This is a genomic window from Pseudomonas sp. B21-059, assembly GCF_026016285.1.
Taxonomy (GTDB): domain Bacteria; phylum Pseudomonadota; class Gammaproteobacteria; order Pseudomonadales; family Pseudomonadaceae; genus Aquipseudomonas; species Aquipseudomonas danubii.
The window spans coordinates 931,940-989,151 of the sequence record NZ_CP087201.1; the positions used below are offsets into that span (position 1 = coordinate 931,940).

At 62.2% G+C, this 57,212-nt stretch carries 47 protein-coding genes and 1 pseudogene (2 of these 48 running past the window's edge); 20 read left to right on the plus strand and 28 right to left on the minus strand.

The annotated features are described in order from the left end of the window. The 5 genes and pseudogenes from LOY69_RS04170 to LOY69_RS30500 all read left to right on the plus strand — a co-directional run. Window positions 1–2,045, plus strand: the 3' portion of a protein-coding gene (locus tag LOY69_RS04170; protein WP_110595990.1) for a DUF1631 domain-containing protein. The gene continues 184 nt to the left of window position 1, outside the view; only the last 2,045 of its 2,229 coding nucleotides appear in the window; its start codon lies beyond the left edge, outside the window; the stop codon is at window positions 2,043–2,045. Window positions 2,046–2,108: 63 nt separating this feature from the next. After that, window positions 2,109–2,669 carry a 1,6-anhydro-N-acetylmuramyl-L-alanine amidase AmpD gene (ampD, locus tag LOY69_RS04175; protein WP_102861093.1) on the plus strand — a complete coding sequence of 187 codons (561 nt, stop codon included), beginning with the start codon at window positions 2,109–2,111 and terminating at the stop codon, window positions 2,667–2,669. Continuing rightward, the gene (gene ampE, locus LOY69_RS04180) at window positions 2,666–3,502 is read left to right on the plus strand and encodes a regulatory signaling modulator protein AmpE (protein WP_102878335.1); all 837 of its coding nucleotides are present in this window, start codon (window positions 2,666–2,668) and stop codon (window positions 3,500–3,502) included. The genes ampD and ampE overlap by 4 nt, the downstream gene beginning before the upstream one ends. 1,183 nt (window positions 3,503–4,685) lie before the next feature. Continuing rightward, a pseudogene (locus LOY69_RS30495) lies at window positions 4,686–4,889 on the plus strand (HAMP domain-containing protein); the annotation flags it as partial. A gap of 153 nt (window positions 4,890–5,042) precedes the next feature. After that, on the plus strand, window positions 5,043–5,747 hold the full coding sequence (locus LOY69_RS30500) for a methyl-accepting chemotaxis protein (RefSeq protein WP_372342434.1): 705 nt from the start codon (window positions 5,043–5,045) through the stop codon (window positions 5,745–5,747). An 18-nt stretch (window positions 5,748–5,765) separates the two neighbouring features. Here LOY69_RS30500 and LOY69_RS04190 read toward each other — a convergent pair whose 3' ends face one another. Continuing rightward, window positions 5,766–6,557, minus strand: a complete 792-nt coding sequence (locus tag LOY69_RS04190) for a TatD family hydrolase (protein WP_265074167.1) — start codon at window positions 6,555–6,557, stop codon at window positions 5,766–5,768. A 3-nt stretch (window positions 6,558–6,560) separates the two neighbouring features. Further along, window positions 6,561–7,556: a catabolite repressor/activator gene (gene cra, locus LOY69_RS04195; RefSeq protein WP_265074168.1), complete on the minus strand. Its 996-nt coding sequence runs from the start codon at window positions 7,554–7,556 to the stop codon at window positions 6,561–6,563. Between the two features lie 302 nt (window positions 7,557–7,858). Here cra and ptsP point away from each other — a divergent pair, with 302 nt between their 5' ends. From ptsP to LOY69_RS04220, 5 genes are all read left to right on the plus strand, one after another. Next, window positions 7,859–10,720 (plus strand): phosphoenolpyruvate--protein phosphotransferase, encoded by a 2,862-nt coding sequence (ptsP, locus tag LOY69_RS04200; protein WP_170001165.1) that lies wholly within the window; start codon window positions 7,859–7,861, stop codon window positions 10,718–10,720. Further along, window positions 10,720–11,661: a 1-phosphofructokinase gene (gene pfkB, locus LOY69_RS04205; protein WP_265074169.1), complete on the plus strand. Its 942-nt coding sequence runs from the start codon at window positions 10,720–10,722 to the stop codon at window positions 11,659–11,661. The genes ptsP and pfkB overlap by 1 nt, the downstream gene beginning before the upstream one ends. Before the next feature lie 11 nt (window positions 11,662–11,672). Continuing rightward, window positions 11,673–13,415 carry a PTS fructose-like transporter subunit IIB gene (locus tag LOY69_RS04210; RefSeq protein ID WP_265074170.1) on the plus strand — a complete coding sequence of 581 codons (1,743 nt, stop codon included), beginning with the start codon at window positions 11,673–11,675 and terminating at the stop codon, window positions 13,413–13,415. A 689-nt stretch (window positions 13,416–14,104) separates the two neighbouring features. Then, entirely contained in the window at window positions 14,105–14,446 is a 342-nt protein-coding gene (locus LOY69_RS04215; RefSeq protein ID WP_102878342.1) for a DUF6124 family protein, read from the plus strand. Between the two features lie 117 nt (window positions 14,447–14,563). Then, complete coding sequence (locus LOY69_RS04220; protein ID WP_265074171.1) at window positions 14,564–16,105, plus strand: alkaline phosphatase D family protein; 1,542 nt, start codon at window positions 14,564–14,566, stop codon at window positions 16,103–16,105. 191 nt (window positions 16,106–16,296) lie between these two features. Here the strand turns inward: LOY69_RS04220 and LOY69_RS04225 are convergent, their stop codons facing one another. Next, window positions 16,297–18,828 carry a PepSY domain-containing protein gene (locus LOY69_RS04225; RefSeq protein ID WP_265074172.1) on the minus strand — a complete coding sequence of 844 codons (2,532 nt, stop codon included), beginning with the start codon at window positions 18,826–18,828 and terminating at the stop codon, window positions 16,297–16,299. Window positions 18,829–18,983: 155 nt separating this feature from the next. After that, window positions 18,984–21,239, minus strand: coding sequence for a TonB-dependent receptor (locus tag LOY69_RS04230; protein WP_265074173.1), 2,256 nt, complete (start codon window positions 21,237–21,239; stop codon window positions 18,984–18,986). Window positions 21,240–21,446: 207 nt separating this feature from the next. Between LOY69_RS04230 and LOY69_RS04235 the strand changes: the two genes are divergently transcribed. From LOY69_RS04235 to LOY69_RS04245, 3 genes are read left to right on the plus strand one after another with little or no spacing between them, the layout of a single operon-like run. Then, window positions 21,447–22,127 carry a Fe2+-dependent dioxygenase gene (locus LOY69_RS04235; protein WP_060842472.1) on the plus strand — a complete coding sequence of 227 codons (681 nt, stop codon included), beginning with the start codon at window positions 21,447–21,449 and terminating at the stop codon, window positions 22,125–22,127. A gap of 3 nt (window positions 22,128–22,130) precedes the next feature. Continuing rightward, window positions 22,131–22,916, plus strand: a complete 786-nt coding sequence (locus LOY69_RS04240; protein ID WP_110596003.1) for a tetratricopeptide repeat protein — start codon at window positions 22,131–22,133, stop codon at window positions 22,914–22,916. 26 nt (window positions 22,917–22,942) lie between these two features. After that, window positions 22,943–23,131, plus strand: a complete 189-nt coding sequence (locus LOY69_RS04245; RefSeq protein WP_102878347.1) for a hypothetical protein — start codon at window positions 22,943–22,945, stop codon at window positions 23,129–23,131. 51 nt (window positions 23,132–23,182) lie between these two features. Here the strand turns inward: LOY69_RS04245 and LOY69_RS04250 are convergent, their stop codons facing one another. The 5 genes from LOY69_RS04250 to LOY69_RS04270 all read right to left on the minus strand — a co-directional run bounded on the left by LOY69_RS04250 (window position 23,183) and on the right by LOY69_RS04270 (window position 28,461). Then, the gene (locus tag LOY69_RS04250; RefSeq protein WP_102861110.1) at window positions 23,183–24,346 is read right to left on the minus strand and encodes a type III PLP-dependent enzyme; all 1,164 of its coding nucleotides are present in this window, start codon (window positions 24,344–24,346) and stop codon (window positions 23,183–23,185) included. Window positions 24,347–25,000: 654 nt separating this feature from the next. Further along, window positions 25,001–26,158, minus strand: coding sequence for a betaine/proline/choline family ABC transporter ATP-binding protein (locus LOY69_RS04255; RefSeq protein WP_265074174.1), 1,158 nt, complete (start codon window positions 26,156–26,158; stop codon window positions 25,001–25,003). Continuing rightward, window positions 26,155–26,808, minus strand: a complete 654-nt coding sequence (locus tag LOY69_RS04260) for an ABC transporter permease (RefSeq protein ID WP_102861112.1) — start codon at window positions 26,806–26,808, stop codon at window positions 26,155–26,157. The genes LOY69_RS04255 and LOY69_RS04260 overlap by 4 nt, the downstream gene beginning before the upstream one ends. 15 nt (window positions 26,809–26,823) lie before the next feature. After that, window positions 26,824–27,720, minus strand: coding sequence for a glycine betaine ABC transporter substrate-binding protein (locus LOY69_RS04265; protein WP_102878349.1), 897 nt, complete (start codon window positions 27,718–27,720; stop codon window positions 26,824–26,826). Window positions 27,721–27,744: 24 nt separating this feature from the next. Further along, on the minus strand, window positions 27,745–28,461 hold the full coding sequence (locus LOY69_RS04270; RefSeq protein WP_102878350.1) for an ABC transporter permease: 717 nt from the start codon (window positions 28,459–28,461) through the stop codon (window positions 27,745–27,747). Window positions 28,462–28,810: 349 nt separating this feature from the next. Between LOY69_RS04270 and LOY69_RS04275 the strand changes: the two genes are divergently transcribed. Together LOY69_RS04275 and LOY69_RS04280 are read left to right on the plus strand one after the other, a co-directional pair. Further along, a complete protein-coding gene (locus tag LOY69_RS04275; protein WP_102878351.1) occupies window positions 28,811–30,394 on the plus strand; it encodes a peptide chain release factor 3 in 1,584 nt (527 codons plus the stop codon). Window positions 30,395–30,729: 335 nt separating this feature from the next. Further along, a complete protein-coding gene (locus LOY69_RS04280; protein WP_265074175.1) occupies window positions 30,730–30,975 on the plus strand; it encodes a hypothetical protein in 246 nt (81 codons plus the stop codon). Window positions 30,976–31,081: 106 nt separating this feature from the next. Here LOY69_RS04280 and LOY69_RS04285 read toward each other — a convergent pair whose 3' ends face one another. The 11 genes from LOY69_RS04285 to LOY69_RS04335 form a co-directional block, all read right to left on the minus strand. Next, a complete protein-coding gene (locus tag LOY69_RS04285; RefSeq protein ID WP_102861117.1) occupies window positions 31,082–32,053 on the minus strand; it encodes a peptide ABC transporter ATP-binding protein in 972 nt (323 codons plus the stop codon). Beyond that, a complete protein-coding gene (locus LOY69_RS04290; protein ID WP_102861118.1) occupies window positions 32,053–33,021 on the minus strand; it encodes an ABC transporter ATP-binding protein in 969 nt (322 codons plus the stop codon). Before LOY69_RS04290 ends, LOY69_RS04285 begins: the two co-directional genes overlap by 1 nt. Before the next feature lie 10 nt (window positions 33,022–33,031). Then, a complete protein-coding gene (locus tag LOY69_RS04295; RefSeq protein ID WP_011059232.1) occupies window positions 33,032–33,943 on the minus strand; it encodes an ABC transporter permease subunit in 912 nt (303 codons plus the stop codon). Between the two features lie 11 nt (window positions 33,944–33,954). Then, window positions 33,955–34,965 carry an ABC transporter permease subunit gene (locus tag LOY69_RS04300; protein WP_102861119.1) on the minus strand — a complete coding sequence of 337 codons (1,011 nt, stop codon included), beginning with the start codon at window positions 34,963–34,965 and terminating at the stop codon, window positions 33,955–33,957. Window positions 34,966–35,038: 73 nt separating this feature from the next. Beyond that, complete coding sequence (locus LOY69_RS04305) at window positions 35,039–36,634, minus strand: ABC transporter substrate-binding protein (protein ID WP_110596008.1); 1,596 nt, start codon at window positions 36,632–36,634, stop codon at window positions 35,039–35,041. Window positions 36,635–36,712: 78 nt separating this feature from the next. Further along, entirely contained in the window at window positions 36,713–38,089 is a 1,377-nt protein-coding gene (locus LOY69_RS04310; protein ID WP_265074176.1) for an OprD family porin, read from the minus strand. 166 nt (window positions 38,090–38,255) lie between these two features. Beyond that, window positions 38,256–39,842, minus strand: a complete 1,587-nt coding sequence (locus LOY69_RS04315; protein ID WP_110653059.1) for an ABC transporter substrate-binding protein — start codon at window positions 39,840–39,842, stop codon at window positions 38,256–38,258. A 307-nt stretch (window positions 39,843–40,149) separates the two neighbouring features. Beyond that, a complete protein-coding gene (locus LOY69_RS04320; protein ID WP_102878356.1) occupies window positions 40,150–41,775 on the minus strand; it encodes an ABC transporter substrate-binding protein in 1,626 nt (541 codons plus the stop codon). Between the two features lie 113 nt (window positions 41,776–41,888). After that, window positions 41,889–42,326, minus strand: coding sequence for a hypothetical protein (locus LOY69_RS04325; protein WP_213664732.1), 438 nt, complete (start codon window positions 42,324–42,326; stop codon window positions 41,889–41,891). Between the two features lie 263 nt (window positions 42,327–42,589). Beyond that, window positions 42,590–43,153 carry a helix-turn-helix domain-containing protein gene (locus LOY69_RS04330; RefSeq protein ID WP_102878358.1) on the minus strand — a complete coding sequence of 188 codons (564 nt, stop codon included), beginning with the start codon at window positions 43,151–43,153 and terminating at the stop codon, window positions 42,590–42,592. Between the two features lie 222 nt (window positions 43,154–43,375). Beyond that, window positions 43,376–44,092 (minus strand): SIMPL domain-containing protein, encoded by a 717-nt coding sequence (locus tag LOY69_RS04335; RefSeq protein WP_102861126.1) that lies wholly within the window; start codon window positions 44,090–44,092, stop codon window positions 43,376–43,378. A 239-nt stretch (window positions 44,093–44,331) separates the two neighbouring features. Here LOY69_RS04335 and LOY69_RS04340 point away from each other — a divergent pair, with 239 nt between their 5' ends. The 3 genes from LOY69_RS04340 to LOY69_RS04350 all read left to right on the plus strand — a co-directional run bounded on the left by LOY69_RS04340 (window position 44,332) and on the right by LOY69_RS04350 (window position 47,972). Further along, a complete protein-coding gene (locus LOY69_RS04340; RefSeq protein ID WP_102878360.1) occupies window positions 44,332–45,594 on the plus strand; it encodes an ATP-binding protein in 1,263 nt (420 codons plus the stop codon). Then, window positions 45,587–46,147 carry a response regulator transcription factor gene (locus LOY69_RS04345; RefSeq protein ID WP_025132017.1) on the plus strand — a complete coding sequence of 187 codons (561 nt, stop codon included), beginning with the start codon at window positions 45,587–45,589 and terminating at the stop codon, window positions 46,145–46,147. Before LOY69_RS04340 ends, LOY69_RS04345 begins: the two co-directional genes overlap by 8 nt. Before the next feature lie 97 nt (window positions 46,148–46,244). After that, entirely contained in the window at window positions 46,245–47,972 is a 1,728-nt protein-coding gene (locus LOY69_RS04350) for an ABC transporter ATP-binding protein/permease (protein WP_265074177.1), read from the plus strand. A gap of 181 nt (window positions 47,973–48,153) precedes the next feature. On the opposite strand, the gene LOY69_RS04355 is transcribed toward LOY69_RS04350, so the two are convergent. Both LOY69_RS04355 and LOY69_RS04360 read right to left on the minus strand, forming a co-directional pair. Beyond that, entirely contained in the window at window positions 48,154–48,345 is a 192-nt protein-coding gene (locus LOY69_RS04355) for a hypothetical protein (RefSeq protein WP_123393756.1), read from the minus strand. A gap of 13 nt (window positions 48,346–48,358) precedes the next feature. Further along, window positions 48,359–49,999, minus strand: coding sequence for a phospholipase (locus tag LOY69_RS04360; RefSeq protein ID WP_265074178.1), 1,641 nt, complete (start codon window positions 49,997–49,999; stop codon window positions 48,359–48,361). Between the two features lie 166 nt (window positions 50,000–50,165). On the opposite strand from LOY69_RS04360, the gene LOY69_RS04365 reads away from it, so the two are divergent. Then, complete coding sequence (locus LOY69_RS04365) at window positions 50,166–51,107, plus strand: AEC family transporter (RefSeq protein WP_102878363.1); 942 nt, start codon at window positions 50,166–50,168, stop codon at window positions 51,105–51,107. A 68-nt stretch (window positions 51,108–51,175) separates the two neighbouring features. Here the strand turns inward: LOY69_RS04365 and LOY69_RS04370 are convergent, their stop codons facing one another. The 6 genes from LOY69_RS04370 to gatC all read right to left on the minus strand — a co-directional run bounded on the left by LOY69_RS04370 (window position 51,176) and on the right by gatC (window position 56,342). Then, window positions 51,176–51,556 (minus strand): carboxymuconolactone decarboxylase family protein, encoded by a 381-nt coding sequence (locus LOY69_RS04370; protein ID WP_170001152.1) that lies wholly within the window; start codon window positions 51,554–51,556, stop codon window positions 51,176–51,178. Further along, window positions 51,553–52,617: a calcium/sodium antiporter gene (locus LOY69_RS04375; RefSeq protein ID WP_102878364.1), complete on the minus strand. Its 1,065-nt coding sequence runs from the start codon at window positions 52,615–52,617 to the stop codon at window positions 51,553–51,555. Before LOY69_RS04375 ends, LOY69_RS04370 begins: the two co-directional genes overlap by 4 nt. A gap of 50 nt (window positions 52,618–52,667) precedes the next feature. Beyond that, on the minus strand, window positions 52,668–53,048 hold the full coding sequence (locus tag LOY69_RS04380; RefSeq protein WP_110596015.1) for a septal ring lytic transglycosylase RlpA family protein: 381 nt from the start codon (window positions 53,046–53,048) through the stop codon (window positions 52,668–52,670). A gap of 82 nt (window positions 53,049–53,130) precedes the next feature. Next, window positions 53,131–54,576: an Asp-tRNA(Asn)/Glu-tRNA(Gln) amidotransferase subunit GatB gene (gene gatB / locus LOY69_RS04385; protein WP_102878366.1), complete on the minus strand. Its 1,446-nt coding sequence runs from the start codon at window positions 54,574–54,576 to the stop codon at window positions 53,131–53,133. A 10-nt stretch (window positions 54,577–54,586) separates the two neighbouring features. Further along, entirely contained in the window at window positions 54,587–56,038 is a 1,452-nt protein-coding gene (gatA, locus tag LOY69_RS04390) for an Asp-tRNA(Asn)/Glu-tRNA(Gln) amidotransferase subunit GatA (RefSeq protein ID WP_102878367.1), read from the minus strand. Between the two features lie 16 nt (window positions 56,039–56,054). Continuing rightward, window positions 56,055–56,342 (minus strand): Asp-tRNA(Asn)/Glu-tRNA(Gln) amidotransferase subunit GatC, encoded by a 288-nt coding sequence (gene gatC / locus LOY69_RS04395; protein ID WP_011059250.1) that lies wholly within the window; start codon window positions 56,340–56,342, stop codon window positions 56,055–56,057. Window positions 56,343–56,553: 211 nt separating this feature from the next. Between gatC and mreB the strand changes: the two genes are divergently transcribed. Continuing rightward, a protein-coding gene (gene mreB, locus LOY69_RS04400) for a rod shape-determining protein MreB (RefSeq protein WP_002555108.1) crosses the window boundary here: on the plus strand, window positions 56,554–57,212 show its 5' portion. 379 nt of this gene lie beyond the right edge of the window; only the first 659 of its 1,038 coding nucleotides appear in the window; its start codon is at window positions 56,554–56,556; its stop codon lies beyond the right edge, outside the window.

The window sequence follows — 57,212 nt, forward strand, 5'->3', positions numbered from 1 at the left end:
GGGCGCAGAACAATGTCGAGCAGAACACCCTGTTTGAGGCCATGCGCGACCTGCGCTTGAAGCGCAAAAGCATCGAACGCGGTTTTCTGGAAAAGTTTTTCGAAGCCTTCGCTGGCCTGGTGCAGTACGACCCGGCCCTGGTCATTCCCCATTCGGTGGCTTACGACCCTTCTCTTGACCCTTCCCGGGATGATCTGGAAAAGACCGTGGCCGTGGATGCCATGGTGGCCAAGGTTCTCAACCGGGACGGCTTCGCCCTCGGGCAACTGACGGCGCGCCTGGGCGTGCTGCTGGGCCGGCGCTTGGCGGATGCGGAAAACCCTCTGGCTCCGGCGCTGCTCTGTGAGTACTTCCTCCAGGCCGGACGCAGCCTGGGGGTGGAGATCAAGGTCAAGTTGATCATCCTCAAGCTGTTCGAGCGGTACGTGCTCAGCGATGCCGAACTGCTCTATGGCGAAGCCAACCAACTGTTGATCGCCACTGGAATCCTGCCGGAGCTGATGCCGGCCCCGGCGCGCCGGGCCTCGGATCGAGCCCAGGCTGAAGCCCAGACCGCCACTGCCGATGGCGGTGCGCACAAACCGGGTCAGAGCCCGCTCGACGAGAGCGTGCAGGAAGTCTTCGCGGCCTTGCAGACACTGCTCCTGCATGTGCGCGGCAGCGTTGCCCCGACCCTTGAGGCCAGCGCCGAAACCCAACCGATTTCGACCCGTGACCTTATGCGCCTGCTGTCCCATCTGCAGCAATACGTGCCGGCCCCCAGTGCCCAGGAAGATTTCGACCTGCGCAATCAGCTGGAACAACTGCTCACCCGGGTCAGCGTCAAGAGCGGCAAGTCCCGGGTCGTGGATGTTGCCGACGAGGATGTGATCAACCTGATTGCCATGCTCTTCGAGTGCATCCTTGACGACCGTAACCTGCCGGAGTCCCTCAAGGCGCTGATCGGCCGCCTGCAGATTCCCATGCTCAAGGTGGCGGTGCTGGACAAGAGTTTCTTCAGTCGCGGCAACCACCCGGCGCGGCGCCTGCTCAATGAAATCGCTGCCGCAGCGATGGGCTGGGGCGGCTGCGATGACCATCAGCGTGACAGCCTGTATTTGCGTATCGAACAAGTGGTGCAACGCCTGCTGAGCGAATTCACCGACGACCCGGCGATCTTTTCCGAGCTGCTGGCCGATTTTCTCGCCTTTACCGCCGACGAACGACGTCGTGCCGAGTTGCTGGAGCAGCGCACCCGAGACGCCGAGGAGGGGCGGGCCAAGGCGGAGCTGGCGAGACGGCGGGTGGAACAGGCGCTCAATGAAGCGCTGCTGGGCAAGGTGCTGCCGCACACAGTGGTGGATTTTGTTCGCGATGCCTGGAGCCAGGTGCTGTTGCTCAGTTGCCTGAAGCACGGTGATGACTCTGCCGAATGGCGCACTGCTGAGGGCGTCATGCGCGAGCTGATCTGGAGTGTGCAACGCCACGAGCAGCCGGACACCGCAATGCGCCTGCTGGCCCTGGTGCCGGGACTGCTCAAGGGCCTGCGAGACGGTTTGAGCAGCGCAGCTTTCGATCCTTTTGCCACTAGCGAATTCTTCAGCCAGCTGGAGCTTCTGCACCTGCAGGCATTCGAGCGTGAAGCCCAGGCACCGCAACAGCGAGTGGTGCCCCTGGGGGCCGAGCCTAGCGATCTGATCGTGGTGGCCCAGGAGATCGTCCTGCCCAGCGCCGAAGAAGGCCCCCTGGAGGCCGCTCCGCTGGCTCTGCCGGCCAATGACCCCGGTGTGCTGCAAGTGGAGCAACTGCGCTTGGGGGCCTGGGTCGAGTTTCAGGAGGACGAGGACAATACCTTGCGTTGCAAACTGGCGGCGATTGTTCCCCATCCCGTGGCCAAGTACGTATTCGTCAACCGCACCGGAATGAAAGTCCTGGAGCGCACGCGCATGGGCCTGGCCCTGGAGTTTCATCGCGGCGCGGTGCGGGCGCTGGACGATACCTTGCTGTTCGATCGGGCCCTGGAATCGGTGATCGGCAATCTGCAGCGACTCAATCACGGCAAGTGATCGCAACCCGAGGGGGTAACGCGGCATACTGGGCCACTCAAGGCTTTAGTTGAAGGAATCGGTATGCGGCTGGACCCTGCCACGGGTTGGTGTCACGGCGTACGGCACTGCCCGTCAGTCAATTTCAATGAACGCCCGGCAGGCGAGATCTCCCTGTTGGTGATTCATAACATCAGTCTGCCGCCGGGGCAGTTCGGCACCGGCAAGGTGCAGGAATTCTTCCAGAATCGCCTTGATGTCACAGAGCATCCCTATTTTGCCGGGATCGCCGACTTGCGCGTGTCTGCGCATTTTCTGATCGAACGTGACGGCGCGGTCACTCAGTTTGTCTCTTGTCTGGATCGGGCCTGGCATGCCGGCGTGTCGAGCTTCGAGGGGCGGGACACGTGCAACGATTTTTCCCTGGGCATTGAACTGGAGGGCACTGACGAATTGCCCTTCACCGACGCCCAGTACCGTTCCCTGAGTGCCCTGACCAAACAATTACAGGCGGCTTTCTGCGCCATCACGCCACAACGGATTTGTGGTCATAGCGACATCGCTCCCGGGCGCAAGACCGACCCGGGCCAGGCTTTTGACTGGGCACGTTATCGTGCCGCCTTGGAGAAGGGAGAAGGACAATGAGTTTTCTGGTGTTGCTGCTGGCGGTGTGGATCGAGAAATTCTCGGCCTTGCGCCAGCGGGTGCAGCGCGACGGTTGGTGGCTGAAGGAGTTGGCGCGGTTGGAGGCCAGCCCGCGTCTGGCGGGGCATCCATGGTGCCTGTTGCTGGTGCTGGTGTTGCTGCCGGTGGCCTTGCTCGGTCTCTTGCTGCTGGTGCTGGAGCCGGTCACCTATGGACTGTTGGCCCTGCCGGTGCATCTGCTGGTGGTGATCTACGCTCTGGGTCGGGGCGATCTGCTCGGTGGCCTCGGGCCGTTTCGCGATGCCTGGCGCCGTGAAGACCTGCAAGCAGCGGTGCATGTGGCCAAGCGTGACCTGAACATTGACGCCGACAATGGCGAGCAACTGCTGGAACGGGTCCAGGGCTATCTGCTGTGGCAGGCCTTCCAGAGCTTCTTCGTGGTGATCTTCTGGTACTTCCTGCTGGGCCCGGTGGCGGCCTTGAGCTATCGCCTGCTGGCGCTGGCTGCCGAGCACGGTAAGAATCCCGCCCTGGTGGAGCGTGCGGCGCAGTTGCGCCATGCCTTCGACTGGTTGCCGGTGCGCCTGCTGGCGGCGAGCTTCGCCCTGGTGGGCAACTTCGTGGCCGTGAGCCGGGTGATGCTCCACGAGTTGCTCAACTGGCACATCAGCGCCGCGCAACTGGTAGAGAAGGTCGGCCTGGTGGCTGCCGAGATTCCTCCCCCTTTGGCCGGGCCCGAGGGCATCAATAGCCTGGACCGCATCTGGGAGTTGCAGCTGCGGGCGGCCGTGCTCTGGTATGCCGGTTTTGCCCTGTGGACCGTTCTCGCCTGAATCTGTGCCCCTGGCGCAGCGAGCCAGTCTGGCTCGCTGCGCCAGCCCGGGCCACGGGCTCGATCCACCGCCCCGATCCACCGCCCATGCGCGGTTAACTTTAAGTTACAAAACCTCCCCCGAAATTGAGCTATACAGACGGAGCGCCGAATAGTGGCTTTCTGCTGCCTTCGCCTGCCGGCCCATAACAATAAAAGAAAAGGGAGACTTCCTTGTGAAGAGCTTGCTCTATCCCGCTGTCGCGCTGATGAACCGCCTGAGCTTCGGCATGAAGTTCAGCCTGATCAGCGTGCTGTTCTTTGTGCCCATGCTGGTGACCAACTTCTATCTGGTACGCGACTCCTACCGGGAGTTCCAGGGCACCCGGGTCGAACTGCAAAGTCTCGACCTGTTGGGCAGCAGCCTGGCCCTGCGCCGGGACCTGGAGACCCTCAACAACCTGGTGCAGATCAACGCCAGCCTTGGTCAGTCCGGCAAGGCAGGGGATCTGGAGGGCAAGATAGTCGCCCTGGAAAAGTCCGTGCTCGAGCGCATGCAGGCTCTTGAGGCCGTCACCGTCGATCCCCAGCAGGTCGAGGTGTTCAACGCCAAGCGCGACGAGCTGGTGGCGGCCTTCAAGGCCCAGCAGGTGGAAAGCTCGCTGCTGAACAAAAGCGGGCTGATCGGCAAGCTGCTGGGCAGCGCGCAACTGTTCAGCCAGATCATCGCCAGCCAGTCGGGCCTGAGCCGCGATGCTCAGGGCGATATCCGCCAGCTCAGCGAGCTGATCACCAGCGTCACCCCGCAAGTCACCCAGACCCTGGGAGAAGGTCGGGCCATGGGCGCCTATTCCCTGGGCCAGGGTTTTCTCAACTCTTCATCCAGCACCCGCTTCGACGAGCTGCTGGTGCAGATCGAAAAGCTTCAGGCCGAGTACGGACTCAAGCTGCAGGATGCCCTGGGCTCCAGCCGCGCCGCCCACGACGCCCTGGACAGCCTGGCCAGTGCCAGCAAAGGCAGCCTCAAGCAGGCCAGCGAACTGTTCGAAGAGCAGGTGGTGATGGCCGATACCCTGGACGCGCCCTGGCAGGGGTTCTACGACCAGGTCAGCAGCCTGATGGCGCAGACCTATCAACTCAACGAAGGCACCTTGAAGTTCCTTGATGTCGAGCTGCAAAAACGCCTGGAGCAGAACCGCAGCCACATGGTGCTGCTGGTAGCGGCCCTGGCCCTGGTGTTTCTCTCCATCGTTTATCTGTACGGCGGCTTCTATGCCTCCACCCGCACCACCCTGCGCCAACTGGGAGCGATGATGGACAAGGTGGCGGCGGGGGACATGACCGTCACCTTCACCGCCCACAGCCGTGATGAGCTGGGCGAACTGGGCAGTGTGTTCAACGGCACGGTGCGCAAGATCCACGACCTGATCGAACGGGTCGGCCATACCGTCAGCGAAGTGGAGCGCCAGGCCGGACAGGTGGAAAGCGTCTCGGCCCAGAGCAACCAGGCCGTGGCCGGCCAGCGCAGCCAGATCGAACAAGTGGCCACGGCCATGAACCAGATGTCCGCCACCTCCCAGGAAGTGGCCCGCAGCGCGGCGGCGGCAGTCAGCAGTGCCCACAGCGTCAACGACGAAACCATCAGCGGCCGTGGGCTGGTGGAGTCCCAGCAGGACAGCATTGCTCGCCTGGCCAGCGAGATCGATCAGTCGGTGCGGGTGATCAACCAGTTGGCCAGCGACAGCCAGTCCATCAGTCGGGTGCTGGAAGTGATCAAGAGCATTGCCGAACAGACCAACCTGCTGGCCCTGAATGCCGCCATCGAGGCCGCCCGCGCCGGCGAGCAAGGCAGGGGCTTTGCCGTGGTGGCCGATGAAGTACGGACCCTGGCCAAGCGCACTCAGCAATCCACCGAAGAAATCGAGGAAATGATCGGCAAGCTCCACGGCGGCGTCGGCGCGGCGGTCAAGGCCATGGGCAGCAGTCACGCCATGGCCAATGGCACGGTCGACCAGTCGGAAAAGGTTCAGCAGGCCCTGGAAAACATCCTGGGTGCTGTAGGCATGATCGTCGACCAGAACCAGCAAATCGCCGCTGCCGTAGAGCAGCAGACGGCAGTGGCCCACGACATTGACCAGAACATTGTCGAGATCAATCGTGCCGGTGAACGCACCGCCGAGGGCGCGCACCAGACCGAGGATGCCAGCCGCCAGCTGTCGGCCCAGGTGGTGCAGTTGAAACAGCTGATTGGTGCGTTCCGCGTCTGACCGGGGAGGGGGCGATCGTTACGGCGCGCTTGAGGGCCAGCCGAACAGCTCGCAGGCATTACCGGTGCTGGCCCTGGCCAGTTGCTCGGGAGCGATGCCGATGATGTCTGCCAGGGCGCTGCAGATCGCCGGTAAATGCTGCGGACTGTTGCGCTGGCCGGGAAACATGGCGGGCGCCATGTCCGGCGAGTCGGTCTCCAGCACCACAGAGTCCAGGGGCAGGTCGGCCAGGACCTTGCGCAGGCGCAATGCCTGAGGCCAGGTAGCGGCGCCGCCCAGGCCCAGATTGAACCCCAGCTTGATGTATTCCCGGGCTTCCTCGCGGCTGCCGGCAAAGGCGTGGATGATGCCGCCGCGCTTGAGCTTGAAACGCTTCAAGGTGGCGATCACCGCCGCGTGACTGCGCCGCACGTGCAGCAGGGCGGGCAAATGAAAGTCCGCCGCCAGCTGCAACTGGGCCTCGAACAGCGATTGCTGGCGCTCGCGGTCCAATTGCGCAAGAAAGTAATCCAGGCCGATCTCGCCCACCGCGCACAGCTGGGGATGCCCTGCCAATCGCGTCAGCCAGTCCCCCAGTTGCTGGAGGTCGGCGGGTTGATGAGCGTCCAGATAGACCGGGTGCAGGCCAAAGGCCGCGTACAACCTGGCATCGCTCTGCACCAGGTCCCAGACCCGCTGCCAATTGGCCTGATAGACCCCCAGCACCACCATTCGCGAGACGCCCCGGGCGCGGCTGTCGGCCAGCAGCGCCTCACGGTCGTCGTCGAAATCCGGAAAATCCAGATGGGTGTGGGTGTCGATCAGTTCCACGGTTCAAGCCTGCCGGATGCGCTGTTTGAAGGTCCGGGCGATGGCCTGGACGCCGGGCTGGTATTGCCCTTCTTCGATGGCGGCCAGGGCCAGTTGCAGGGCTTTCTCGGCGATCAGCTTGTGCTGCTGGGCCATGGCGTTGACCGGCAGCGGCAAGAAGTCCAGCAACTGGGTATCACCGAAGGTGCCCAGGCGCAGTGGCCGGGATTTGAGCGGGAAGTCGTGCAAAGCGTCGAACACCCCCTGCAGCAGCACATAGGAGGTGGTCACCAGGGCATCCGGCAGGTGCCCCAGGCGCTGTAGCAACTCTTCCATCAACTGCCGGCCGCAATCACGACTGAAGGCTTCGCCGTGCTCGATCAGCACCTCACCGCCGAAGCCTTGCAGGGCCTGGCGGAACCCGGCGGCGCGCTCCTGGCTGATGCTCAGTTCCGGGCGCGCGCCGATCAGCACGATCTGCTTGGGCTCGGGCTCAAGCAGGCTCTGGGTCAGCAGCAGGCTGGCGTGCAGGTCGTCGCTGATCACCGAGCAGAACAGCTCGGACGGCATCACCCGGTCGATGGCGATGATCGGCAGGCCTTGGGCCTGCAATTGCTCATAGCTGTCGTCTTCCGGCGGCAGGCAGCTGGCGACGAACAGCGCATCGCAACGCCGCGCGCGAAACAGTTGGAGCAATTGCCGCTCGCTGTCCGGCGCATCGTCGGAGCTGGCGATCAGCAACTGATAACCCCGGGCCCGAGCACCTTGCTCCAGCAGCTTGGCGATGCGCGCGTAGCTGGGGTTTTCCAGGTCCGGAAGAATGAACCCCAAGGTCCGGGTGTGGCGGCTGCGCAAGCCGGCGGCCTGGGGGTTGGGGGTGAAGCCGTGTTCCTCCACCACCGCGCGCACCCGTTCCACGGTGGCGTTGCTGATGCGTTGTTGTTCGGCCTTGCCGTTGATGACGTAACTGGCGGTGGTGACGGACACACCGGCCAGGCGAGCGATATCACTGAGTTTCAACCCGGGATTTCCTTGTTTTTGGTGCTTGCCCCGACATTTTCGCCAATCCTACCTGATCTGGGCAGGCGACCAACGTCGGAACCGGCCATCGAGCAGAAGGACTTCAAGGCGCCGAGATTATCGAGTAACTTAGCAAACTTGCTAGATTAAACGTTTCAGCAGGCGTATTTTCTAGGCTAGATCATAAACGGAAAACTGCCCCTGCCCGGTAACAAGTCCCGTTTGTGGCCCTAAACACGCCTACGCTGCTTACTTAAAACAATACCTAGCGCCGCCCCCTGCCGCGCTAAATAGGAGAAGCCATGCTCGAGCTCACTGTAGAGCAGATATCCATGGGCCAAACGGCTGTGGATAAGTCCGCGGCGCTGCATTTGCTGGCCGACAAACTGGTGGCTGACGGCCTGGTGGCCGAAGGTTATCTGGCCGGCCTCAAGGCCCGCGAAGCCCAGGGCTCGACCTTTCTCGGTCAAGGCATCGCCATTCCCCACGGCACCCCGGAAACCCGCGATCAGGTGTTTGCCACCGGCGTGCGCCTGCTGCAGTTTCCCGACGGCGTGGACTGGGGCGACGGGCAGATCGTCTACCTGGCCATCGGCATCGCGGCCAAATCCGACGAGCATTTGCGCCTGCTGCAACTGCTGACCCGGGCCCTGGGGGAAACCGACCTGGGCCAGGCCCTGCGTCGTGCCAGTTCCCCGGAGGCCCTGCTCAAGCTGTTGCAGGGCGCGCCCCAGGAACTGGCGCTGGACGCGCAGATGATCGGCCTCGGGGTCGCGGCGGAAGACTTCGAAGAACTGGTCTGGCGCGGCGCCCGCCTGCTGCGCCAGGCCGAGTGCGTGAGCAACGGCTTTGCCGCGGTGCTGCAACAGGTGGATGCGCTGCCCCTGGGCGACGGCCTGTGGTGGTTGCACAGCGAGCAGACCGTGCTGCGCCCGGGGCTGGCGTTTGTCACCCCGGACAAACCCATTCGTTACCTGGGCCAGCCCCTGAGCGGCCTGTTCTGCCTGGCCAGCCTGGGAGAAGCTCATCAAGCCTTGCTGGAGCGTTTGTGCGCGCTGTTGATCGAAGGCCGGGGCCAGGAACTGGGCCGCGCCACCAGCCGTCGCGCGGTGCTGGAAGTGCTCGGCGGTGAGTTGCCGGCAGACTGGCCCAGCGCCCGCATCGCCCTGGCCAATGCCCACGGCCTGCATGCGCGCCCGGCCAAGGAATTGGCGCAGTTGGCGAAGAATTTCGAGGGCGAGATCCGCATCCGTATCGCCGATGGCGCAGCTTCGGCGGTCTCGGTGAAAAGCCTGAGCAAGCTGCTGAGCCTCGGTGCTCGACGCGGCCAGGTGCTGGAGCTGATCGCTGAACCGAGCATTGCCGCTGATGCCTTGCCGGCCCTGCTGGCGGCCATCGAAGCCGGCCTCGGGGAAACCGTTGAGCCCCTGCCGGCGGCCAGCGCCCTCCGGGAAGAACCGCAGGAAGTCGTGGTGCCGCTCAGCGCTCCGGCCTCCGGCAGCCTGATCCAGGCCATCGCCGCCGCTCCCGGCATCGCCATCGGCCCGGCCCACATCCAGGTTCAGCAAGCCATCGACTACCCGCTGCGGGGTGAGTCCACCGCCATCGAGCGCCAGCGCCTGCAGCAGGCCCTGGCCGACGTGCGCCAGGACATCGATGGGCTGGTCCAGCGCAGCAAGTCCAAGGCCATTCGCGAGATCTTCATCACCCACCAGGAAATGCTCGACGACCCCGAGCTGACCGACGAGGTGGACACCCGCCTCAAGCAGGGCGAAAGCGCGGAAGCAGCTTGGATGACCGTGATCGAAACCGCCGCCAAACAACAGGAAGCCCTGCAGGACGCCTTGCTCGCCGAACGTGCCGCCGACCTGCGGGACATCGGCCGCCGGGTACTGGCCCAACTGTGCGGCATCGAAACCCCGGCCGAGCCGGACCAGCCCTACATCCTGGTGATGGATGAAGTCGGACCCTCGGACGTCGCGCGCCTCGATCCGGCCCGTGTCGCCGGCATTCTCACCGCCCGCGGCGGCGCCACCGCCCACAGCGCCATCGTCGCCCGGGCCCTAGGCATTCCGGCCCTGGTGGGCGCGGGCGCAAGCGTGCTGCTGATCAAGTCCGGCACGCCCTTGCTGCTGGACGGCCAGCGCGGTCGCCTGCATGTCGACGCTGATAGCCACACCCTGCAGCGGGCCGCCGAGGAACGTGACACCCGCGAGCAACGCCTCAAGGCCGCCGCCGAGCAACGCCATCAACAGGCCCATACCACGGACGGTCATGCCGTCGAGGTGTTCGCCAATATCGGTGAAAGCGCCGGTGTCGCCGCCGCTGTGGAAAACGGCGCCGAAGGCATCGGCCTGCTGCGCACCGAACTGATCTTCATGGCCCATCCCCAGGCCCCGGACGAAGCCACCCAGGAAGCCGAATACCGCCGCGTACTTGACGGCCTTGCCGGGCGTCCGCTGGTGGTGCGTACCCTGGATGTGGGCGGTGACAAACCGCTGCCTTACTGGCCGATCGCCAAGGAAGAAAACCCCTTCCTCGGCGTGCGCGGCATCCGCCTGACTCTGCAGCGGCCGCTGATCATGGAAGCGCAATTGCGCGCCCTGCTGCGCTCGGCGGACAACCGCCCGCTGCGGATCATGTTCCCCATGGTCGGCAGCGTCGAAGAATGGCGCCAGGCCCGGGACATGACCGAGCGCCTGCGCCAGGAAATTCCCGTGGCCGACCTGCAACTGGGGATCATGATCGAAGTGCCGTCCGCCGCCCTGCTGGCGCCGGTGCTGGCCAAGGAAGTGGACTTCTTCAGCGTCGGCACCAACGACCTGACCCAATACACCCTGGCCATCGACCGTGGCCACCCGACGCTCTCTGCCCAGGCCGATGGCCTGCACCCGGCGGTGCTGCAACTGATCGACATCACCGTGCGTGCCGCCCATGCCCACGGCAAATGGGTCGGGGTCTGCGGCGAACTGGCGGCCGATCCGCTGGCGGTGCCGGTGCTGGTGGGTCTGGGGGTGGATGAACTGAGCGTCTCCGGGCGCAGCATCGCCGAGGTCAAGGCGCGGATTCGCGAACTCAGCCTGACCCAGGCGCAAACCCTTGCTCAACAGGCTTTGGCCGTCGGCAGCGCCCACGAAGTGCGTGCCCTAGTGGAGGCCATGTAATGGCAAAGATTCTCACCCTGACCCTCAATCCGGCGCTGGACCTCACCGTCCAGATGGCGCACCTGGAGGCGGGGCAGGTCAACCGCAGCGATGCCATGCACACCCATGCCGCAGGCAAGGGCCTGAACGTGGCCCAGGTGCTGGCCGACCTCGGTCATCAACTGACCGTCAGCGGCTTTCTCGGGGAAAACAATCCACAGGCGTTTGACGCGCTGTTCGCCCAGCGCGGGTTTGTCGATGCCTTTATCCGCGTGCCCGGCGACACCCGCAGCAACATCAAGCTGGCCGAAAGCGACGGGCGCATTACCGATATCAACGGCCTTGGGCCCGAGGTCAGCGAGGCGGCGCAACAGGCCTTGCTTGAGCGTCTGGAACAGATCGCTCTCGGGCATGACGCGGTGGTGGTGGCCGGCAGCTTGCCGCGAGGCGTCAGCCCCGAATGGTTCCAGGCGCTGTTGCTGCGCCTGAAAAGCCTGGGCCTGAAGGTCGCCCTCGACACCAGCGGCGCCGCCTTGCGCGCCGGCCTGACGACGGGGCCCTGGTTGATCAAGCCCAACACTGAAGAACTGGCAGATGCCCTGGGCAGCCCGGTGCTTGGCGTGGCGGTGCAGGCCGAGGCGGCGCGTCTTCTGCAGGCCCAAGGCGTCGAGCACGTGGTGATTTCTCACGGCGCCGAAGGGGTGAACTGGTTTAGCGCCGGACTGTCCTTGCAGGCCCAGCCGCCCAAGGTCAGCGTGGTCAGCACCGTGGGCGCTGGCGACTCGCTGCTGGCGGGCATGCTCCACGGCCTGCTCGGCGTCCAGCCGTTCGAACAGACCCTGCGCACCGCCACGGCGATTGCCGCCATGGCCGTGACCCAGATCGGTTTCGGCATCAGCGACAGGGCCCAACTGGCCCGGCTGGAGCAGGGGGTGCGCGTGCATCCCCTCCTAGAACAATAAGAGGGTTGCGTATGAAGTTAGCCATTATTACCGCCTGCCCCAACGGCATGGTCACCAGCGTGCTCTGTGCCCGCCTGCTGGACGCTGCGGCCCAGCGCCAGGGCTGGAGTACCAGCGTTGAAGTGCACGATGACGCACACCCCGAGCGCCAACTGTCAGCGGCCACCATTGAGGCCGCCGAGTGGGTGCTGGTCGTCAGCACCGGGCCTGTGGACCTGTCGCGTTTTGTCGGCAAGCGGGTCTACCGCAGCACTCCGTCCCAGGCTCTGCAGGACGTCGACGCGGTGCTGCGTCGCGGCGCCGAAGAGGCCCAGGTCCATGTCGCCACCGAGGCCAGTGCCGAGCCGGTGGTCGAGGCGGGCAAACGCGCGCCGCGCCTGGTGGCGATCACCGCCTGCCCGACCGGTGTGGCTCACACCTTCATGGCCGCCGAGGCCTTGCAGCAGACCGCCAAGCGCCTGGGCTACGACCTGCAAGTGGAAACCCAGGGCTCGGTGGGCGCCCGTAACCCGCTGAGCGCCGAAGCCATCGCCGCCGCCGACGTGGTGCTGCTGGCGGCGGACATCGAAGTGGCCACCGAGCGTTTTGCCGGCAAGCGCATCTACCGCTGCGGCACCGGCGTGGCTTTGAAACAGTCCGAGGCGACCCTGAACAAGGCCTTGGCCGAGGGCCAGTTGGAGTCCACGGCTGCAGGCGCCCAGGCACCGGCCAAGCAGGAAAAGACCGGGGTCTACAAACACCTGCTGACTGGCGTGTCGTTCATGCTGCCGATGGTGGTAGCGGGCGGCTTGATGATTGCCCTGTCCTTCGTCTTCGGCATTACCGCCTTCAAAGAAGAGGGCACCCTGGCCGCGGCCTTGATGCAGATCGGCGGCGAGACCGCCTTCAAGTTGATGGTGCCGCTGCTGGCCGGTTACATCGCCTACTCCATCGCCGACCGGCCTGGTCTGGCGCCGGGGATGATCGGCGGCCTGCTCGCCAGCACCCTGGGCGCGGGTTTTATCGGCGGCATCGTCGCCGGGTTTCTGGCCGGTTATGCGGCCAAGGCGATCAGCCAATATGTGCGACTGCCGCAAAGCCTGGAGGCGTTGAAGCCGATCCTGATCATCCCGCTGCTGGCCAGTCTGTTTACCGGGCTGGTGATGATCTACGTGGTGGGCAAACCGGTGGCGGGCATGCTCGCGGCGCTGACCCACTTCCTCGACAGCATGGGCACCACCAACGCCATTCTGCTTGGGGTACTGCTGGGCGGGATGATGTGCGTTGACCTGGGCGGGCCGATCAACAAGGCGGCCTATGCGTTTTCGGTGGGGCTGCTGGCCTCCCAGAGTTATGCACCGATGGCCGCGACCATGGCCGCGGGCATGGTGCCGCCGATTGGCTTAGGGATTGCCACCTTCATTGCCCGGCGCAAATTTGCCCAGACCGAACGTGAAGCCGGCAAGGCGGCGCTGGTGTTGGGGTTGTGCTTTATCTCCGAAGGGGCGATTCCGTTTGCCGCCAAAGATCCACTGCGGGTGATTCCGGCGAGCATTGCTGGCGGTGCTCTGACTGGGGCCTTGTCGATGTATTTCGGCTGCAAGCTGATGGCGCCCCATGGCGGCCTGTTTGTGATGTTGATTCCGAATGCGATCAATCATGCGCTGCTGTATTTGCTGGCGATTGTTGCGGGGAGTCTGCTGACGGCGGTGGTGTATGCGCTGCTGAAGCGGCCCGAGGCGGTGGAGCTGGCCCTGCAACCTGCGTCTTCGTAGGAGCCGGCTTGCCGGAGAAGGCGGCCTTGAAGCCGGCCTGGTGCATCGGTACGGAGTGCATATCCGTTGCTGCGGTAACGTCGGCTGGCGGTTTCGCCCTTACGGCGAGTCCCTTTTGTCAAACGCCACAAAAGGAACCAAAAGGTCTTGCCCCCGCGTACGGCCTTCGCTGCGCTCAGGTTCCCTCCCTCCGGTGCTTATCAGGGGGCATCGCTTCCAGCGATGTCCTCGACTACGTCGAGGGGCGCTGCGCGCCAATCCCCTGATAAACACCTCCACTCGGCCTGCCGAAGGGGGCGGGTGGATCAACATCAAAAGCCTGGCGGCGCGGCCTACCGGCCGGCGCGTTTGGGCGATGGGTGGGGGTGTTTGGGGCGTTTTGGGGTTGGGCTGGTGTAGTCGCTGCCGCAGGTTGCGAACGACAGAGAAGCTGGCGTTGGGTGTTGAGGTTTCCGAAGGCATTTGTCAGCGATGCAAGTCGGGAAAATCTCTTTCTTTTGTAAGGTTGGTCGGAGACGTTCTTAGGCGCTTGTGACTGCATAATTTGCTGGCTAGTCTTCGGGGCGTCACTGCAGTTTAGTGTCCGGGGTTAGCAGCCTGAGCTCAGGGATTTCGGTCCCGTATCCAGTCAGTGGAGTTTCTACTTGTTCTGATAGGTTATGGCGACTCCATTCATTCGGAGGAGCTTCATGAAACGTTCAAACTCGACCTCTCATATCTCGCGTGCTCGTCGTTTATGCGATTTCAAGCACGATGCAGCCAACCACGCAGTGCTCAAAGCCCTTAAAGAAACAGTCAGCACGCCCATTAGCGCTGGTTCCCCCTTCACCGTCCGCCCCGGCATCAGCGCCGAGGAGGCCTTGCTCCACGTTTCCATGCTGCTCAAAGCCGCCGAAGAGGTGTCCGACGAGATCACCGAACATGCCAGCGGCATTGAGCGTGGCCTGATCTGGTCCCTGGTGCATTCTGTGGAAATGGCCCGTGGCGTGGTCGATGCCTTGCTTGATGGCAATCGCCACACTTCCTCTTGAGCGCTTAGCTAGCCGCTTTTGTGTGGCGAGGGAGCAAGCGGCCTCGCCACCGTCCTGTCACACCCCCTTCATCCCCGCTGACTAAGGTTGCCTTTTGACCATTGTCAGGGAGTCACCATGAGCGAGTTCAACCTCGGCCGTCGTCGGATCATGCAAATCGCCGGGGCGGGGCTGTTGCTGCCGAGTCTGGCGCCGGCGGTGATTGCTTCGGTCAAGGATCGGCCGCAGCTCACCGATGGGGTGCAGTCCGGGGATCTGCTGGGGGATAGGGCGATGATCTGGAGCCGCACGGATCGCCCGGCGCGGATGGTGGTGGAGTGGGACACGCGAAGCCTGTTCGGCAACCCTCGGCGGTTTATCTCGCCGCTGGCCGATGCGCGCACGGATTTTACCGCGCGGGTGGAGTTGACCGGGTTGCCGGCCGATCAGGCGATCTTTTATCGGGTGAGGTTCGAGGATGCCCAGAGCGGTGTGGCCAGTGAGCCGTGGTTCGGCCATTTGCGCAGTGCGCCGACGCAACGCCGGGATATCCGTTTCGTCTGGAGCGGCGACACGGTGGGCCAGGGCTTCGGCATCAACCCGGACATCGGCGGCATGCGCATTTATGAGGCCATGCGCCTGCGTTTGCCGGACTTCTTTATCCACAGCGGCGACACCATTTACGCCGACGGCCCGGTGCCGGCGCAGTTGACCGTGGAGGACGGGCGCGTCTGGCGCAATATCACCACCGAGGCCAAGAGCAAGGTGGCCGAGACCCTCGACGAATACCGGGGCAATTACCGCTACAACCTGATGGACGAGAACCTGCGTCGCTTCAACGCCGAGGTGCCGCAGATCTGGCAGTGGGACGACCACGAGGTGGTCAACAACTGGTCGCCCGGCAAACAGTTGGACGAGCGCTACGCGGTCAAGGATATCCAGACCCTGGTGGGTCGCGCGCGCCAGGCGTGGCTGGAGTATGCGCCGATGCGCCGGCAGAGCGCCAATGGCGGCGGGCGGATTTACCGCAAGCTCAGCTATGGGCCGCTGCTGGATGTGTTCGTGCTAGATATGCGCAGTTATCGCGGGGCCAACGATGACAACCTCGGTGGCGAGAAACCCTTCCTGGGCCGTGAGCAGCTGGATTGGTTGAAGCGTGAACTCAAGGATTCGCAGGCCCAGTGGAAAGTGGTGGCGGCGGACATGCCCATTGGCCTCGGTGTGCCCGATGGTGAAGTCAGCCCCGGTGTGGCGCGTTGGGAGGCCGTTGCCAACGGCGACCCGGGACCGGCTCAGGGGCGTGAGCTGGAGATTGCCGAATTGCTGGCGCATCTGCGCAAGCATCAGGTGCGCAACCATGTGTGGCTGACGGCGGACGTGCATTACTGCGCGGCTCACCATTACCACCCGGATCGCGCGGCGTTCCAGGATTTCGAGCCGTTCTGGGAGTTTGTTGCGGGCCCGCTGAATGCCGGGAGTTTCGGGCCCAATTTGCTGGATAAAACCTTCGGCCCGGAAGTGGTGTTTCAGAAGGCGCCGCCGGCGCAGAACACTTCGCCCTTTGCCGGTTTCCAGTTCTTTGGCGAAGTGCAGATCGACGGGCAGACTGCAGAGCTGAAGGTGATCCTGCGGGACCTGGATGGCGTGGCGGTGTACGAGCACAACCTGCAACCGGTGTAACCCTCCTCGCCAGCATCCCGTTCCGTAGGAGGAGTGGGCAGCAGGATCGATGTAGGAGCCGGCTTGCCGGCGAAGAGGGCCTTGAGCCTTGCGCTGATCTGACGGGCGCTTTCGCTGGCAAGCCAGCTCCTACGCAGGAGGGGGCCGTAGGAGTGGTGTAGAGCCGGGTTGCCGGCGAAGCGCCTGACGCCTCAGTAAACGTCGCGGCGGTAGCGCCCCTGTTCGATCAGGCGTTCGACCTGGTCTGCGCTCAGTACCTCGTTGAGCACCTGATCCACCCCTGAAGCCATGCCCTGCAAGCTGCCGCAGATGTAGATCGCGGCGCCGTCGGCCAGCCATTTTTTCAGCTCGTCGGCCGCTTGGCGCAGGCGGTCCTGGACGTAGATCTTCTCGGCCTGGTCCCGGGAGAACGCCAGGTCCAGGCGGCTCAGGTCGCCCCGGGTGCGCCATTCCTGCAGTTCATCCTTGCAGTAGAAATCATGCTCGGCGTTGCGCTCGCCAAAGATCAGCCAGTTGCGTTGCTGGCCGTCGGCGATCCGTGCCTTGAGCAAACTGCGCAGGCCCGCCAACCCGGTGCCGTTGCCCAGCAGAATCAGCGGGCAAGGTTCGGCCGGCAGGTGGAAGCCGCTGTTGCGGCGCACCCGCAGGCTGATGCTGGAACCCACCGCGGCATGCTCGGTGAGCCAGCCGGAACCAATCCCCAGGCTGCCATCGGGGTGGCATTCCTGACGCACCAGAAGTTCCAGGCAGCCGTCGGCGGCAATCGAGGCGATGGAGTATTCGCGCATGCTCAGGGGCACCAGGGCGTCCACCAGGGCCTGGGCATGCAGCCCCACCAGATGGCTGCGGTTGTCTGGCAGCTGGCGGCTGCCCAGGGCCTGTTCCAGGCTTTCTTGCAGGCCATCCAGTTGCACCGGGGTGTTGCCGGAGAGGCCCAGGCCGACGAGGAAATCCACCACCGCGCCGCGGCTGTTGCGCGGCATGACTTCCACCAGATCCCCGGCCAGCCAGCTACTGGTACTGGGGGCCAGCAACTGCAGCAGGTAGACCCCGGAACCGCTGCTTTCAGGGTTGAGCAGGGTTCGGGTGTTCAAGGTCCAGTTGTCGAAGGCCGGGGCCTGCCACAGGTTCACGGGAGCCTGTCCGGTCAGTTGGCCCAGTTGCTGTTGCCAGTGGCGCAGGGCGTAGCTGTCGCCGCTGTCCACTTCGATGGGGGCGAACAGGGTGTTGCCGCCCTGGCTCGACAACCAGTCATGCAGGCGCCGGGCAAAGCCGCAGAAGTGCTGATACTGGCGGTCGCCGAGGCCGAGCACGGCGTATTGCAAGCCCGCAAGCGGCAGCTCGCGGCCCAGCAGTTTGCGTTCGAAGCCGCGGGCGCTGTCCGGGGCTTCACCGTCGCCGAAGGTGCTGACTATGAACAGCGCGCGTTGGGCGCTGCGCAGATCCTGCTCGCTGAGGCTGGCCAGCGACTGGACCTTGGCGCTGACCCCGGCAGCTTGCAATTGCCCGGCAGTCTGCCAGGCCAATTGTTCGGCAAAACCGCTCTGGCTGGCGAAGCCGATCAGCCACGCGGAGCCATCGTCGGCGCTGCTTTCCAGGCCTTGGCGTGCGTTCTTGATCTGGCGCTTTTTGCGCCGGCGATCCAGGTACAGCAGCCAGCCGGTGACGAAGAACAGCGGCATGCTCAATGAGGCCAGGGTCAGCACGATGCGTCCGATCAGGCCGAAGTAGCTGCCCACGTGCAGGGCGTAGACGCTGGTGAGCAACTGCGCCTTGAGGCTCTTGTCGGCGTAGCGCTCATGACGGCTGATGACTCCGGTGGCGGGGTCCAGGGTCAGTTGGTTCAGCGCTCGATCGTGGGGCGAATCCTTGAGCAGGTAGAACACCGTCGCCGGCTGGCCGGCCACGGCGGGCATGCGGATGTTGTAGCCGCTGAGGTCCTTGCCGGCAGCGCTGTAGATGCTGCTCCACAGGGCGTTGTAGTCCGCCACGGGGGCGGGGCCCTTGGGCGGTGGGCCGCCGCGACCGCCGCGCTGGCGTTCACTGTGTGGCGCGTCGGAGAGCAGTTTGGTCAGGCCCTCCCGGTACCAGTCGTAGGACCAGTACAGGCCGGTGAGGGCGAACAGCAGGTAGAACAGCAGGCACCAGGTGCCGAACACCGCGTGCAGGTCCCAGTTGAAGCCGCGGCCTTTCTTGGCCCAGTCCAGTGTCAGCCATACGCGCCAGTTGCCGACCTGACGCGGCCAGCGCAGGTACAGCCCGGACAGGCAGAAGAAGATCAGGATCAGGGTGCAGGCGCCGGTGATCTGCCGGCCGGTGTCGCCGATGGCCAGGAAACGGTGCAGCTGCAGCATCAAGCCGAAGAAGTCCTGGCCGACCGCGTCGCCCAGGAACTCGCCGGTGTAGGGATCGAAGTAGCGCATCTGGCCGCGGCGTTCCCCCGGCGGCGGGGTGAAGAACACCCGCGCGGCGTTGCCGCTGTCGGTTTCCACCCAGAGCATGGACACGGTCTTGCCTTCGGCGGCCTGGATTTTGTCCACCAGTTCGGCGGGTGGCAGCACCCCGGCGGGGAGCTTGTCGACTTGCAGCACCGATGGGTTGAGGGCGCGCAGGATCTCGTCCTGGAACGACACCGTCGCCCCGGTGATGCCCATCAGGGCCAGGATCAGCCCCGCGCTGATGCCGAAGAACCAGTGCAGCTGGAACAGGGTTTTCTTCAACACGTCACTCGCCTTGTTCGTCCAGAGAGAGAAAACACGGCGCGCAGTATGCCGTGGGTTGTCGAGAAGCATTCTTTTTTACACGCAAAAGCCCCAGGCATTGCAATGCGTGGGGCTTGGCGGCCTGTGGCGGGGGCCACAGGCGGTCGGCTGCTGGGTCAGAAGTGGAAGTTGGCGCTCATCAGGGCGGTACGGCCGGCGGCTACGTGGGCGTAGTGGGTCTGGAACACCTGGTCGAAGTAACGCTTGTCGGTCAGGTTCTGCACGTTGAGCTGCAGGTCGACGTTCTTGGTCAGCTTGTAGCTGGCCATGGCGTCGTAGCGCCAGTAGGACGGGATCTCCACCGAGTTGGCGATGTTGCCGAACTGCGAATCGACGAAGGTGGCGCCGGCGCCGACAGTGAGGCGTTCCGGGATCAGGTCATAGGTCGACCACAGGGTGAAGTTGTTCCGTGGTGTGCTCGGGGTGTGGTTGCCCTCGTCCACCGCCAGGGTGGTTTTCACCACTTCGCTTTCCATGTAGGTGTAGCCGCCGTAGACCTTCCAGTTGCGAGTCAGCTTGCCGCTGTAGGTCAGTTCCAGGCCGTTGACCCGTTGTTCACCGTCCAGCACCTGGGTGGCGCCGCCATCGGGGTCGTTGATCCGCGCGTTGGTCTTCTCGGTGCGGAACAGGGCCGCGGTCAACGACAGATCGTCATCGAAGAAGTCCCACTTGGTGCCCACTTCGTAGTTGCGGTTCTTTTCCGGGTCCAGGCTGCTGTTGTTCGCGGCCAAGTCCAGGCCGCCGTTGCCGCTGGTCTCGCCCGCCGGGTTGCTGGAGGTGGAGTAGGCGGCGTAGACGCTGCCGTTGGGCAGTGGTTTGTAGACCACGCCAACCTGGTAGTTCCACAGCTGCGAGTTGTTCTCGCGGGCAAATTCACCCGCCGGGGCCCGAGTGGCGAAGCCGCTGGAACGAGTCTGGTAGTCGTCGAAACGCAGGCCCAGGTTCAGCGACCATTGTTCGTTGAACTTCAGGGTGTCGAACACGTAGGCCGCAGCGGTCTTGGTGTCGGTGTCGGTGTAGGCCGCGCTGTCCTTGATGGTGCCGTTCCAGCCGGCGCCCGGCGTCGGGTTGTTGAGGCTGGTGCAGTCGCCGTTGGCGATCAGGGCCGCGTTACAGGTGCTGCCGTTGACTGCCGAAGTCACGTCGTAGGCACGGTTGTGGGTATCCACGTAGGAGAACTCGATACCGGTCACCAGGCTGTGCTCGATGAAACCGGTGTCGAACTTGGCGCTCAGGTCGGTCTGGTTGGTCCAGCCCTTGGAGGTCGAGTTGCGGCTTTTCGGGCTGCGGTAGACGGTGCCATTGGCCACGTTGCCACGGCTGTCATCCGGGTTGGTGACGATGTAGTCCAGGGTCGAGCGCGACAGGCGGAAGCTGTTGGACAGGGTCAGGTTGTCGTTCAGATCGTGTTCGATCTTGATCGTGCCGCTGTCTTCGCTGGTCTTGCGGTAGTCGCGGCCGGTGAGACCGTAGAAGTTGTCACGATTGACGCTGACCGGTTTGTCGACGTTGTACTTGCTGCGGCGGGTGCCACTGCTGGTCAACGGGATGCCGTAGTCCGGGATGTCGTCGGTGTTGAGGTGGTAGTAGCCCACGGTGACCCGGGTGTCGGTGCCCAGGCCGAACGCGAAGGAGGGCGCCACGCCCCAGCGGCTGACTTCCACGGCGTCGCGACCGGCCACGTTGGCCTCGTGCTTCATCAGGTTCAGGCGAAAGGCCGAACTGTCGGTCATCTGCTGGTTGAGGTCCAGGGTGGTGCGTTTGGTCTGGTCCGAGCCCCAGGTGAAACCACCGTTGTAGGAGTTGCCCAGTTTGGCGGTCTTGGACACCAGGTTCAGGCTGCCGCCGGTGGAACCGGCACCGGTAAAGGCCGAGCCAGGGCCCTTGCTGACTTCGATGGACTCGACGTTGAAGATCTCCCGGCTTTGCGAGGCAGGATCACGCATGCCGTCGATGAACACGTCGCTTTCGGCGTTGAAGCCGCGAATGATCGGGCGATCACCGGCCGGGTTGCCGCCTTCACCGGCACCAAAGGTAATCCCGGGTGTGGTGCGCAGGGCATCCACCAGGCTGGTGGCAGCAGTGTCGCGCATCACTTGCTGGGGAATCACCGTCACGCTTTTCGGCGTTTCCCGCAATGGTGCTGTGTATTTTTTCGAGGAGGAGGAGTCGACCTTGTAAGACGTCTGCTCCTGGGCCTCACCAGTAATGCTGGTGGCATCCAGGGCAATGGCCTTGCCCGCCGTCTTTTGCTGGGTGTCTTGCGCGGCCTGGACCATATGGCCCGCGGAGCCGGCGGTAATCGCCACGCCAATGGCGGAGGCCAGCAGGCGTGGTGAACTGACAGCAGATGGTGGTTGTTGGCGTGACATGGTGGTTCCCCTCCCCAAGGATTTGAGGTCGCGGAATATAGGGGAAAGAAACAATCGTTATCAATTGCGAAACGTTACTATTCGCACTGAATTTACAATCTTTACAATTTATCCTTACGGTTTTTGCGCGCTCATTCGTCACCGGGTTTTACACAGTCAATAAGAATCAATACCATTGAGGGCCTTTCGCTGCTCAGGTACCTGGCCATGTTGCTGCACATCCCCGGCGTGTTCACCCGTGATGAAGTAGGGCGCATCCGTGAAGCCCTGGAGCAGGCGGACTGGGCGGATGGCAAGATCACCGCCGGTTACCAGTCGGCCAAGGCCAAGCACAACCTGCAGCTGCCCGAAGGGCATCCGCTGGCCCAGGAGATCGGCGCGGCGATGCTCGATCGCCTGTGGCAGAACCCGCTGTTCATGTCCGCCGCCTTGCCGCACAAGGTGTTCCCGCCGCTGATCAACTGCTACACCGCCGGCGGCAGTTTCGACTTCCATATCGACAACGCTGTGCGCCAGCCCAAGGGCAGCGCGGAGCGGGTGCGCACCGATCTGTCATCGACCCTGTTCTTCAGCGACCCCGAGGATTACGACGGCGGCGAGCTGGAGATCCAGGACACCTACGGCCTGCAGCGGGTCAAGCTGCCGGCGGGGGACATGGTGCTGTACCCCGGCACCAGCCTGCACAAGGTCAACCCGGTAACCCGCGGCGCTCGCTATGCCTCCTTCTTCTGGACTCAGAGCCTGGTGCGCGAAGACAGTCAGCGCGCCTTGTTGTTCGAGATGGACGGAGCGATCCAGGAACTGACCCGGGATGTGCCCGAGCATCCTTCGCTGATCCGCCTGACCGGCACTTATCACAACCTGCTGCGGCGCTGGGTCGAGGTGTAGGCGGTGACTGTTCAACTTCGCCGCGAGGAAGTCCTCGACGGCGCGCAACTGAGCGCCATGCTCCAACAGAGTCCGGCCCGTGCGGCCCAGGCGATATTGGTGGCGGCCCGAGAGGGGCTGGTGGAGGCCCAGGCGCTGCTGGGACAGATCCTCCTCGACGGCCACGGCATCCAGCAGGATCAACCCCTGGCTTTGCGCTGGTTCGAAATCGCCGCGCGACGTGGGCACCTGATGGCGCGCAACATGCTCGGCCGCTGCCATGAGCATGGCTGGGGTTGCCCGGCGGATGCCGCCCGCGCTGCCGGGCATTATCGATTGGCCGCCGAAGCGGGGCTGGATTGGGGCCTGTACAACTACGCCAACCTGCTGGCCACCGGCCGTGGCGTGGCGCAAAACCACGCCCTGGCCCTGGCTTGCTACCGCCGTGCGGCAGAGCTGGGGCATGCCAAATCGATGAACCTGCTGGGGCGTTACCTGGAGGAAGGGCTGGTGTGTCCGGCCGACCCGCAAGCGGCCCACGAATGGTATCGACGCTCGGCCGAAGGCGGGGATTTCCGTGGACAGTTCAGCTATGCGGCGGTGCTGGCCGATGCCGGTCGTATCGACGAAGCCGTGGATTGGCTGCAGCAGGCGTTAGCTGGCGGCAATCTGAATTTCCTGCGGGTGGCTTGCGCTGCGTTGCTCAATGCCACGCATCCAAAGATTCGCGAACTGGCCCAGGCCTATCAGCGGCGCGCAGCGCAATTGGGTGATGAGCGGGATGGCGAGCGGCTTGCAGACTTGGCCTGAGTGGGGATGACGCAAGGAAAAGCCTCATGAGTGATTCCCAAGTCTCTTTTGGCCTGCCGTCTTTCAATGTCGCCACTCGCAGGACACTGGAAGCAATGGCCGATGTCGATTGCGCAAGAGTGATCGACCATCAGCAAGTCGTGGCGTGGGCTGCGAGCTTGAGTCAGCCTTGTCCTTTGCCAAAACCGCCGCCACAAAAAGCCAAAAGCCCATGACAGGTCATGGGCTTTTTCCTGCAGCTTGTCGCTAGCAGCTAGCCACTGTCCTTACAGGTAAAACGCCTTCAGCGGCGGAAAGCCGTTGAATTCCACCGCGCTGTAGCTGGTGGTGTAGGCGCCGGTGGACAGCCAGTACAGGCGGTCGCCGATGGCCAGGTTCAGCGGCAGGCCGTACTTGTAGTTCTCGTACATGATGTCGGCGCTGTCGCAGGTTGGGCCGGCGATGACCACTTCTTCCACTTCGCCTTTCTTCTCGGTCCAGATCGGGAACTTGATGGACTCGTCCATGGTTTCGATCAGGCCGGAGAATTTGCCCACGTCGGTGTAGACCCAGCGCTCCACGGCGGTGCGGGATTTACGCGCCACCAGCACCACTTCGCTGACCAGGATGCCGGCGTTGGCAATCAGCGAACGGCCAGGCTCAAGGATGATTTCCGGCAGCTCGTCGCCGAAGTCTTCCTTGAGGAAGCGGATGATTTCCTCGGCGTAGGTTTCCAGGCTGTTGGTACGGGTGATGTAGTTGGCCGGGAAGCCACCGCCCATGTTGATCAGTTTGAGCTCGATGCCGTCTTCTTCCTTCAGGCGTTCGAAGATCACTTTGACCTTGGCGATCGCCGCGTCCCAGACGCTGATGTCGCGCTGTTGCGAACCCACGTGGAACGACACGCCGTAAGGCACCAGGCCCAGGTCGCGGGCGAGGATCAGCAGGTCCATGGCCATGTCGGTCTGGCAGCCGAATTTGCGCGACAGTGGCCAGTCGGCGGTGGTGGAGCCTTCGGTGAGGATGCGCACATAGACTTTCGAACCCGGGGCGGCCTTGGCGATGTTGCGCAGGTCGGCTTCGGAGTCGGTGGCATACAGACGCACGCCCTTCTCATAGAAGTAGCGGATGTCCTTGGATTTCTTGATGGTGTTGCCGTAGCTGATGTTGGCCGGGTTGACGCCGCGGCCCAGCACTTTGTCCAGCTCGTAGATCGAGGCGATGTCGAAGCTGGAGCCTTTTTCGTGCAGCAGGTCGATGATCTCGGCGGCCGGGTTGGCCTTGACCGCGTAGTAGACCTTGGCGAATTCGAAACCAGCGCGCAGGTCGTCATAGGCCTGGGCGATCATCTGGGTGTCGATGACCACGAACGGGGTTTCTTGCTGGTCGGCGAACGCCTTCATTTTTTGAAAGGTTTCGCGCGCGAAATAGTCTTCGACATTAATCGACATGCGTTGGGAGCTCCTACTGGCAAACGTTAGAAATCAATGGGTGCAAATCAGAACGTCCTCCGTATCCCCACTTTGGTTCGCCTACTTCCCAAGGCATGTCGCCGAAAGCAAAAAGGCCATGGGAAAGTTTCCCTTGGCCTTGCTGTCTCGTCGTCAGTACTTGAGCCGGATGGATCGTTTCCAGCATGGACGTTCGGCGCGAACTTTAGGTGGTGAGGGGCCTGAGATCAACAAAAAATGTCGCGTTTTTGCACTTGTCTGACGTGCGTAAACGACACCTCTCTTTGTAGCCGACACAGATGACGGACAGATGTTCCCGAAGATTTTCCAGGTGTTAAAAATACCTGCACGTTCGACGCTTTTGCGCGCCAAGTGTCTGGAAAGTATGAAGGCGTCAACATCGGCGACGTTAGCGACGAGAGGCTGGTCAGAGGAGGATCTTGGCTGCTTCGGAAGGTGTCGCCGGACGGCGTTCGCGGGGGCGGCTGTTGATATTTTTTTCCGCCATGTCAGTGAGCCGAAAAACCAGTGGCGAGGGCGCTTGCTCCCGATGAACTGCGCAGCAGTTCCACTCTTTTTGGCAAAGAGGGGCCGCTTCACGGCCCAGGTGCAGCAAGCGCCCTCGCCACAGGTTCGTTGTTGGCTATTTATTGATCAGGCGACCACTGCCTCAGCCGGCGAGACGATGTGGGTCTTCATCCCCCGCGAACGCCCGGAGCTCAGGTAGGCCGCAATGGATTCCTGGGTCACCTCACCGAGAAATACCCGCTCGGCATCCAGCACCGGCAGCCACGAACGGTTGAACTCGTACATGCGCGACAGAAGAATCCGCAGGTGTTCGTCGTAGGCGGCGGTGGCGTTGAATTCGCGCAGGAACTGGGCGCAGGTGCCGGTCTGACGGTGCAGGTCGCGACGGCGTACATAACCCAGGGCCTTGTTCTCGGCGCAGGTCACCACCACGTAGCGGCGGTCGTGTTCGTCCATCAGGTCCAGGGCCTCGGCTACCGGGGTTTCCGGGCTCACCGACGGAGCGTTGTCCGCGGCGTCTTCGGCCTTCACCAGCAGCAGGCGTTTCAAGGTGCTGTCCTGGCCGACGAAGTTGCTGACGAAGTCGTCCGCCGGGTGCGCCAGCAAGGTGTCCGGGTGATCGATCTGCAGCAGCTTGCCGGCGCGGAAGATGGCGATCTTGTCACCCAGCTTGATGGCTTCGTCGATGTCGTGGCTGACCATGATCACGGTCTTGTTTAGCGCGCGCTGCATCTCGAAGAACTCGTTCTGGATCATCTCGCGGTTGATCGGGTCCACCGCGCCGAAGGGCTCGTCCATCAGCAGCAGCGGGGCGTCCGCCGCCAGGGCGCGGATCACCCCGATGCGCTGTTGCTGGCCGCCGGACAGTTCCCGCGGATACCGATGCAGGTACTGCTTGGGTTCGAGCTTGATCATGCTCATCAGCTCACGGGCGCGGTCGTGGCATTTCTGCTTGTCCCAGCCCAGCAGCTTGGGCACCACCACGATGTTTTCCTCGATGGTCATGTTGGGGAACAGGCCGATCTGCTGGATCACATAGCCGATGTTGCGGCGCAGGGTGACTTCGTCGAGGTCGGTGGTGTCTTCGCCGTTGATCAGGATCTTGCCCGAGGTGGGCTTGATCAGGCGGTTGATCATCTTCAGCGTGGTGCTTTTGCCGCAGCCCGAAGGGCCGAGGAATACGCAAATTTCGCCTTCATTGACGGTCAGGCTTACGGAGTCAACGGCGGTGATGGTCTTGCCGTTGCTTTGGAAGGTCTTGGTCAGCTTTTGAAGTTCGATCATTTGAGCAGTCCTTTTGGTGTCAGCGAGCGTTGCAGCCATTGCAGAAGCAGGTCGGCGAAGATGGCCAGGAGACTGACCAGTAGCGCGCCGACGATCAGCATCGACATGTCGCTGCGGCTGATGGAAGCAAGAATGAGTACGCCCAGGCCGCCGGCGCCAATGGTGGCGGCGATGGTCATGACGCCGATGTTCATCACCACGGCGGTGCGCACCCCAGCGAGGATCACCGGCACCGCGATCGGCAGTTCGACCATGCGCAGGCGCTGGCCGAAGGTCATGCCGATGCCGCGGGCGGCTTCGCGGATGCCCGGCTCGACGCCGGTCAGGGCCAGGTAGGTGTTGCGCATGATCGGCAGCAGGGAATAGAGGAACACCGCCGTGATGGCCGGCAGCGGCCCCAGGCCCTGGCCGAACTTGGAGTAGAACGGCAGCAGCAGGCCGAACAGGGCGATGGAGGGAATGGTCAGCAGCACGGTGGCGCTGGCCTGCAACGGGCCGGCGAGGGTCGGGAAGCGGGTCATCAGGATGCCCAGGGGCACACCGAAGACAATCGCCAGGGTCACGGCGATGCCCACCAGGGTGATGTGCTGCCAGGTCAGGTGCAGGACCTGGGCCCAATCGAGATGGGAAAAGGCGTTCAAGAATTCCATGTCTTCTCCTCTCTATTAGTGGTTGATCGGATGCTGGCGCAGAAAATCTGCGGCCACGGCGGAAGGGCTTTCATGGTCGACGTCGACCCGCGCGTTCAGCTGGCGCATGGTTTCGTCGTCGAACAGCGCCGCCAGCGGCTTGAGATCGGCCGCCAATTGCGGGTGGGCGTCGAGATACGCCTGACGCACCACGGGGGCTGCGGTGTAGTCCGGGAAGTAATGCTTGTCGTCTTGCAGCAGCTTGAGCTTGAAGGCGTTGAGCCGACCGTCGGTGGTGTAGACCAAACCGGCAAATACCTGGCCATTGCGCAAGGCGGTGTAGACCAGGCCGGCGTCCATTTGCCGGGTGTTCTTGCGGGTCAGGTTCATGTCGTACAGCTTGACCATGCCGGCCAGGCCGTCGGAGCGGTTGGCGAACTCGGTGTCCAGGGCCACCAGGCGGTTTTCCTTGGGGTTTTCGGCCAGGGCTCGGGTCAGGTCGCTGATGCTGTTGATCTGTGGATGTTCCTTGGCCACGTTCTCCGGCAGGGCCAGGGCGTAGGTATTGCTGAACTTGGACGGCGCCAACCAGACCAGGCCTTTTTTCGCGTCGAGTTCTTTGACTCGGGCGTAGGACTGCTGGCTGTCGAGTTTCTCGTCGATGTGGTTGTAGGCCACCAGCGAGACCCCGGTGTATTCCCAGATCAGGTCCAGCTGGCCGCTTTCCTGGGCGCTGCGCGCCAGGTTGCTGCCCAGGCCGCCGGTGACGCGGGTGTCGTAACCCTTGCTGCGCAGGTACTGGGAGGTGATTTCCGCCAGCAGGGTCTGTTCGGTGAAGACCCGGGCACCAATGCGGATCAGTGGTTTTTCCGCGGCTTGCACCCATCCAGCGAAAAGCAGGATGCAGCCGAGTATCAGGCTTGTTTTTTTCATGTTCATTCCTTGGCGCTTACGGACTTAGGACGGGCGCAGACCACGTTCCAGCCAGAGGCGGCTGGCCAGGGTGACCAGACCGTCGAGGAGCAAGGCCAGCAGCGCGGTACAGGCGGCGCCGAGCAGCAATTGCGGCTGATTGTTCAGGGCGATGCCGGGGAAGATCAGGCTGCCCAGGCTGTTGGCGCCGATCAGGAAGGCCAGGGGCGCGGTGCCGACGTTGATCGCCAGGGCCACCCGCACGCCACCGATGATGATCGGCACGGCGTTGGGCAATTCGACTTTCCACAGCACCTGGCGCGGGGTCATGCCGATGCCGACGGCGGCTTCCTTGAGGGAACCCTGGACGTTTTTCAGGCCTTCGTAGGTGTTACGCACGATGGGCAGCAAGGAGGCGAGGAACAACGCGAAGATGGCCGGGCCACTGCCGATGCCGAGAATCCCCAGGGCGATGGCCAGGACGGCCAGAGGGGGGACGGTGTTACCGATGTTGAACACTTGCATGAAGCGTTCGGCGCGTCCGACCATGCTCGGGCGGCTGAGGAAGATGCCGGCGGGGATGCCCACGAGCAGTGCGGCGAGCATGGACGCCAGGACCAGGAACAGATGAGCTTGCAGGTAGAACAACAGATCGTCGCGGTAGTGTTCGATCGTCGTGATGCCGATCCAGTGGACCAGCAGGGCCAGGAGGGCGATTACCGCAGCGCCTCCTATCAGCCCTTTGCCATAGCGAATAGCCACAGGCGGACTCCTTTTTTCAGTCGGCGGGCACTTTCCCGTGTGGCAAGGCCATTCCTGGCTGCCGCGAAAGTACGCGCGAAAAGCAGCTCGTCGAGTGCCGGCAAAGCGGCGGGTGAACGAGCCATGAGCGCAGCTTCGTCAAGCTAACGTGCTGATATTTCAGCCCCTGACGACAGCGCGTGACAGGGGAGTGGACGTCTCCACGTTTTAAAAGGTTCCATACTTGGCAGCATTTAGCCACCGTTTATCTGCCGCGCGGTGGCCTGGGCGACGGGGGCAGCGGTGGCCCGCAAGGCTTTGTGTGGGCTATAATCTGCGCCCTTTTTTGATCACCGCCAGGCGATTTCCCATGACCAACCAGGCCGCCGAAGTCGCGAAACGCCGCACTTTCGCCATTATTTCCCACCCGGATGCGGGTAAGACCACCATCACCGAAAAGCTCTTGCTGATGGGCAAGGCGATTGCGGTGGCGGGTACGGTCAAATCGCGTAAGTCCGACCGCCATGCCACTTCCGACTGGATGGAGATGGAGAAGCAGCGGGGTATTTCCATTACCACGTCGGTCATGCAGTTCCCCTATCGCGAACACATGATCAACCTGCTGGACACCCCGGGCCACGAAGACTTCTCGGAAGATACCTATCGCACTCTGACTGCCGTGGACTCGGCGCTGATGGTGCTCGACGGCGGTAAGGGCGTTGAGCCACGGACCATCGCCCTGATGGACGTCTGCCGGCTGCGGGATACGCCCATCGTCAGCTTCATCAACAAACTCGACCGCGATATTCGCGACCCGATCGAGCTGCTGGACGAAATCGAAGCGGTGCTGAAGATCAAGGCCGCGCCTATCACCTGGCCGATCGGTTGCTACCGCGACTTCAAGGGTGTGTACCACCTGGCGGGCGACTACATCATCGTCTACACCCCGGGCCACGGCCACGAACGTACCGAAACCAAGATCATCGAGAAACTCGACTCCGACGAAGCCCGTGCCCACCTGGGTGACGAGTACGAGCGTTTCATCGAGCAGTTGGAACTGGTGCAGGGTGCCTGCCACGAGTTCAACCAGCAGGAGTTCCTCGACGGCCAGTTGACCCCGGTGTTCTTCGGTACCGCCCTGGGCAACTTCGGTGTCGATCACGTACTCGATGCCGTGGTGGACTGGGCGCCGCTGCCGCTGGCTCGTGTTGCCAACGAGCGCAGCGTCGCCCCCCAGGAAGAGAAATTCAGCGGTTTCGTGTTCAAGATCCAGGCGAACATGGACCCCAAGCACCGCGACCGTATCGCCTTCATGCGCATCTGCTCGGGCAAGTACGAGAAGGGTATGAAGATGCGCCACGTACGCACCGGCAAGGACGTGCGCATCGGCGACGCCCTGACCTTCTTCTCCTCCGAGCGTGAACAGCTGGAAGAAGCCTACGCTGGCGACATCATCGGCCTGCACAACCACGGCACCATCCAGATCGGCGATACCTTCACCGAAGGCGAGGCCCTGGGCTTCACCGGTATCCCGCACTTCGCCCCGGAACTCTTCCGCCGCGTGCGCCTGAAGGACCCGCTCAAGTCCAAGCAACTGCGCCAGGGCCTGCAACAGCTGGCCGAAGAAGGCGCGACCCAGGTGTTCTTCCCGGAGCGCAGCAACGACATCATCCTCGGCGCCGTGGGTGTGCTGCAGTTCGATGTGGTGGCCAGCCGCCTGAAGGAGGAATACAAGGTGGAGTGCTCCTATGAGCCGATCACCGTATGGTCCGCCCGCTGGATTGAGTGCAGCGACAAGAAGAAGCTGGAAGAGTTTTCCAACAAGGCGGTGGAAAACCTGGCTTTGGACGGCGGTGGTCACCTGACTTACCTGGCGCCGACCCGGGTCAACCTGGCGCTGATGGAAGAGCGCTGGCCAGACGTGAAATTCCGCGCCACCCGCGAACATCACTAAGTTCGCCTGTAACACCCCAAGCCCCGCTGTGCAGACAGCGGGGCTTTTTGTTGCGCGCAGGACAGGCCCGCCGCCCCGTAGGAGCTGGCTTGCCAGCGAAGGCGGCGGACGCGGCGGTGCATGGCTTGCGGGCCTCTTCGCCGGCAAGCCGGCTCCTACCGGTTGTGGTGTATTTCAGGGAGCGCCGTTAGTCGGAAGGGCCCGGCAGGTTTGGCTGTCGATAGCCTGCTATCTGGAAAAGCCGGGATATCGGGACTAGGTTTCAGACAGTGCTGTGACCTTCGCAAGGTTGGGCGCAGCCTTTGATGATTCACCTGTGAAGGATGGAATCGGCTATGAATCTTTTTCAACGCACGCTGTTGCTGATCAAAGTGCTGGTGATGCTGTCGCTCGGAACCTCGGCGGCCTGGGCTCACAATCTGCTGGAGGTCAAGGAGCCGGGCTTTTCGTCGACCATAGGCGAACCGGAACAGATGCTCGCCCAGTCCGAGTCGGAACCGGGGGATGAAGGGCAGGGGGGCAGTTCGGGCGATGACGATCAGACCACCGACGATGACGACGAGGGTGACAGCCAGAGCTAAAAGAAAACCCCTGGCCACGGACTGATGCGCAATCCATTGCCAGGGGCGAGTGGAACACTGTACAGGCGCTCCCGGAGTGTTTCGGGAGCGCCTTTTTCATGTCCGCTTAAACCACAAACTGCTCGGCGTAGTGGCAAGCCACCTGGCGGCTGTCGAGCTGGCGCAGGGCCGGCTCTTGCGTGCTGCAACGCTCGGTGGCGTAGGGGCAGCGCTTGTGGAAGGCACAGCCGGGTGGCGGGTTCAGCGGGTTGGGCAATTCGCCGACGATCTTGATCTTCGGCTTGTCCGGGTCCGGATGGATGGTTGGGGTCGCCGACAGCAGCGCCTGGGTGTAGGGATGCAGGGGGCGGGTGTAGATGTCCTCCTTGGGGCCCATTTCCACCGGCCGGCCGAGGTACATCACCAGCACCTGGTCGGCGACGTGACGCACCACCGCCAGGTTGTGGGAGATGAACACGTAGGCGGTGTTGAATTCCTGTTGCAGGTCCATGAACAGGTTCAGCACCTGGGCCTGGATCGACACGTCCAGGGCCGAGGTTGGCTCATCCGCCACCAACACCTTGGGTTGCAGCATCATCGCCCGGGCCAGGGCAATGCGCTGGCGCTGGCCGCCGGAGAACATATGTGGGTAGCGCTGGTAATGCTCGGGGCGCAGGCCCACCTGCTTCATCATCGCCTGGACTTTTTCCCGGCGTTCGGCGGCGGACAGCTTGGTGTTGATCAAGAGCGGCTCGGCCAGTTGATCGCCAATCTTCTGCCGTGGGTTGAGCGAGGCATAAGGGCTCTGGAACACCATCTGCACGTCTTTGCGCAGTTGCTTGCGCTGGGCCTTGTCGGCGCCGGCCACTTCCTGGCCGGCGATTTTCAGCGAGCCGGAAGAGGGTTCCTCGATCAGGGTCAGGGCCCGGGCCAGGGTGGACTTGCCGCAGCCGGACTCGCCGACCACGGCCAGGGTCTTGCCGGCTTCCAGTTCAAAGGACACGCCGTTGAGGGCACGCACGGTGGCATGGCCCTTGAACAGGCCACGGGACACTTCGTAGTGACGGGTCAGGTCGCGGGCGGTAAGAACGACGGCCATTACGCCACCTCCTGATTGAGCGGGTAGAAGCAGCGCACCAGGCTGGCGGCTTTCGGGTCGAGGCTGGGGCGTTGCTGACGGCAGTTGTCCTGAGCATAGGGACAGCGTGGCGACAGCAGGCAGCCTTGTGGGCGGTCATAACGCCCGGGGACGATACCCGGCAGGGTCGAGAGGCGGGTGGCGCCCAGGCTGTGCTCGGGAATCGCCGCCAGCAGCGCTTCGCTGTAAGGGTGCGCGGGGATGTCGAACAGCTGCGGCACCTGGCCGACTTCCACGGCTTGCCCGGCGTACATCACGCAGACGCGCTGGGCGGTTTCGGCCACCACGGCCAGGTCGTGGGTGATCAGCACCAGGCCCATGTTCTGCTCTTTCTGCAGGTTGAGCAGCAGGTCCATGATCTGCGCCTGGATGGTCACGTCCAGAGCGGTGGTGGGTTCGTCGGCGATCAGCAGCTTGGGTTCGCCGGCAATCGCCATGGCGATCGCCACCCGTTGGCTCATGCCGCCGGACAGCTGGTGCGGGTAGGCGTCCATGCGGCTGGCAGCGCCGGGGATCTCGACCTTCTCCAGCAGTTCGATGGCGCGCTTGCGCGCGGCCTTGGCGGACATCTTCAGGTGCAGGCGCAGCACTTCCTCGATCTGGAAGCCCACGGTGTAGCTGGGGTTGAGCGCGGTCATCGGGTCCTGGAAGACCATGGCCAGGTCCTTGCCGACGATCTGCCGGCGCTGGCGGGCGCTGAGCTTGAGCATGTCGCGGCCGTCGAAGCTCAAGGCATCGGCGGTGACGATGCCTGGGTGCTCGATCAGCCCCATCAGCGCCATCATGGTCACCGATTTGCCGGAGCCGGACTCGCCGACGATGGCCAGCACTTCGCCCTTGTCGACCTTGAGGTCGAGGCCGTCCACCACCGGCACCGCCGTGGCATCGCCGAAGCGTACGTTGAGATTCTTGATTTCTAGCAATGACATGGGAATCTCCTCAGGCGGCGTTCTTGAGTTTCGGGTCCAGCGCATCGCGCAGGCCGTCGCCCATCAGGTTGATTGCCAGCACGCTGAGCAAAATGGTCAGACCCGGCAGGCTCACGACCCACCAGGCGCGTTCGATGTAGTCCCGGGCCGAGGCCAGCATGGTGCCCCACTCTGGAGTTGGCGGTTGCACGCCCAGGCCGAGGAAGCCCAGGGCGGCGGCGTCGAGGATGGCCGAGGAGAAGCTCAAGGTGGCCTGGACGATCAGTGGCGCCATGCAATTGGGCAGCACGGTGATGAACATCAGGCGCGGCAGGCCGGCACCGGCCAGGCGCGCGGCGGTCACGTAGTCGCGGTTCAGTTCGCCCATCACCGCGGCACGGGTCAGGCGCACATAGGACGGCAGGGACACCACGGCAATGGCGATCACGGTGTTGATCAGGCCTGGGCCGAGGATGGCGACGATGGCCACGGCCAGCAGCAGCGAAGGCAGGGCCAGCATGATGTCCATCAGGCGCATGATGGTCGGGCCCAGCAAGCGCGGGAAGAAACCGGCGAACAGCCCCAGGAGGATGCCCGGGATCAGCGACATCACCACCGATGACAAACCGATCAGCAACGACAGCCGCGAACCCTGGATCAGGCGCGACAGCAGGTCGCGACCCAGCTCATCGGTGCCCAGCAGGAACTGCATCTGCCCGCCTTCGAGCCAGGCCGGCGGCGTCAGCAGGAAGTCGCGGTACTGCTCGCTGGGGTTGTGCGGCGCCACCCAAGGGGCGAACAGCGCGCAGAACACGATCAGCAGCATGAACAGCAGGCCGGCCACCGCGCCTTTGTTGCGCGAAAAGTGCTGCCAGAATTCTTTGTAAACGGACGGATAGAGCAGGCTTTGATCGACTGCTACTGAGGAAGTTGGAGTGCTCATTAGTCTTGATCTCAGCGCTGGTGACGGATGCGTGGGTTGGCAAAGCCGTAGAGGATGTCCACCACGAAGTTGACCATGATCACCAGGCAGGCGATCAGCAGGATGCCGTTCTGCACCACGGGATAGTCCCGGGCGCCGATGGCTTCGATCAGCCACTTGCCGATTCCCGGCCAGGAGAAGATGGTTTCGGTCAGCACGGCGCCGGCCAGCAGGGTGCCGACTTGCAGGCCAACCACCGTGAGCACCGGAATCAGTGCGTTACGCAAGCCGTGGACGAATACCACCCGCGCAGGCGACAGGCCCTTGGCCTTGGCGGTGCGGATGTAGTCTTCACGCAGCACTTCGAGCATCGAGGAGCGAGTCATCCGCGCGATCACCGCCAGGGGAATGGTGCCCAGAACGATGGCCGGCAGGATCAGGTGATGCAGGGCGTCGAAGAAGGCGTCGGTGTCTTTGGCCAGCAGGGTGTCGATGAGCATGAAGCCGGTTTTCGGCTCGATGTCGTAGAGCAGGTCGATGCGTCCGGACACCGGGGTCCAGCCCAGGCTCACCGAGAAGAACATGATCAGGATCAGGCCCCACCAGAAGATCGGCATCGAGTAACCCGCCAGCGAGATGCCCATGACCCCATGGTCGAACAGGGAGCCTCGCTTGAGGGCGGCGATCACCCCGGCCAGCAGCCCGAGGATGCCGGCGAACAGCAGGGCGGCCATGGACAGTTCCAGGGTCGCGGGGAACAGCGAAGTGAATTCGCTCCACACACTGGTGCGGGTGCGCAGGGATTCGCCCAGGTCACCGTGGGCGAGCTTGCCGATGTAGTCCAGGTATTGGGCATACAGCGGTTTGTTCAATCCAAGGCGTTCCATTGCCTGGGCATGCATCTCGGGGTCGACCCGACGTTCGCCCATCATGACTTCCACGGGGTCGCCGGGAATCATGCGTATCAAGGCGAAGGTCAGCAAGGTGATGCCGAAGAATGTGGGGATCAACAACCCCACACGGCGGGCAATAAAACTAAACATCTTCTGAAGTACCTCAATCAGCCGGTTAGGCGTTCCCGCCGCCCTTGGGGTCAAGGGCGGCGGGCGTTTCTTATCACTTCACTTGGGTGGTCGCGAAGTTGTTGGTGGTCAGGGGGCTCTGGTGGTAACCCTCGACGTTCTTGCGCATGGCGGTGAACATCTTCGGATAGGCCATGGGAATCCACGGTTGATCCTGTTGGAAAATCAGCAACGCCTTTTCATAGAGCTCTGCGCGTTTGGCAGGTTCAGCGTCGGAACGGGCCTGGTCGATCAGGTCCTGGAACTCCTTGTTGCACCAGCGGGCGTAGTTTTCGCCGTTCTTGGCGGCGTCACAACTCAGGTTCGGGGTCAGGAAGTTGTCCGGATCGCCGTTGTCACCTGCCCAGCCGGCCGACACCATATCGTGTTCGCCGTTTTTCGCACGCTTGAGCATCTCGCCCCACTCCATGACGCGGATCTCGAGCTTGAGGCCGATCTTGGCCAGGTCAGCCTGCATCATCTGGGCCCCCAGCAAAGGGTTGGGGTTGGTTGGGCCACCGCCATTGCGGGTGAACAGGGTGATGACCGTGCCATCCGGCACGCCGGCTTCCTTGAGCAGGGCACGGGCCTTGTCCAGGTCCCGGGCCGGGTTCTGCAGGCTGGTGTTGAAGCCCAGCAAGGTCGGAGGATAAGGGCCGGTACCCACCAGGGCGTTGCCTTTGCCATAGAGACTGTTGACGTAGGCTTCCTTGTCGAAGGCGATGTCGATGGCTTTGCGCACTCGCACGTCGCTCATGTATTTGCGCGTGGTGTTCATGGCGATGTAGCCGGTGGTCATGGCGGCCAGCTCGTCGACCTTGAGGTTGGCGTCGGCCTTGATGCTGGGGATGTCATCGGGCTTGGGGTACAGGGCGATCTGGCATTCGTTGGCCTTGAGCTTCTGCAGGCGCACGTTGTTATCGGTGGTAATTGCCAGCACCAGCGGGTCCGCCGGTGCCTTGCCCCGGAAGTAGTCCGGGTTGGCCTTGAAACGGACCTGGGCGTCCTTGGCGTAACGCGTGAAAATGAACGGGCCGGTGCCGATGGGCTTGCTGTTGAGGTCGGCTGTCTTGCCTTCCTTGAGCAGCTTGTCGGCGTATTCCGCCGGGAAAATTGAAGAGAAGGCCATGGCGATGTCGGCCAGGAACGGTGCCTCGCGGCGGGTCAGGGTGAAGACCACGGTGTGGTCGTCAGTCTTCTCGACACTTTTGAGCAGTTCCTTGAAACCCATGCTTTCGAAATAGGGGAAGCCGACGCTGGATTTGTCATGCCAGGGATGCTTCGGGTCCAGTTGACGCTGGAAGCTCCAGAGCACGTCGTCGGCGTTCATGTCGCGGGTTGGGGTGAAGTAGTCGGTGGTGTGGAACTTGACGCCTTTGCGCAGGTGGAAAGTGTATTGCAGGCCGTCCGGGCTGATCTCCCAGGACTCCGCCAGGGCGGGCTGGATGTCCGTGGTGCCGGGCTTGAAGTCCACCAGGCGGTTGAAGATGGTTTCCGCCACCGCATCGGCAGTGACTGCAGTCGTGTACTGGACCATATCGAAGCCTTCCGGGCTGGCTTCGGTACAGACCACCAAGGGTTTGGCCGCGACGCCCATGGCGACGCTCAGCAGTGCGGCGCCCATGGCCGCTCTCAGGGGAAGCATTTTCATCAAGAACCCTCTGCAATCAATTGAACCAGATTAGCTTGAATGGCGGATTCGTCATGAGTCCGCCCTTCAACTGGTGGGTTAGAGAATATTGAACGGGATGGTGGTGACCAGACGGAATTCATTGATGTTGCCGTCGGCCTGGTTCTCGCTCGCACGGTGAGTGGTGTAGGTGGCGCGGATCGCCGTGGCTTTCAGCGGGCCGCTCTGCACGGCGTAGGAAGCACCGATGCCGTATTCGTAGTGGTGTTCGCCGTCCATTTTCTTCACGTCGTAGGCCGTGCCGGTGTAATGGGTGCCGTCGATGCCCCAGCCACGGGCCTGGTAGATGTTGAACTTCAGGCCGGGTACGCCGTATTCGGCCATGTTCAGACCGTAGGCGATCTGGAAGGATTTCTCGTTCGGGCCGTTGAAGTCCGAGAGCAGGGAGTTGGCCAGGTAGATGCCGTTGGTTTCGTGCAGGTAGTCGAAGTACTCGTTGCCGCTGACTTCCTGGTACGAGAAGGTCAGGCTATGGGCCTGGTGGGTCAGGCCGAGAGACAGGGAGTAGGTATCGTTGTCGATATTGCCCATCTCTTTCTTGCCGGTGTCGACGGTCTTGTAGTAGTTCAGCCCGGTGGTCAGGCTCAGTACCGAGCTGTCGCCCAGCTCGTGGGTGCCGCCGAAGTAGTACTGGTTCCAGAAGTCTTCCACCTTGGAGGCGTAGAGGCTGGTCTTCAGGCTTTTCAGCGGCTGGTAGTTGAGGCCGACGATGCTCACGCGGTCGGTCTCGGCGGTGTTGTTGGTGTATTCGGAGCGGAATTTCGACAGGCTCTGTTCGGTCCGTGGCGATACCCGGTCGAAGGTGCCGGCATCGAACGACAGGTTGTTGAATTCTTCGCTGTGGATGCTCACCCCTTCAAAGCTCGAAGGCAGTGCACGGTTGCCGATGACATCGACGATTGGCGTGCTGAAGTTCTGCCGGCCGGCGGTCAGGGTGGTGTTGGACACGCGGAACTTGACGTTGGCCAGGCCCAGCTTGCTCCACTGGCCCACGGCATCGCCGTCGGAATGGGTCAGGGTGCGGTTGTTCTTGCCGGCGATGTGCTTGCGGTCACGATCCAGGGCAATGGCGTTGTAGGCTGCGACTTCGGTGCTGACGCCCACGGTGCCTTCGGTGAAGCCGGAGCTGTAGTTGAGAATGGTGCCCTGGACCCAGTTGATGCGGCGTGGGGTCGAGGTTGCTTGACCGTTATGGTTGTACGAAAAACGATCATCGCGACGTTTCAGCTCGTTGGCGTACCAGTTGCGGGTGGTCCCCGACAGGCTTTGCCCTTCGATGAAGCCTTTGGCCTCCGCCTGGGCATTGGTGCTGTTCTGTACAGTCGGGACGAAGTCCTGGCTGACGTTCTCCGCATAGGCCGTGGCGGTGATGCTACTGATAGCCAAGGCTAACAATGCGCTGCTGCTCAGTTTCATGGGTGAAGCTCCTTTGTTTTCTTTTTTAGATGCCGGTTTTTTTGGGCCGGCTGGTTTTTGGAACTCATTCATGGCATCGCAAACGTTTGCACGCGGCTCAATCGCCGAATTCAGGCAAAGCGCCTGCGTGAGGGCGAGAGTCGCCCTCAGGGTTCTGGCTCATCGGTTATGGGGTCAGGCTGACACCTGAGAAGGAGTTGCGGCCGAAGGGACTGACCTTGAAACCCTCGACTTTCGCACTCAACGGCTGGTTGATCGTCGAGTGGGCCACAGGCGTGATCGGCACTTGCTGCTTGAGCAACTGCTGGGCCTGCTTATAGAGCTCGGTGCGCTGTTCACGGTCGGTGACGACCTTGGCTTGCTTGATCAACTGGTCGTATTGCGGGTCGCACCACATGGAGTAGTTGTTGCCGCCGATGGCGTCACAGCTGTACAGGGTGCCGAGCCAGTTGTCCGGGTCACCGTTGTCTCCGGTCCAGCCGATCAGGCTGATGTCGTGTTCGCCGTTTTTGGTGCGCTTGATGTATTCGCCCCATTCGTAGCTGACGATCTTCACCTTGAGGCCGATCTTCGCCCAGTCGGACTGGAGCATTTCGGCCATCAGCTTGGCGTTGGGGTTGTAGGGGCGTTGCACGGGCATGGCCCAGAGGGTGATTTCCGTGCCTTCCTTGACCCCGGCAGCCTTGAGCAGCTCACGGGCCTTTTCCGGGTTGTAGGCAGCGTCCTTGACCGTCTCGTCGTAGGACCACTGGGTGGGCGGCATGGCGTTCACCGCCAACTGGCCGGCGCCCTGGTACACGGCATTGAGGATGCTCTGCTTGTTCACCGCCATGTCCAGTGCCTGGCGCACTTCGAGGCGGTCGAAGGGTTTGTGTTGCACGTTGTAGGCGATGTAGCCGAGGTTGAAGCCGGGCTTCTCGATGACTTGCAGTTTCGGGTCGTTTTTCAGGGCATCGATGTCGGCGGGACGCGGGTGCAGGGTCACCTGGCATTCGCCGGCGCGCAGCTTCTGCACGCGTACCGAGGCATCGGTGTTGATGGCGAAGATCAGCCTGTCGAGCTTGACCCGGCTCGGGTCCCAGTAATGCGGGTTGGCGGCGTAGCGGATCTGCGAGTCTTTCTGGTAGCGCTGGAACACGAAAGGTCCGGTGCCGATGGGTTGCTGGTTGATCTGGCTGGGCGTGCCGGCCTTGAGCAGTTGCTCGGCGTATTCGGCGGAGAGGATCGCGGCAAAGCTCATGGCCAGGTTCTGGATGAACGCGGCGTCCACGGTGTTGAGGGTCATGACCACGGTCATGGGGTCGGTTTTTTCGACCTTGGCGATGTTCTTGTTCAGGCTCATGCCGTTGAAGTAGGGAAACTCCGTTGGATAAGCCTTACGGAACGGATGTTCGGCGTCGAGCATGCGATTGAAGGTGAACAGCACGTCGTCGGCGTTGAGGTCACGGCTGGGCTTGAAGTAGGGAGTGCTGTGGAACTTCACCCCTTCACGCAGGTGAAAGCTGTACTTGAGGCCGTCCTCGGAAATATCCCAGCTCTTGGCCAGGGCCGGCAGTACGTTGGTTGCGCCTTTTTCGAACTCCACGAGGCGGTTGTACAACGGCTCGGCGGCATCGTTGTCGGTGGCGGTGGTGTACTGCGCGGTGTCAAAGCCTGCGGGGCTGCCTTCGGAACAGAACACCAGGCTGCGGTCGGCAGCGCTGCAGATCGAACTGGTGGCCAGCAGGGCCGAGAAAATCAGCGAATGACGCATGACGGTCCATCTCCATTTTTTGTTGTGATGATCAATGGACCCTGGCTCCTTCCTGGAGCCTGTACAGGCCATTGATGCCAAACCATGGCTGCAGCAAATGCCCACCGATAGACGCAGTTTTGCCATGCCTCGACGTTAGGAGCCGAAGGCTGGGTCGTATATGCGCTGTACCTGAAAGGCTTGTAGGAATCGGCTCTAAATTCGAAAGATCACGTCCAAAAGGACGCAATCTCGACCCCAGGGCCGGACGCTTTCAGGGGGGGCGGTAAAACAACGGCGACGCCAGGGACGTCGCCGTTGCAGAACCTTATTTGCCGATGCCTACGCCGTAGAAGGAGTTCAAGCCAAAGGGGCTGATCTTGAAATCCTGCACGTTGGCGCGCATGGGTTGGAACACCGTCGAGTGAGCGATAGGTGTCATCGGAACGGCATCTTTGAGGATGTGTTGCGCCTGCTTGTACAGCTCGGTGCGTTTGGCCACATCCGACGTGGCCTTGGCTTGCTTGATCAGGGCGTCATAAGGCTTGTCGCACCATTTCGAGAAGTTGTTGCCGTTCATTGCATCGCAACCGAACAGGGTGCCGAGCCAGTTGTCGGGGTCACCATTGTCGCCGCTCCAGCCGATGATCATCGCCTGGTTCTCGCCGCCTTTGGAGCGCTTGATGTACTCGCCCCACTCGTAGCTGACGATGTTGACCTTGAGACCGATCTTGGCCCAGTCGGACTGCAGCATCTCGGCCATCAGTTTGGCGTTCGGGTTGTACGGGCGCTGTACCGGCATGGCCCAGAGGGTGATCTGGGTGCCTTCCTTGATGCCCGCTTCCTTGAGCAACTGCTTGGCTTTCTCGGGATCGTACTTGGCGTCCTTGATGCTGGTGTCGTAGGACCATTGGGTCGGCGGCATGGCGTTGACCGCCAGTTGGCCGGCGCCCTGGTAGACCGAGTCGATGATCTGCGGCTTGTTGACGGCCATGTCCAGTGCCTGGCGAACCTTGAGGTCAGCCAGCGGGTTGGCGTCGGTGCGGCCCTTGAGCACCGGCATCACGTTGTAGGCGATGTAGCCCAGGTTGAAGCCTGCCTGTTCAGGCATCTTCAGGGTCTTGTCTTCCTTGAGCGCCTTGAGGTCGGCCGGGCGCGGGAAGAGGGTGATCTGGCATTCGTTCTTCTTCAGCTTCTGGATGCGCACCGATGGGTCGGTGGTGATGGCGAAGATCAGGTTGTCGATCTTCACGTCTTCAGGTTTCCAGTAGTCCTTGTTGCCGGTGTAGCGGATGTTGGAGTCTTTCTGGTAGCTCTTGAAAACGAAGGGACCTGTGCCGATCGGCTTCTGGTTGATATCGCTGGTCTTGCCTTCCTTGAGCAGCTTGTCGGCGTACTCGGCGGACTGGATGGAGGCAAAGCTCATGGCCAGGTTCTGGATGAATGCGGCATCAACGGTTTTCAGGGTGAACTTGACGGTCTTGTCGTCGACTTTCTCGACCTTGGTGATGTTGGTGTCCATCCCCATGTCGGTGAAATACGGGAATTCGGTCGGGTATGCCTTACGGAACGGCATGTCCTTGTCGATCATGCGGTTGAAGGTGAACAGCACGTCGTCGGCGTTGAAGGTACGGGTCGGGGTGAAGTACGGCGTGGTGTGGAACTTGACCCCTTCGCGCAGGTGGAAGGTGTAGGTCAGACCGTCGTCCGAGATGTCCCAACTGGTGGCCAGGCCCGGAATGACTGCGGTGCCGCCACGTTCGAACTGGCTGAGGCGGTTGTAGAGGGTTTCGGCTGAGGCGTCGAAGTCGGTTCCGGTGGTGTACTGGCCAGGGTCGAAACCGGCCGGGCTCCCTTCAGAGCAGAACACCAGGTTAGTCGCCGCGTGGGCGAAGGGGGTGCTGGCCAGCAAGCCGGCACTGACTAAAAACGGAAGGACTGCTTTTTTGAACATGGTGGCCTCATGATTTGTTGTCATTTTTGGAGTAGAGGGCGACCTTGTGAGTCGACCCGCCGATACTTATGCAGCCCTCATACCCATTGCAAGATGCAGGGCCGACACAAGTCTCAAAGAGTGGAACGAACGTACACGAATGACGCATTTGTATAAATGTTGACGCATTTGACCGTTTGCGCAGGTCTTTTCTGGTGCATGCATTGCTTTTCTATTGGGCAAACAGGGCTGTTCGCGCCCCCGCTTGGTGCATCAATGGAACGGGTGCCGACCGGCTTGTGCTTGAGCCGCCAGACCTTTTCAGGCAGGCGCAAATCTTCGACGCATCCGGTTGACCGGATGGCGTAGAACGACGGTGTGGGGGAGGCCGTTGGAGACGGTTGCCCGGGACCTTGCAGGCGATGGCGAATGGACAGCGCATCGTCGGCGGTGTTGAAGTCGCGGCTCGCAGTGAAGTTGTCACTGTGGAGGTTGCTGGTGGCGCGTGACAGTGGCGTGTCGAGGATCAGCCCCGCTGTCTGCCAAACCTGAAGCGGAAAGGTCTTACGCATGCAAACCTCATTTTTTCTTTTTCTAGGGCATATCTGAGGATTGGCCTTGTGGGCCGCGGTAACTCGCCTTTCTATGGGGCGTGAATGCAGCCCCATGGACCCTGTGCGGCGATGGCGATCACTTGTTGTGTTGTTGTTTGTCAATTCGCCGATGCCGAAATTAAGTCATGCTGAAATCGTGGTCAACGAAAATTAAGCCTGACTAACATTTCTCTTGCGCACAGGTACGTCTGTAAAGTTCGGCAGGCGACTGCGGGTGGGGCTTACGCCGCCGAATGGTCGTCGAACAGGCCCATGGTCGTGACCGTCAGGACTTCCGCCGGGCCGTTGCCGACATTGGCCAGGCAGTGGGTCTTGGTCGAGTCGAAGTGCACCGAGTCGCCGGCACCAAGTGGATATTGCTGACCTTCGATGGTGTAGACGATCTGTCCCGAAAGAACGTAGGAAAACTCAGAGCCATCGTGGGAGATCAGTTCCGACTGATAGCCCACCGGGATGTTCATTTTCACCGCGTTGATCAGGTTGCCGGGAAAGGAGCTGGACAGCCGTTCGTAGGCCAGTGGCTGACCTTCGATGGTGTAGCGCACGCGCTTGCCGTCATGGGAGTCGGGTTGCGCCTGGGTCGGCTGGTCGAACAGAGCGTTCAGCGGAACGTTCAGCGACTTGGCAATGTTGACCAGAGACGAGATCGATACACCGGTGAGATTGCGTTCCGCTTGGGAGAGGAAACTGGCGGTCAGGCCGGATTCACTGGCAATTTGGCGCAGGGTTTTCTTGGCGGCGCGGCGATAGCGGCGCAGGCGTTCGCCGATGCGATCTGCGGTCATTAGAGCGACTCTTATAGGAAAGAAGCATTATACCCGGCAGACACCCATGACGCCTGGCAGGCGCAATACCGAGGTGCGTAACTTTAGCATCACCCTGGTGGCCGAACGCACCTACCCTGAGCCGAGTTCGTCGGGTGCCGGTTGAAATGCCTGGTCACGAAAAACGGCGGTGACCTCGGTTTGCGCTGGAGGTTACCGCCGTTGGGGGACGCTGGGAGAGGTTTACGGCATCAGCACTTCGATGGCGCCGTCGGCGGTCATGCTGACCTGGCTGGTGCCAGCCTCGACTTCTGGAGTCACGGGCGCCGAATCCATGCTGGCGGCCTTCATCATCATTGGCGCACGCAGGTAGGGCTGTGGATAACCGTTGCTGTTGAGGTTCAGGTTGACGATTTTGTAGCCCTTGCCACCCAGGGCTTCGGTGGCCAGTTGAGCACGGGCCTTGAACGCCTTGACCGCGTCCTTGAGCAGGGCATCTTCGCTGGCCTTGCGGGTCGGGTCGGCGATGGCGAAGTCCATGCCAGCCATTTTCAGGTCGCCCAGCAGTTCGCCGGTGAGCTTGGACAAGGCGGCGAAGTCGGAGCTTTCCAGGCGCAGTTCGGCGCGCTCACGCCAGCCGGTGATCTTCTGGCCTTTATCGTCGTAGATCGGGTAGCTGTTGCGGCTGCCCTGGCGCAGCGTCACATCCTTGACCTGGCGGGCCTGACCCAGGGCCTTGTTCATGGTGCTGGTGATTTCTGCAGCAAGCTTGGCCGGGTCGCTGTTCTGCGACTCGCTGTAGAGGGTCACGATCATCAGGTCCCGTGCCACTTCCTGGCTGACTTCGGCACGCAGGGAAATCTGGTTGTAGTGCAATTCATCGGCGGCCAGGGCGGGCAGACTGGTGAGGGTGCCGGCGCTGAGGGCCAGAAGGGCGAGGCTGCGACTGAAATGCTGCATGGAAACTCCTTGAGTGCGGTCCGCAGGATCAGCTCAGAGCCTGCGTGAAACATTCAGACAGTGTGGGGCTGCGGCAAGTTTCAAGCCGCAAGCTGCATGTTGAGAGCCAATACGCTTGTAGCTCAAAGCGTGCAGCTTGCCACTGTTTTTCTGTGACGCTTTGCCGCAGTTTTGCCTGTGGCGGGGGCTGCTTGGTTATACTCCCGCCGATTGCCCTGGAGCGCTCATCAGGAGAGCTCATGCTCGCCCCCTTAAAATTATTGTCTGCCACTCGTCAGAACCTCTGGCGCCTGACCTTTATTCGTACCCTGGTTCTGGCTGCTCAGGCCGGCTCGGTGGGGCTCGCCTATTGGTTGGAACTGTTGCCACTGCCCTGGTTGCAACTGGGCGTCACCTTGATGTTTTCCATGGTGCTCTGTGCCTTCACCGCCATCCGCTTGCGAACCTCGTGGCCGGTGACGGAGCTGGAATATGCCCTGCAACTGGCTTGTGACCTGTTTATCCACAGTGTGCTGCTGTATTTCTCCGGCGGCTCTACCAACCCCTTCGTCTCCTATTATCTGGTACCCCTGACGATCGCCGCCGTGACCTTGCCCTGGCGCTATTCGGTGGTGCTGTCGGGTATTGCCCTGACCCTCTACACCTTGTTGCTGGCGCGGTTCTATCCCTTGCAGACTTTCCCCATCGCCCGGGAAAACCTGCAGGTCTATGGCATGTGGCTGAGTTTTGCCCTGGCGGCGGCGGTGATCACCTTCTTCGCTGCACGCATGGCCGAAGAGTTGCGCCGTCAGGAAGAATTGCGGGCGATCCGCCGTGAAGAAGGCCTGCGCGATCAGCAATTGCTGGCCGTGGCGACCCAGGCCGCCGGTGCCGCCCATGAGTTGGGCACGCCGCTGGCGACCATGAGCGTATTGCTCAAGGAGATGCGCCAGGACCATCCCGACCCGCTGTTGCAGGACGACCTCAGCGTGCTCCAGGACCAGGTCAAGTTGTGCAAGGAAACCCTGCAGCAACTGGTGCGCGCCGCCGAGGCCAATCGCCGTATGGCGGTGGAGATGCAGGAAGTCACCCAGTGGCTGGACGAAGCCTTGAATCGCTGGCACCTGATGCGTCCCGAGGCCAGCTACCGCTTTCATCTGCTGGGAGAGGGACCAGTGCCGCGCCTGGCGCCGCCGCCGGACTTGACCCAGGCCTTGCTCAATCTGTTGAACAATGCAGCCGATGCCTGTGCCGAAGGTCTGGAAGTGCGCCTGGACTGGGATGCGGAAAACCTCACCATCAGTATTCGTGACCACGGCGCCGGAGTACCCTTGGCCATCGCCGAGCAGATCGGCAAACCGTTTTTTACCACCAAGGGCAAAGGCTTCGGCCTGGGCCTGTTTTTGAGCAAGGCCAGCGTGACCCGCGCCGGTGGCTCAGTGAAACTCTACAGTCATGAGGAAGGCGGAACGCTCACTGAGCTGCGCCTGCCCCGTGCCGCCCGAGGAGACGACCATGAGTGAAGAGATCCAAGTCGAAGGCGAAGAACTGCCGCATCTGTTGCTGGTGGATGATGACGCCACCTTTACCCGGGTAATGGCACGCGCCATGAGCCGCCGGGGCTTTCGCGTCAGTACCGCAGGTTCCGCGGAAGAGGGCCTGACCATCGCCCAGCAGGATCTGCCGGACTACGCCGCGCTGGACCTGAAGATGGATGGCGACTCCGGGCTGGTGCTGCTGCCCAAGCTGCTGGAGCTGGACCCGGAAATGCGCGTCCTGATCCTCACCGGTTATTCGAGCATCGCCACGGCGGTGGAAGCCATCAAACGCGGTGCCTGCAACTACCTGTGCAAACCCGCGGATGCCGATGATGTGCTGGCCGCTCTGCTCTCCGAACATGCGGACCTGGACACCCTGGTGCCGGAAAACCCGATGTCCGTGGACCGTCTGCAATGGGAGCACATCCAGCGCGTGCTGACCGAACACGAAGGTAATATCTCCGCCACTGCCCGGGCCCTGGGCATGCATCGCCGTACCTTGCAGCGCAAACTGCAGAAGCGTCCCGTGCGTCGCTGAACCGCGACTGAATGAATGTCGCTGGACACCGTGAAAAAGCGAGCCGATCTACTAAGATCGGCTCAACGCTTGTCCTTCTCCCTATCGAGCCACAACGATGAATCAGAACGCTGAGTACTCCGCGGTCAACGATGCTGTGCGCGGTCAATTCTTTCGCCGGGTCTGGGCCATGATTACCCCTTACTGGCGTAGTGAAGAGAAGGGCAAGGCCTGGCTGCTGCTGATCGCGGTGATTGGCCTGTCGCTGTTCAGTGTCGCCATTTCGGTATGGATCAACAGTTGGTACAAGGACTTCTACAACGCCTTGCAGAAGAAGGACGAGGCGGCTTTCTGGAGCCTGATCCTGTATTTCTGCGGGATCGCCGCGGTGGCCATTCTCGGTGCGGTGTATCGCTTGTACCTGACCCAGATGCTGACCATCCGTTGGCGCGCCTGGCTGACCGAAAGACACTTTGCCCGTTGGCTGGGCAACAAGAACTACTACCAGCTGGAGCAGGGCGGCTACACCGACAACCCCGACCAGCGGATTTCCGAAGACCTCAACGGCTTCACCACCAACACCTTGTCCCTGGGCCTGGGATTGATCCGCAACGTGGTCAGTCTGGTGTCCTTCTCCATCATCCTCTGGGGTGTATCCGGCAGTATCGAGGTCATGGGCTATACCATTCCCGGCTATATGTTCTGGTGCGCCCTGGTGTATGCGGTGGTCGGCAGTTGGCTGACCCACCTGATCGGGCGTCGCTTGATCGGCCTGAACAATCAACAGCAACGTTTTGAAGCCGACCTGCGTTTCTCCATGGTGCGAGTCCGGGAGAACGCCGAGAGCATTGCCCTTTACGACGGCGAGAAGAATGAGAACCAGCGTCTGAGCAGCCGTTTCAGCAAGGTCTGGCACAACTTCTGGGAGATCATGAAGGTCTCCAAGCGCCTGACCTTCTTCACCGCCGGTTATGGCCAGATCGCGATCATCTTCCCGTTTATTGTCGCCGCGCCGCGTTACTTCGCCGGCAAGATCGAGCTGGGAGAGCTGATGCAGATCAACTCGGCGTTCGGCAATGTCCAGGAGAACTTCAGTTGGTTTATCAGCGCTTATTCGGACCTCGCTGCCTGGCGCGCCACCTGTGACCGTCTGTTGAGCTTCCGCCAGGCCATGAGTGAAAACGAGGAGCGTCCTCCGGCGATTGACGTGCAGCACCAGGGCGAACAATTGCAGGTGCGTGATCTGGGTCTGGATCTGGCGGATGGCCGTCATTTGCTGGCCGGTGCCCAGATGACCGTGAATCCTGGCGAGCGACTGATGCTCAGTGGTCGCTCCGGCAGTGGCAAGAGCACCCTGTTGCGAGCCATGGGACGCTTGTGGCCGGCGGGGCACGGGAGCATCTTGCTGCCGAACCAGCGCTACCTGTTCCTGCCGCAGAAGCCCTACCTGCCCATTGGCAGCCTGCGGGAAGCCTTGAGTTATCCACAGTCGGGCGACAGCTACCCCCAGGAGCGTTATGCACAGGTCCTGGAAACTTGCCGCCTGCCCCATCTGGTGGCGCGTCTGGACGAAAGCAATCACTGGCAGCGCATGTTGTCGCCGGGGGAGCAGCAGCGGCTGGCGTTTGCCCGGGCGCTGCTCTATGCGCCGCAATGGCTGTACATGGATGAGGCGACTTCGGCCATGGATGAAGAAGATGAAGCCAATCTGTACCAGGCGTTGATCGATCAGTTGCCGGGGCTGAGCATTGTCAGCGTCGGCCATCGCAGCAGCCTCAAGCGCTTCCATCCCCGCCATGTACGCATTGAGCAGGGGCATTTGCTGGAACAGACGGTGACCGTATGACGCTGGCCAGGTAAGCCTTGCCGCTTGGCTTGAGTGCGAGGTTCGGGAGGACGTCTCGGTGAAATCAGGGGTTGGCGATCATTGAGGGCAATGACGCCGGCTGCGCCAGGGCCATGAACCGGCGCTGGCGCAGCGGAGCAGGAGGCTTGCTCGCGGGTGAGCCCGCTCCTACAGCGCGCGGTTAGGCTTTGTGCAGGATCGAGCGGTCAACTCGTACGGCCAGTTGGCCAGTTCCCGGCTTGGCGTTGAAGGCCACGTTGCCGTGTTCATCCACGCAGGCGCGGGCAATGGGAGCGCCGTTGAGCAGCAGTTCCAGAGGTGCGTCCTTGAGGGATTGCCCGGAGGCCAGTTGCAGTTTTAGGTTGATAGCCATGGTGATTTCCTTATCAGGCGTTACGGTCGATGAAGCGGCTGGCGTTCTTGTCGATGGAGCCGATCAGCTCCGGCGAGCCACCGCGGAACTGACGGAACACATTGCGTCCGGTGGCGCTGCTGTTGCTGGTGCCGGCCGGGATGCTCAAGGTCGGCTGGAAGCTGTCGCTCAGTTCCATGTAGGCCGACCAGGGACCGATGTATGACTCGTTCAAGCCGTTGGTTTCGCTGAGGGCGTAGCGCACCGCCTGGCCAGGGAGCCAGTTGGGCTCGCTGGGGGTGTGGCTTTGCCAGCCATCGACCAGGATTGTCGGGACCGCGCTTGGGGTTTCCAGGTAGCCCGTCGGCTTGTTCGGGCTGTAGTTCTTCAGCAGCAGGTAGGTGCTCCAGCCCCACCAGTTGTCGATGGTCTTGCTGTCATTGAGATTGTTGACGTCGCTGCGGCGCAGCACTTTGTCACCGCTCATCACGAACAGTGGCGAGAAATTGCCGCTCTTGGCGGCATTCAGATCCGGTAAGGCCTTGAGAGCCGCGTAACTGGCGGGCGCCGGCAGGTTGCCGCTGAGGTAGCAGGTAAAGATCTCGTCTGCCGAACGCTGCACCGCCTGTTTCACCTGCTGGCGATTGCGATGATCGACGCTGTCGAAATAACGCTTGTCGCCGTAGGCGTGCCAGCGGTCGCCCTGGGCGTTACTGACATTGAGGCCGAACTTGCTGTCCTCGTCGTGCATGAAACGGGTAATCAGCGAGCCCAGGTCGCTGGGGGTGACCACCGCCGCCACCTGTTTGCGTGGCACTCGTACATGGCCGGCAGAAAACAGGTCGGTGAGGAAGTGGTCGGCGAAGGCGTTCATCGCATAGGCCAGTTCCAGTTGCTTGTCGTCGGCAGTCTTACCCGCCAGTACCGCTTGTTGCAGGGCGGCCGTGTGCCCGGCGATATAAGCCGCCAGGGCCCATTCGCCAAAGTGGTCGGCATTGTTGGCCGCCAGCTTCAGGTAGCGCCCCAGAGGGAACAGGGCGGAGACCGCGCTGCCGCCACCGGTGATCCGGTTCCACTCTTCAGACAGGGTATCGCCCAGGGCGTCATAGGCTTCGTGGGGCTGTTTGCCGTCGCGGATCGCCTGGTTGGCGGCAACGATTTCCTTCTGCATCACCGCGAGGATCTGTCGGGCTTCGTCTTTCGCCGCCGGCAGTACTGCCAGGGAGTTGAAGGCCGCGGTAAAGCGTTGCACTCGATCAGCCGGCGTCGCGCCTTCGCAGATCGGCTGCTCGGGAATGCCGTAGAAATCGCCGCCCAGGGCAACCACCTGGCCATAGGTCAGAGCCAGGCCGTTGGGCAGGTGCAGTTCGACCTGCCACGCGGGAATGGCCGGGGCATCCTTGACGAAGCGCAGCAGAGTGCTGTCGCCAATGGCGGTGTGTTCACCGCCCTCAAAACGCAATTGAGGCAGGCCCCTGGCGGACTTTTGCGGGGTGTGGGGCAGGTCTTCCGGGCGGTGGTACTTGATGGTGTGGTGGCCGTCGGTGACCAGCACCAGGGTGTCGCCATCGCCGGAAATGGCGATGCCTTGTTCAGTGAACAAACGGTCCAGATCGGCAATGATCTTGCCGGCCTGTTGTGGCTGTTGCTGCATCTGTGCAGAGAGTCCTGACATTTCTAGCTCCTTGATATGTCATGGTTATGCTTGGTTTAACTGTATGTATATACAGTTATCGTGAGCATAATTGAAAATGACACGCCGTCAAGAAGACGGTTACGTGAGGGCGGGTTGATTGGATTATCATTAGCGCCCTAACGACAGGCTCAAGGTCCCCCCGCGCATGCTGGCTATTTTTTTCGAAACCCTGGCGATCACTGCGCCGGTGTTTGCGATGCTGTTTCTGGGGCTGCTGCTCAAGCGGGTGGGGTGGATCAATGACAACTTCATCCATACGGCGTCGGCCCTGGTGTTCAACGTCACCATGCCGGCCTTGCTGTTTCTCGGCATTGTCCATGCCGACCTGCATGCCTCACTGAAGCCTGGTGTACTGATCTACTTTTCGGTGGCCACCCTGGTCTGTTTTGCCCTGGCCTGGGGCTGGGCCATCTGGCGTTGCCCGAAGGTGGATCGGGGGATCTATACCCAGGGGGCGTTTCGCGGCAATAACGCGATCATCGGCCTGGCCCTGGCGGCCAGCATGTATGGGGATTACGGGATTTCCCTGGGGGCGCTGCTTGCCGCGTTGGTGATTCTTTACTACAACACCCTGTCGACGGTGGTCCTGGCGGTCTACAGCCCGGCGATCAAGTCCGACCCTTGGAGCATCTGCAAAAGTGTGTTCAGCAATCCGTTGATTGTTAGCGTGCTGGTGGCTGCGCCGTTTGCCTACTGGCAGATCAGCCTTCCCGGCTGGCTGGAGACTTCGGGAAAATACCTGGCACAGATGAGTCTGCCTCTGGCGCTGATCTGCATCGGCGGCACGTTGTCCATGGCGGCCTTGCGCAACAGTGGGCGGATGGCCATGAGCTCCAGCCTGCTGAAGATGGTCAGCCTGCCGACGCTGGCAACCTTTGGCGCTTGGTTATGCGGTTTTCGCGGGGCGGAACTGGGGATTCTGTTTCTGTATTTCGGCAGTCCGACTGCTGCAGCGAGCTATGTCATGGCCCGGGCGGCCAATGGCAATCATGAGCTGGCGGCGGCCATTATCGTCATCACCACCGTGATGGCGGCAGTGACCACCAACATTGGGATCTTTGTGTTGCAGTGGGGTGGGTGGATCTGAAGCTGTTCACCGTCAAGCCGGCTCTTATAAGGCGGCGCTAGGAGGCGGCTTGTCGGCGAACAACGGGTTCACTGCGGCTGCTGATAAGCGTCAATCACTTCCTGGGCTGCGCGAAACGCATCGATGGCGGCCGGCACTCCGGCATACACCGCGCAATGCAGCAGCGCTTCACGTATCTCTTCCACGGTGCAGCCGTTGTTCAGGGCGCCACGCACGTGGCCCTTCAACTCCTGGGGACACTTCAGCGCGGTCAGCGTTGCCAGGGTGATCAGGCTACGGGTTTTCAACGGCAGGCCATTACGGTTCCACACGCCGCCCCAAGCGTGTTCGTTGACGAACTCCTGCAGTGGCTGGGTGAATTCGGTGGCGTTGCCCAGAGCTCGGTCGACGAAGGCGTCGCCCATCACTTGGCGACGCATTTGCAGTCCGCTTTTCTTGTTTTCGCTCATGGCGCTTCTCTCTTGTGTTGGCGGCGCCAGGCCCGTAGCGAACTGAACAGCAGAAACGCCACCAGCGCTGGCAGGACGAAAAACAGCATCAAGTGTTCCAGCTTGCCCGCCAGGGGCATGCCCGTGGTGAAGGACACCACGTGCAGCCCATAGGCCAGGTAAAGGCCGAGAAACAGCAAGCCTTCGGCCCGGGTCACGCGATACCCCGAATAGAACACCGGCAGGCACAGCACCGCGACGCCGAGCATCACCGGCAAGTCGAAATCCAGGGCGTTGGGCGAAACCGAGAGCGGCGTCGGTGCCACCAGGGCGGTAAACCCCAGGACCCCCAGCAAGTTGAAGAGATTGCTGCCGATGACATTGCCCACGGCGATATCCCGCTGGCCCCGCAGGGCCGCGAGCAGGGAAGTGGCGAGTTGGGGCAGGGAGGTGCTGACGGCAATCACCGTCAGTCCCATGACCCGCTCCGACAAGCCCAGGTCGTCGGCCACGGTGACGGCGGCGCCTAGCAGCAAGTGTCCGGCGAAGACCAGCAGCCCCAGGCCGATAAGCACCATCAGCATGCTGCTGAACCTGGGCGCGAAACCGCGCTGGCCGGCTGGAGCGGGCAGGTGATGGCGTGCCGAGTGCCGCGACTGGCGCAACAGCAGGAGCAGGTACAGCACCAGGGCCGCCAGCAGGATGACGCCGTCGGAGGGGGTGAGACGCTCGTTATAGGCCAGGATGAATACCAGCAGGCTGGCACCGATCATCAACGGGATATCCAGGCGCACCAGCTGTCGCGATACCCGCAGCGGAATGATCAGGGCCGATAGACCCAGGGTCACCAGGATGTTGAAGATGCTGCTGCCGATCACGCTGCCCACGGCGATATCGGTGTTGTCGGCCAGGGTCGCCTGCAGGCTGATGGCCATCTGCGGCGCGCTGCTGCCGAAGGCGACGATGCTCAAGCCCATGATCAGCGGACGTACATGCAGGCGCGCGGACAAACGTACGGCGGCACGCACCAGCAACTCGGCGCCGGCGATCAGCATCACCAGGCCGCTGATGAGTTGGATCAGGCTGAGCAGGGGCAGTTCGGCAAAGGCGGTAATGGCTCGGGCTCCGTCGGTCAGTCGCTGAGGGCTTGGATGCGTACTTTGGCGGTGCCGCTGCGCAGCATGCCCAGCTGTTGCGCGGCAGCGCGGGATAAGTCGATCAGGCGGCCGCGGGTGTGCGGGCCACGATCGTTGATACGGACCACGACGCTTTTGCCATTGCCCTGGTTGGTGACTTGCACTCGGGTGCCGAACGGCAGTTCGCGATGGGCCGCAGTGAGGCCGTTCTGATCGAAGGGCTCGCCGCTGGCGGTGCGTTTGCCATGATGGCGGGCGCCGTAATAGGAGGCTGTCCCGGTCTGGTCATAACCTCGAGGGTCGATGATATGGCTGCTGGCGCAGCCCGTGAGCAGAGCGAGCAGGGCACAGGCCACGAACCAGGGACGGGGAGTCATTATTCGCAGGAGCTGGCTTGCCAGCGAAGACGGGCTTGCATCCCCGCGATTTCGACTGACAAGCCAAGGCTGCATTTTTCGATCAGCCTTCGAGCTTGCTTTTCAGCAGCTCGTTGACCTGTTGCGGGTTGGCCTTGCCCTTGGAAGCCTTCATCGCTTGACCGACGAAGAAGCCGAACATCTTGCCGCGCTTGGCCTCGTCGGCGGCGCGGTACTGTTCGACCTGTTCGGCGTTGGCCGCGAGCATTTCATCCAGCACCGCGGAGATCGCGCCGCTGTCGGTGACTTGCTTGAGGCCGCGCTTGTCGATGATCTCGTCGGCGCTGCCCTCGCCATTGGCCATGGCTTCGAACACGGTCTTGGCGATCTTGCCGGAGATGGTGTTGTCCTTGATCCGCAGCAGCATGCCGCCCAGTTGTTCGGCCGAGACCGGGGCTGCGTCGATTTCCAGGCCCTGCTTGTTGAGCAGGCTGCCCAGTTCGACCATGACCCAGTTGGCGGCGAGCTTGGCGTCACCGGCAATGCTGGCGACCTTCTCGAAGTAGTCCGCCTGCTCGCGGCTGGTGGCCAGGACGCTGGCGTCGTAGACCGACAGGCCGAACTGCTCCTGGAAGCGCTCGCGTTTCTGCGGTGGCAGTTCTGGCAGGGTGGCGCGTACCTGGTCGAGGAAGGAATCCTCGATAACCACGGGCAGCAGGTCCGGATCGGGGAAGTAACGGTAGTCGTTGGCTTCTTCCTTGCTGCGCATCGGACGGGTTTCGTCCTTGTTCGGGTCGTACAGGCGGGTCTGCTGGATCACTTTGCCGCCGTCTTCGATCAGATCGATCTGGCGACGGATCTCGCTGTTGATCGCCTTCTCGATGAAACGGAACGAGTTGACGTTCTTGATCTCGCAGCGGGTGCCGAACTCGACCTGGCCCTTGGGGCGGACCGAGACGTTGCAGTCGCAACGCAGCGAGCCTTCGGCCATGTTGCCGTCGCAGATGCCCAGGTAGCGAACCAGCGCGTGGATCGACTTGACGTAGGCCACGGCTTCCTTGGCGCTGCGCATGTCCGGCTCGGACACGATTTCCAGCAGCGGCGTGCCGGCGCGGTTCAGGTCGATGCCGGTGGCACCGTTGAACTCTTCGTGCAGGCTCTTGCCGGCGTCTTCTTCCAGGTGCGCGCGGGTGATGCCGACGCGTTTCATGGTGCCGTCTTCCAGAGGGATGTCCAGGTGGCCCTTGCCGACGATTGGCAGTTCCATCTGGCTGATCTGGTAGCCCTTGGGTAGGTCAGGGTAGAAGTAGTTCTTGCGGGCGAACACGTTGTGCTGGCCGATCTCGGCGTCTACCGCCAGGCCGAACATCACCGCCATGCGCACCGCTTCCTGGTTCAGCACTGGTAGTACGCCGGGCATGCCCAGGTCGATCAGGCTGGCCTGGGTGTTGGGCTCGGCACCGAAGGCGGTGGAGCTACCGGAGAAAATCTTCGATTGAGTGGTGAGCTGGGTATGAATCTCCAGCCCGATCACGACTTCCCATTGCATGTGTGTCTCCTCAGAAGCCGGTTGGGGTGCGGGTGTGCCAGTCAGTGTTCAACTGATACTGGTGCGCAACGTTGAGCAAGCGGCCTTCCTGGAAATACGGGGCGAGCAGTTGCACGCCGACCGGCAAGCCGTCGACGAAACCGGCCGGCATCGACAGGCCCGGCAGGCCCGCGAGGTTGGCGGTGATGGTGTAGACGTCTTCCAGGTACGCGGCGACCGGATCGCTGCTCTTGGCGCCGAGCTTCCAGGCCGGGTTGGGCGTGGTCGGGCCGAGGATGATGTCGACTTCGTTGAAAGCGGTCATGAAGTCGTTCTTCACCAGGCGACGGATTTTCTGCGCCTTGAGGTAGTAGGCGTCGTAGTAGCCGGCGGACAGCGCGTAGGCGCCGACCATGATCCGGCGCTGCACTTCGCTGCCGAAGCCTTCGCCACGGGAGCGCTTGTACAGGTCTTCAAGGTTGGCCGGGTTCTCGCAACGGTAGCCGAAGCGCACGCCGTCGAAACGCGACAGGTTGGAGGAGGCTTCCGCCGGGGCGATCACGTAGTACGCGGGAATCGCGTGCTGCATGTTCGGCAGGCTGATTTCCTTGATCACCGCGCCGAGCTTTTCCAGCTCCTTGATGCTGTTGTGGATCAGTTCGGCGATGCGCGGGTCGAGGCCGGCGCTGAAGTACTCCTTCGGCACGCCGATGCGCAGGCCCTGCAGCGAGCCGCTGAGGCTGGCGCTGTAGTCCGGCACCGGTTCATCGATGCTGGTGGAGTCGTTCGGGTCGAAGCCGGCCATGCCTTGCAGCAGGATCGCGCAGTCTTCGGCGGTGCGTGCCAGCGGGCCGCCCTGATCGAGGCTGGAAGCGTAGGCGATCATGCCCCAGCGGGAAACGCGACCGTAGGTCGGCTTCAGGCCGGTGAGGTTGGTGAAGGCGGCGGGCTGGCGGATCGAACCGCCGGTGTCGGTGGCGGTGGCCGCAGGCAGCAGGCGCGCGGCTACGGCGGCGGCTGAACCACCGGACGAACCGCCGGGCACGTGCTCCAGGTTCCACGGGTTTTTCACTGCGCCGTACCAGCTCGACTCGTTGGCCGAGCCCATGGCGAATTCGTCCATGTTGGTCTTGCCCAGGGTCACGGCCCCGGCAGCGGCCAGCTTGGCGACCACGGTGGCGTCATAGGGCGCCTTGAAGTTGTCGAGCATCTTCGAACCGCAGCTGGTGCGGATGCCTTGGGTGCAGAACAGGTCTTTGTGGGCGATCGGTGCGCCCAGCAGGGCTCCGCTCTCACCGTTGGCGCGACGTTCGTCGGCGGCTTTGGCCTGGCCCAGGGCCAGGTCTTGGGTGAGGCTGATGAAACTGTTGATCTGCGGATCCAACTGAGCGATGCGCGCCAGCAGGGTCTGGGTCAGTTCTACAGAGGAAAACTTCTTGTCGGCGAGGCCGCGGGCGATCTCGGCCAGAGTCATGTGGTGCATTGCAGGCTCTTTCCCTTTAGTCGATGACTTTCGGAACCAGATACAGGCCGCTTTCGACCGCTGGTGCGATGGACTGATAGGCCTCGCGATGATTGGACTCGGTCACAACGTCTGCGCGCAGGCGCTGGCTGGCTTCCAGAGGGTGGGCCAGGGGCTCGATACCATCGGTATCGACTGCCTGCATTTCATCCACCAGCCCGAGAATGCTGTTAAGGGCGGAGGTGATGTGTGGAAGATCGCCTTCATTGAGCTTGATGCTGGCCAAATGAGCGATTTTTTCCACGTCGGAGCGTTCAAGCGCCATGGGATTCTCCAGTGGAAAACAAAAACGGATTTCGTCCGCGTGTTAGATTGTCGGAACACTACCGCATTTCTACGGTCTTATGGCCGCGATTGTGGGGTTTGGTGCACAGAAAAGCGGCCAATTTAACATATTGGCGCCTTGCCCAAAATCCCTGTCGTTGTTAGAGTTTGCCGCACTTTTTTACCCACGCGTTGCCTAGGGTCCCTTTCCCATGTTCAAGAAACTGCGTGGCATGTTTTCCAGCGATCTTTCCATTGACCTGGGCACTGCCAACACCCTTATTTACGTGCGCGAGCGCGGTATTGTCCTGAATGAACCATCGGTTGTGGCCATTCGGACCCACGGTAATCAGAAAAGTGTTGTTGCGGTTGGTACTGAGGCCAAGCGCATGCTCGGTCGTACTCCGGGCAACATTGCCGCCATTCGTCCGATGAAGGACGGCGTGATCGCCGACTTCAGCGTCTGCGAAAAGATGCTGCAGTACTTCATCAACAAGGTTCATGAAAACAGCTTTCTGCAGCCCAGCCCTCGTGTGCTGATCTGCGTTCCATGCAAGTCCACCCAGGTTGAACGTCGTGCGATCCGTGAATCGGCCCTTGGCGCCGGTGCCCGTGAAGTGTTCCTGATCGAAGAGCCAATGGCCGCTGCGATCGGTGCCGGCCTGCCGGTTGAAGAAGCCCGTGGTTCGATGGTCGTGGACATCGGTGGTGGTACCACTGAAATCGCCCTGATCTCCCTGAACGGTGTGGTTTACGCCGAATCCGTACGTGTTGGTGGCGACCGTTTCGACGAGGCCATCATCACTTACGTGCGTCGCAACTACGGCAGCCTGATCGGTGAGTCCACCGCTGAGCGCATCAAGCAGGAAAT

Excerpts from the sequence above, each read along its gene's own strand:
- LOY69_RS04255 (WP_265074174.1), bottom strand. The coding sequence starts at position 26,158 with ATGATCGAACTTCAAAAGCTGACCAAGACCTTCCAAAGCAACGGCAAG.
- LOY69_RS04265 (WP_102878349.1), bottom strand. The coding sequence starts at position 27,720 with ATGAAAAAAACAAGCCTGATACTCGGCTGCATCCTGCTTTTCGCTGGA.
- LOY69_RS04380 (WP_110596015.1), bottom strand. The coding sequence starts at position 53,048 with ATGACTCCCCGTCCCTGGTTCGTGGCCTGTGCCCTGCTCGCTCTGCTC.
- LOY69_RS04320 (WP_102878356.1), bottom strand. The coding sequence starts at position 41,775 with ATGTTCAAAAAAGCAGTCCTTCCGTTTTTAGTCAGTGCCGGCTTGCTG.
- LOY69_RS30500 (WP_372342434.1), top strand. The coding sequence starts at position 5,043 with ATGTCCGCCACCTCCCAGGAAGTGGCCCGCAGCGCGGCGGCGGCAGTC.
- LOY69_RS04250 (WP_102861110.1), bottom strand. The coding sequence starts at position 24,346 with ATGTCGATTAATGTCGAAGACTATTTCGCGCGCGAAACCTTTCAAAAA.
- LOY69_RS04325 (WP_213664732.1), bottom strand. The coding sequence starts at position 42,326 with ATGCGTAAGACCTTTCCGCTTCAGGTTTGGCAGACAGCGGGGCTGATC.
- LOY69_RS04220 (WP_265074171.1), top strand. The coding sequence starts at position 14,564 with ATGAGCGAGTTCAACCTCGGCCGTCGTCGGATCATGCAAATCGCCGGG.
- gatB (WP_102878366.1), bottom strand. The coding sequence starts at position 54,576 with ATGCAATGGGAAGTCGTGATCGGGCTGGAGATTCATACCCAGCTCACC.
- LOY69_RS04365 (WP_102878363.1), top strand. The coding sequence starts at position 50,166 with ATGCTGGCTATTTTTTTCGAAACCCTGGCGATCACTGCGCCGGTGTTT.
- LOY69_RS04230 (WP_265074173.1), bottom strand. The coding sequence starts at position 21,239 with ATGTCACGCCAACAACCACCATCTGCTGTCAGTTCACCACGCCTGCTG.
- LOY69_RS04330 (WP_102878358.1), bottom strand. The coding sequence starts at position 43,153 with ATGACCGCAGATCGCATCGGCGAACGCCTGCGCCGCTATCGCCGCGCC.
- ptsP (WP_170001165.1), top strand. The coding sequence starts at position 7,859 with ATGCTCGAGCTCACTGTAGAGCAGATATCCATGGGCCAAACGGCTGTG.
- LOY69_RS04285 (WP_102861117.1), bottom strand. The coding sequence starts at position 32,053 with ATGGCCGTCGTTCTTACCGCCCGCGACCTGACCCGTCACTACGAAGTG.
- LOY69_RS04350 (WP_265074177.1), top strand. The coding sequence starts at position 46,245 with ATGAATCAGAACGCTGAGTACTCCGCGGTCAACGATGCTGTGCGCGGT.
- LOY69_RS04295 (WP_011059232.1), bottom strand. The coding sequence starts at position 33,943 with ATGAGCACTCCAACTTCCTCAGTAGCAGTCGATCAAAGCCTGCTCTAT.
- LOY69_RS04210 (WP_265074170.1), top strand. The coding sequence starts at position 11,673 with ATGAAGTTAGCCATTATTACCGCCTGCCCCAACGGCATGGTCACCAGC.
- LOY69_RS04315 (WP_110653059.1), bottom strand. The coding sequence starts at position 39,842 with ATGCGTCATTCGCTGATTTTCTCGGCCCTGCTGGCCACCAGTTCGATC.
- LOY69_RS04355 (WP_123393756.1), bottom strand. The coding sequence starts at position 48,345 with ATGGCTATCAACCTAAAACTGCAACTGGCCTCCGGGCAATCCCTCAAG.
- LOY69_RS04345 (WP_025132017.1), top strand. The coding sequence starts at position 45,587 with ATGAGTGAAGAGATCCAAGTCGAAGGCGAAGAACTGCCGCATCTGTTG.
- LOY69_RS04260 (WP_102861112.1), bottom strand. The coding sequence starts at position 26,808 with ATGGAATTCTTGAACGCCTTTTCCCATCTCGATTGGGCCCAGGTCCTG.
- ampE (WP_102878335.1), top strand. The coding sequence starts at position 2,666 with ATGAGTTTTCTGGTGTTGCTGCTGGCGGTGTGGATCGAGAAATTCTCG.
- LOY69_RS04370 (WP_170001152.1), bottom strand. The coding sequence starts at position 51,556 with ATGAGCGAAAACAAGAAAAGCGGACTGCAAATGCGTCGCCAAGTGATG.
- LOY69_RS04275 (WP_102878351.1), top strand. The coding sequence starts at position 28,811 with ATGACCAACCAGGCCGCCGAAGTCGCGAAACGCCGCACTTTCGCCATT.
- LOY69_RS04335 (WP_102861126.1), bottom strand. The coding sequence starts at position 44,092 with ATGCAGCATTTCAGTCGCAGCCTCGCCCTTCTGGCCCTCAGCGCCGGC.
- LOY69_RS04360 (WP_265074178.1), bottom strand. The coding sequence starts at position 49,999 with ATGTCAGGACTCTCTGCACAGATGCAGCAACAGCCACAACAGGCCGGC.
- LOY69_RS04280 (WP_265074175.1), top strand. The coding sequence starts at position 30,730 with ATGAATCTTTTTCAACGCACGCTGTTGCTGATCAAAGTGCTGGTGATG.
- LOY69_RS04305 (WP_110596008.1), bottom strand. The coding sequence starts at position 36,634 with ATGAAAATGCTTCCCCTGAGAGCGGCCATGGGCGCCGCACTGCTGAGC.
- gatC (WP_011059250.1), bottom strand. The coding sequence starts at position 56,342 with ATGGCGCTTGAACGCTCCGACGTGGAAAAAATCGCTCATTTGGCCAGC.
- pfkB (WP_265074169.1), top strand. The coding sequence starts at position 10,720 with ATGGCAAAGATTCTCACCCTGACCCTCAATCCGGCGCTGGACCTCACC.
- LOY69_RS04215 (WP_102878342.1), top strand. The coding sequence starts at position 14,105 with ATGAAACGTTCAAACTCGACCTCTCATATCTCGCGTGCTCGTCGTTTA.
- LOY69_RS04340 (WP_102878360.1), top strand. The coding sequence starts at position 44,332 with ATGCTCGCCCCCTTAAAATTATTGTCTGCCACTCGTCAGAACCTCTGG.
- LOY69_RS04300 (WP_102861119.1), bottom strand. The coding sequence starts at position 34,965 with ATGTTTAGTTTTATTGCCCGCCGTGTGGGGTTGTTGATCCCCACATTC.
- ampD (WP_102861093.1), top strand. The coding sequence starts at position 2,109 with ATGCGGCTGGACCCTGCCACGGGTTGGTGTCACGGCGTACGGCACTGC.
- LOY69_RS04245 (WP_102878347.1), top strand. The coding sequence starts at position 22,943 with ATGAGTGATTCCCAAGTCTCTTTTGGCCTGCCGTCTTTCAATGTCGCC.
- LOY69_RS04310 (WP_265074176.1), bottom strand. The coding sequence starts at position 38,089 with ATGAAACTGAGCAGCAGCGCATTGTTAGCCTTGGCTATCAGTAGCATC.
- gatA (WP_102878367.1), bottom strand. The coding sequence starts at position 56,038 with ATGCACCACATGACTCTGGCCGAGATCGCCCGCGGCCTCGCCGACAAG.
- LOY69_RS04290 (WP_102861118.1), bottom strand. The coding sequence starts at position 33,021 with ATGTCATTGCTAGAAATCAAGAATCTCAACGTACGCTTCGGCGATGCC.
- LOY69_RS04235 (WP_060842472.1), top strand. The coding sequence starts at position 21,447 with ATGTTGCTGCACATCCCCGGCGTGTTCACCCGTGATGAAGTAGGGCGC.